The following is a 57,671-nucleotide window of genomic DNA, read 5'->3' on the forward strand; positions in this document are numbered from 1 at the left end:
ATAAAGCCTGCTATATGCACACCGGGTAAAAGATATGATGAAAATAAAGCAGCCGCCACAACAATCAATAGTTTAATAATCAATCCCATAGTTTTTTTTTCTGGTTAAATTTTATGCGTCATTGTTGTGTCTTCCTTACGGTGGTACCGTTATAAAGATAGCTTCTGCTTATTTCTCTAGGCTTATGTAAAAGAGAAACCCTCACAGGCACGGCGGCCTGCAAGGGTTGACAAATACTATCTTAAAAAGAGAATGCCAAGGTTATCAGCACCCGCTGAACATACAGCAGCGCTCCGACTGAAGACCTATAACTGGGCTTCCAAGCGCTTCTGTGAAGCTGCCATCATGTTGCATAGCTTTAGCAGCACGCGGGCACCCACATTGCCATTCCATTCTGTATCGCCGGGCGCTACTTCACACAGGTCAAACCCGATGATTTCGCGTCCAGATTTCACCAGCTGCTTTATCAGGAACATGGCCTGCTCAAACTCCAGGCCACCTGGAACCGGCGTACCTGTTCCAGGGCACAGTTTCGGGTCCAGCCCGTCAATGTCAAAGCTGACGTACACTTTCTGGGGCAGCTGCGCTATTATTTTCTTGCACTCTTTCTTCCAGCTGTCGCCTTCGAACATCTTTTCCTTCATTTTCGCATCATAGAAGATGGTCACACGGCCATTCGACTGCTCTGCCAGCTCTGCCTCGGACTGCGCCAGGTCACGGATACCCACCTGCACCAGTTTCTTTACCTGTGGCAGTTTCAGGGCATTGTACATGATAGAGGCATGGGAATACTCAAAGCCTTCGTAAGCCTCGCGCAAATCAGCATGGGCGTCAATCTGCAGGATGCCGTATTCTTCGTTCTTCTCTGCCAGGGCGTGCATCAGGCCAAGCGGTGTGCTGTGGTCGCCGCCCAGCACCCCTACCAGCTTGCCTTGCTCCAGGTAATCCAGCGATTTTTGCTTCAGCCATTGCAGAAACTCCTCTCCTTTTTCCGTTACCTCAGCTGGCAGGTTTTCGAACTGCTCCTTCCCTTCTTCAGGGCTTCCGGCCTCCAACCAGCTGATATAAGCATCGGCCTTCTCACGCAGCACATCACTTGTAGCCGCCCATTCCTCAGAAATCTCCTCCATCGCAATACCCAGTTTCCAGGCATCTTTGATGTTTGGCTCGTACAAATCTAGTTGTGGGGAGGCATCTTTCACCGCCTGCGGGCCCTTTGCAGTACCGGCACTGTAAGACACGGTAACTTCCCAGGGGGTAGGAATTATCACTACTTCAGATTCTTCAATTGTAAAAGGCAGGCCAAACAGGCCTCCGCTGATATCGCCAACTCCGTTTGGGTCGAAATTGGCTATTTTTTGCTCTTTGCTATTCATTTGTTGGTTCTGCAGAGTATTGTTTAATTGCATTTTCAGATCCGTTTACCAGCAGCTCTTTCACAAAATTTGGAAGCGCAAAGGCTGCGGCATGGATTGCCTCGTTGTAGTATTTCAGGCCTTGCTCCTGAGAGAACCTGGCTGCGGCCTCCTGGTCGAAGCGGAGCGGGTGCGATGCGCCCTTAGATGAATAAGAGAAGCTCCAGGTGCCTGTTGGGTAAGTAGGAATGGCTGCCAGGTAGCAGTGCACCTTGTCCTGCCCGAAGATCTGCTTATAAGTATCATATATCTCCACAAACACGCCACTGTTAAAGCGGGGCGACTCTGACTGCGTTACCATCACGCCGTCCGGGGTCAGGCAACGGTATACCTGGCTGTAGAACTCAGCGGTAAACAGCCCCTCTCCCGGCCCAACAGGGTCAGCAGAATCCACAATAATGAGGTCGTAGCGGCCATCTTCGCACTCATTGATATACTTGATGCCGTCTTCTATTAACAGGTTCAGGCGCGGGTTATCGAAAGAAACGGCTGTTTCTGGCAGGTGAAGTTTGCAGGCTTCTATCACCAATTCGTCGATCTCTACCAGTGTTACCTCTTCCAGTTGCTCGTGTCGCAGCAGTTCGCGCACCGTACCGCCGTCTCCGCCGCCTATCACTAAAGCACGCTTTGCCTTGGTGTGGCTGAACATGGGCACGTGTGTGATCATCTCATGGTACACATACTCATCTTTCTGTGTGCACATCACCATGCCATCCAGCGTCAGCATGTTGCCATAGGCCAGGGTTTCGTATACTTCCACGCGCTGGTAAGGCGAGTCTTTCTTGTAGAGCTGGTTCCCGGAGTGCTTCAGCGACAGGGCGATATTCTCATCGCGCTCCGTAAACCACACATCCCGCGTAATGGCGCCGTCTGCCTCCACCGTTTTTGGAGGTAAGCTGCGCAGGGAGTCCAGGTTGAAGTCTGTGCGCTTCAGCAAACTCAGCTGCCCACGCCGCAACTCCATAGAAGAACCATGGCCGGACTCAAAAGCCTCTTTCAGGTAATTGTAAGATACCCACGGATCAACAGAGTCGCCACAAGTAAAAAGGTCTACAGCCGCGTACCCATACTCCGGCCAGGTATGAATGGCCAGGTGGCTTTCCTGTATCACCACCACCCCGGAAACGCCATAGGGCGAGAAATGGTGGAACGTGCTGTTGATGACGGTTGCTCCGGCCGTTTCAGCAGCGGCCACCATGCTGTTTTCTATATGAACGACATCGTTCATCAGTTCAGGAGAGCAATCGTAAAACTCAACTAAAATGTGTCTGCCTAAAGCGTTCATCAATGGGTATGAATGGTTAAAAATTGATAAGACAGCAAAAAAACGAAATCTGCCGCTAGTATCAAAAGTGAAACATAAGTACAAACATATACTGCATTGGAGCCCAATGTGTTAAATATTTACACCGTTTCTTCCCCATCGTCCTGCAACAGCCCCGGCAGGACAAGGCATTTTATATTGGTCCCATACAGCCCTGTTATGCTGAATGCAGCTCTTTCTGGATAATCGCTTCTACCTTGTACTCCTCCACCAGGTCCTCGAACACATCAAAGGCGTCGTCAAAGGCAGTGAACTCTTTCAGCAGGTTAAACTGGGCGACATGATAAATCAGGAACAGTTCTGACTGTGTGAAACTGGCTTTCGTGATAAAACTGTAATACTCGCCCTTGTCGTGGGTTTCGGAGCGATAGCGCTGGATGAGTTTGAACAGCACGCTTAGGTTTTTGAGGTAAGGGTCCAGGCTGTTCTGGTAAAAGGAGAAGTGGTAGGTAAAGTAATCGCGGAAAATATTAAACAGTGCCTCCTCCGTCCTGTTCTGTGGCTCCAGGTCCCGTACTTTCTGTATGAACGAGGACAGCACCTTCTCCTGGAAGAAGACGAAAAAGTTAGTCCCCTTCCACTCGCTCTTGTTAATGTCAAAAGCGGCAAGGGAGTCAATGATATCGTTGTGTTTGTTGATGAAGCTGATGTACAGCGTGGAGAAATTCTGCTGCTGGAAAATTTTCTGGGTCTTGTGCAGCTCGAAACGCTGCAATTCAAATTCCCGCTTCTGGTAGGTGAGCGTGGCAAAGAAAAGAAACACCCCAGCCAGGGCCCACAGTGAGCCTACAATGCCACCGATAAACTCGCCATATTCGCCAAAGGTTCCTCCTTCCCTTTCTCCGGGTGCTGCGTATAACTCTTGAATGAGGTCAAACTTAATGGTTCCCCATATCAGTACGACGGCTCCAGCTACTATAAGCGCATAACCCGTTATCTCGTACCGACTCAGATTCTGCTTCGTTTTAGGCATGCAAACTGAAGGTATAGCTTTTTTTAGCTACACTTACTGCTATTCCACCTAATCGGTTTCCGTTAAATTGTTTTTGCCAAGCTCAAACGTGCGGATGGTATCCAGCATTTTCAGCAGTGTGTTAGTATCGAAGAACAGCAGCAGCGGCAACTCAACGCTTTTGGAGTTGTGGGTGAATTGGGTGACAACTGTGAAGACAAGCGGCTGAAACAGCGGGTGCTGCACCAGTATGCCTTTTAGCGAGTCGGCAATATGGCTTTTGGGGGCTTTTGGGGGCGAACCATAGATGTTGGCTTTAAGAATATTGGCCAGCTGTGTTACAAGTGCCCCCGTGATAATGTTGCTTATTTCAAGCAACAATGACTCCTGCATTACAGTCAGTTCTCCCTTCTGCACCTCCAGCATGCTCAGGCAGATTTCGGAAAGGCGCACAACATGGTCATCAGAAAAAAGCATGAGGGTGGCACCGTTAAACTCCCCCTTTACATCAGACTGAATGATAACGTGCGTATCCTCATATCTTGCGACCAGATTCAGCAGATCCTTTACCTCTATCAGCGTGATATCGGGCACCTTCAGCAGCACCTTGTCTTTTGCGATGGCAGCAAAAGAATCTGCTGCACGGGCTAGCCCGATATTCAAGATCTCCTTGATTATGTCTCGCTCTAACTCCGTTATATGAGGTTCCGTTATCATTTTGTCGCCTTTAAATTTTAGCTTTCCTGCCCTTCAGGCACGCTCAAAACTCATTTCCTGTCACCTGAAAAACAAACTTTAAACATGCTCCTGTGCCTGCCTCCTGTTAATAAAATAGCGTGTGGTGGCTGGTACATCCAACACCAGGCACACTTTACCTGTCCCTAACAGGGTTACCCCCCCATACAGGTCAATCCGGTCGAGTGGCTTACTCATAGGCTTTACCACAATATCCTGTTGCCTGTATAATTTATCTACTATCAAACCTAATTTCCTGTTGTTATAGGATACCACCACAATGTTCTGCACCTGACCCTTTAATCGGCTCTTGTCTCCCAACCGCATCTGCCCCTCCTCCGCATTCAGCAGCTCGTGCAGGTATACGAGGGTTATGGCTTCTCCTTTCAGGTCAGCGATCATGACATCGCCCACCTCATGTATTTCATCTTTATCCAGCGCTATTACCTGCTCCGTGTGGATGAGTGGAATAGCGTAGAATATTTCATCCACCTCGAACAGCAACGCTCCCTTCACCGCGATAGATGTTGGTAGCTGCATCGTGAAGGTAGTACCTTCTCCTATTTCCGACTTTACCATCAGCCTTCCGCCAATGGAGTCTACCGCATTTTTCACCACATCCAGCCCAACACCGCGCCCTGAGAACTCTGTTACTTCTTTGGCTGTAGAAAAGCCCGGCTCAAACAGGAACATCAGCGCTTCCGCTTCCGAGATTCCCTGGGCTGCATCTGCCGTAATCAGGTTCCGCTCCACCGCAGTGCGCTTAATCAGCTGGTAATCCATTCCCCTGCCGTCGTCAGAGAGTTCAATCAGCACATTTTCCCGGTCACTCTTGGCGCTCAGAACCAGGTGCCCCACACGTGCTTTCTCTTTCTTTTCCCGCTCTGCCGGCGTCTCCAGGCCATGTGTCACTGCATTCCGGACCAGGTGCAGCAACGAGTCTGTCATGATCTGCAGAATATTACGGTCAATCTGTATGTTCTGGCCGATAAGCTCCAGGTCCACCTCTTTTTTCTCTGCTGCTGCAATGTCGCGTACAATCCGCGGAAACTTATTAAAAAGCGACCCGATGTTTACCAGCCGTGCATCCATCACGCTATACTGCAGGTCTTCCGTAATGCGGTACAGGTGCGCGCTAACTGTCTTCAGCTCATCGTTGCCCATGTCTTTGCTGATAGAGAGGATACGGTCGCGGTCAATCATCAATTCCCCCACCAGGTTCATCATGTGGTCCAGTTTTTTAATCTGGATGTACACCAGGTCCGACAGCGACAGGTTTTTGGAAGTGTTGTACTTCTGCACCTTCGCCAGCTCGATGGCACTGTCAGACAAATTCTCTACAATGATGTCGAGGTTGCGCAGCAGCACCGGGTCTGGCTCTGTTCCTTCTTTACTGTCGATGCCTGTGATGAGCTCCCCCAGGAGGTCAATCCCATCAAACAGCACCGTCACCACTTCATCACTGAATGCCAGTTCCTTGTTGCGGATAAGGCTGAAAGCCGTCTCCAGCTTATGCGAAACATCTGAGATCTGAAGATAGCCGATCGCCTTGGAGTTGGCCTTCAGGTTATGCAGCAAACGGAATATTTCGGCCAGCGTCTGTTCGTTGTCCGGCTGTTTTTCCAGGGTGCTGATGTGCCTGTTCAGAGCATCGAAATACTCCAGAGCCTCTGCAATAAATATTTCTTTATACTCCTCTTCTCTTGATTTCATGTTACGCTGTCAGTTAAACTGACTTGTTGCTGCCTACCACACTCCTGCCCGGGCTTCGCTTAAATAAAAGGGCATTGTATGCTTTACTGCCTGCTTTTAAATGAACTATCGCAAATGCCTTAAAAGGCTTTACCCCTGAAGCATTTTTATAGTGGCGGGCTGTTATTCTTCTGCTAAAACTTTACTTACCACCTCCAGCACTTTTTCTTCTGAAAATGGCTTCACGATGTAGGATTTAGCCCCATACTCCATCGCCTCATTTACAATTACTTCCTGCCCTACAGCGCTCACAATGATTACTTTCATGTCAGGCTGCTCTGCCTTGATGCCTTTCAGCACATCCAGGCCAGTATTGTCTGGCAGGATAACATCCAGCGTGATCAGGTCGGGTTTCGTTTCCCTTGCCAGTTCCAGCGCTGTTTGTCCGTTTGGTGCCTCCCCTACTACCTCGTAACCTGCATCTGACAGCATGTTTTTCAACAAGGTGCGCATGTAGAAAGAGTCATCTACTATCAATATCCTTTTCATACTTATTTCAAGTGTTTTTTAACCTCTGATAACCCTTATCCAGGTAGCTCCCTGACTTCTTCCTGCGTCAGTATTTTGTACATATCCAGCACAATGATCAGGCGTTCGCCTGCTCTGGCTAATCCTTCAATAAAATTCTCGCTGATGTTTACATCCTGCAGGAAAGAAGGAGCCCTGTCAATTTTTGACATCGGCAGGTTCAACGACTGTGGCATTTCTTTCACCACCACGCCAATGCTGTAATCCTTGGCCTCTATCACTAAAGTGTAAGTCAGGTTAGGATTCAAACCATCCGGCAAAGGCGCGGGCCTGATGTTGAAACGTTCCTCCAGGTCGATGATGGCAATAATATCCCCCCGGATATTGGCCACGCCTTTCACAAAGTGTGGTGTGCGCGGCATCCGGGTAGTGTCCGGGGTAATAGTCACTTCTTTCACCTGCTCAATCTTAATGGCATAGTTTTCCGCACCAAGCTTGAACACGATGAGGTGCACCATCTCCTCTTTTACAGGCGGCTCCTCGGCTGCTTTCTTGTTATTTGCAGCAGGTGTATCTGTTGCTGTTGGTTCAGCGGCCTTACCGTTCTCTGCCGGTGCCTCTGCAGCCTTCTCAGCTTTTTCGGTTTGCTTTGCCATTACTTTGTTGTTCTTTCACCTGCATTACCAGAACCGCTCCTTCTAGAGCCTGTTGCCAACCTGTTATTGCCGGTAGCACTCTTCTCTATTTTCTGCGGCACAGGTATAGAAGTTAAGCGTCGGACCTTGCCACTGTTGAAAACAAGGTTCCCATCAATCAACTTGAAGGCAGAGATACTGATTTGGAGATCCGCTGCAATATCGTTCAGGTTCTGGGAAGATGAGGTAAGCTCCTGCATGGAGCCTGACAGCTGTTTGGCTGTGCTGGCTACCTGCTGGGTTCCCGAAGCTGTTTGTTCAGCAATGGCCACCACTTCCTCCACATACTTCACTACGTCTCCGATGGAAGACTTCTGAATCTCTGTTGCCTTCAGGATGTCCTGGGCAGTACGCAGCGTTTCACCACTTGATGCGGCAATGTTTTTGAACGCGCCCGATGCCTCAAAAGTAGCGTTCTTTCCTTTCGATACCCGGCCCTCCATGGTAGAGATGGCGGTAGCAGCCGAAGCCGTGTCTTTTCGGACATCGTCTACGAGCGTGGCAATCTCACTGGCAGATTTGCGTGAGCCTTCGGCCAGCTTCCTGATTTCCTCGGCAACCACGGCAAAACCGCGGCCTGCATCGCCGGCCCTTGCTGCCTCAATGGCAGCGTTAAGGGCCAGCAGGTTTGTCTGCGCCGCAATGTCCGTAATCACACCAAGTGATTTTGATATTTCCTGAGAGCGTGTGCTCAATACTTCAATTGTTTTGGCTGTCAGCGCGGCAGAACTGGAAATTTCCTCCATGTTCTTCACCACTTCGGCCACTGTTTTCAGACCTATCTGGGAGCTTTCCTCACCAAGCAAGGCCGACTTGTTCACTACCTCCGCTCTGTTAGCAGTGTCTTTGGTCGTCTTCATGATTTCCTCAATCAGCTTGAAGGCCTGGTCGGTCTTGAGGGCCTGGTTCTGGGCTCCTTCTGCCATTTGCTGCATGGCAAGTGCCACATCCAGCGTCACCTTATTCATTTCCAGCCCTTTGCCGGCCATCTCCTCAGAAGAACTTCCTACCACCAGCGAGGAGTCGTTGATTTCACCCAGCAGCGTATTCAGGTTGTCAACCGCTAAGTTCAGGGCATTGGCCATATCCAGGATGTCGCCCGCTGTCTGTGTCTCTACTTTCTGTGTCAGGTCACCTTCCGAAATGGCTCGTACTACCCTTGATACTTCCAGCACCGGCGTCACAATCGACTCCAGCAGGTCGTTCAGGGTATCTACCAGTTCTTTCCAGCTACCGCCCACGCCCTGCAGGGTGGCACGCTCGGTCAGTTTTCCTTCCACACCCGCTACCCTGGCCACGCGGCTAACTTCGCCTGCCAGTCGGTTCAGGTCTACCACCATGGTGTTGATGGTATCTGCCAGTTCTGCCACCTCACCCTTGGCCTCCAATGTTAGTTTTCGAGTCAGGTCACCTTTCGATACTGCGGTTACTACCTGCACGATACCCCGCACCTGCGTTGTCAGGTTAGAAGCCATGGTGTTTACGTTAACGGTCAGGTCTTTCCAGACACCGGCTACGTTTGGCACGTTGGCCTGGCCACCCAGCTTACCTTCGGTACCCACTTCAAGGGCCACACGCGTTACCTCACCGGCAAAGATATTAAGCGAGTCCACCATGCGGTTGATGTTCTCCTTCAACTCCGCCATCTCTCCTTTCACATCTACCGACACCTTCTGCGTCAGGTCGCCCTTGGCTACGGCAGTAGATACTTTTGCAATGTCCCGCACCTGAGAGGTCAGGTTGGAGGCCATTGTATTAACATTGTCCGTAAGCTCTTTCCAGGTACCACGTACTTTCGGCACGTTGGCCTGGCCACCCAGCTTACCTTCCGTACCCACCTCACGCGCCACACGGGTTACCTCGTCGGCAAAGATGTTGAGCGAGTCCACCATCTGGTTCAGGTTCTCCTTCAGGTCCAGGATTTCGCCCCGGGCCTCTACCGATACTTTCTGCGTCAGGTCGCCTTTGGCTACGGCTGTTGCAACTTTGGCGATGTCACGCACCTGAGAAGTCAGGTTGCTGGCCATGGAGTTTACGTTGTCGGTCAGGTCTTTCCAGGTTCCGCCCACGTTGGACACATTGGCCTGGCCTCCCAGCTTGCCCTCGGTACCCACCTCACGCGCTACACGCGTTACCTCGTCACCGAATACGTTCAGGGAGTCCACCATGAAGTTAATGTTGTCCTTCAGCTCAGCAATTTCACCACGGGCTTCTACTGTAATCTTCTGTGTCAGGTCTCCTTTGGCCACACCAATGGCCACTTTGGCAATACCCCGCACCTGCGTTGTCAGGTTAGAAGCCATGGTATTCACATTGTCTGTGAGGTCTTTCCAGACACCGGCCACGTTTGGCACGTTGGCCTGGCCGCCCAGTTTACCGTCTGTACCCACCTCAAGGGCCACACGGGTTACCTCGCCGGCAAAAATGTTCAGGTAATCCACTAACTGGTTGATGTTCTCTTTCAGCTCACCAAGTTCGCCCTTCACATCCACGGTGATTTTCTGGGTCAGGTCACCTTTCGTCACCGCGGTAGACACATTGGCAATATCTCTTACCTGAGAGGTCAGGTTGGAGGCCATTACGTTCACGTTATCAGTGAGGTCTTTCCAGATACCACCTACGTTTGGCACGTTGGCCTGGCCACCCAGTTTACCTTCGGTACCTACCTCTCGCGCCACACGGGTTACCTCGTCACCGAAGATGTTGAGCGAGTCCACCATCTGGTTCACGTTCACTTTCAGCTCCGCCATCTCCCCTTTCACGTTCACCGTAATCTTCTGGCTCAGGTCACCTTTCGCAACGGCAGTCGCCACATTAGCAATGTCACGCACCTGGGAAGTCAGGTTGCTGGCCATGGTGTTTACATTGTCAGCCAGGTCTTTCCAGATACCTGCTACACGCGGCACGTTGGCCTGGCCACCTAATATTCCTTCGGTTCCCACCTCACGTGCCACACGGGTTACTTCCGCACCAAACACGTTCAGCTGGTCCACCATCTCATTTAATATATCTTTCAGCTGGGCAATCTCGCCTTTCACATCCACCGTGATTTTCTGGCTCAAATCGCCCTTTGCCACAGCGGTTGCTACGTTGGCAATGTCACGCATCTGGAAGGTCAGGTTGTTGGTCATGGTGTTCACGTTGTCCGTCAACTCCTTCCATACACCGCCTACACGCGGCACATTGGCCTGGCCTCCCAGTTTGCCCTCGGTACCCACCTCACGAGTCACACGGGTTACCTCACCGGCAAATACGTTCAGCGACTCCACCATCTGGTTAATGATATCCTTCAGGTCGGCTATCTCGCCTTTTACATTCACCGTTACCTTCTGGGTCAGGTCGCCCTTGGCCACGGCAGTCGCCACATTGGCGATGTCACGCACCTGAGAAGTCAGGTTGCTGGCCATGGTATTTACGTTGTCGGTCAGGTCTTTCCAGGTTCCGCCTACATTCGGCACTTTCGCCTGTCCACCCAATTTACCTTCGGTACCCACCTCACGCGCCACACGGGTTACCTCGTCTGCGAATACGTTGAGCGAGTCCACCATCTGGTTTACGTTGTCCTTCAGTTGGGCAAACTCCCCGCGCACGTCCACCGATACTTTCTGCGTCAGGTTACCTTTCGCTACAGCGGTGGCTACGTTGGCAATATCCCGTACCTGTGCTGTCAGGTTCGAGGCCATTACGTTTACATTATCTGTTAAGTCTTTCCAGATGCCCGCCACGTTCGGCACAGAGGCCTGGCCGCCCAGCTTACCCTCGGTACCCACTTCCAGGGCCACCCGGGTTACCTCGCCGGCAAACAGGTTCAGGTTGTCAATCGTGCGGTTGATGGTTTCGGCCATGACCTTGAAGTCGCCGGAAACAGGGATCTGGAATGTCTCATCGAGGTTACCCCTGGAGATATTCTTCAGCACCTTTCCTACCTCCAGTACCGGCACCGCGATAGAGTCTACCAGTCCGTTGATATTATTGATCATGTCTTTCCAGAAACCGGAAGCGTTCTCCGCAGAAGCACGGGCCTTCAGGTTTCCTTCCACACCCGCTACTTTGGAGATACGCGACACTTCACCACCTACCCCGCCAATCATCTCCACCATAGAGTTATAAGCTTCGGCGATTTCGGCAAACAGGTCGTCGTTCTGCTTTGTCAGGCGAACAGAAATATCTCCTTTCTTAAAAGCATCAAGGGCGTAAAGCACCTTGTTCAGTTGCTCGCTGATGTATTCGGGGTCGTTTGCCAACTTAGCCAGCTTGGCACTGTCGCCATTTGCACTGTTTTTCTTTCCTCCCTTGGTGCCGTTAGCGCTTGCAGTGCCTGGCAATGTAGCTGTAGCAGGCTTGCCGGCTGTCTGTGCTTTAGCAGGTGCAGCGGCAGGTTTGGCAGGCACATCTGCCACTGGTTTGGTAGCTGCGCCGTTTTCTCCACTTGCTTTTGGATCAGGTTTCTTCTCTTCTCTGGCTTCCACATCACTTATGAGCTTGTCTTTGCTCATCTTCAAGTTTTTACCTAAGGCCATATTTTTTATGATTGGAATGGGTGTTGTTTCACTCGTTCTGCATGAAGCCGGCCTCAGGCCTGTGGCTTGTTCTCCTTGAACACAGAGGAGCTCCAAATGAAATGCAATTTAACTAAAAAAGATGACGAATAAAATCAGGCATCTTTATTGATAAGTGCCCTCCTCTTCTAAGTATTCTGCTGCCAGTGCCTGGTAATCTTTTGCACCGTTGGAGGATGCATCATAATTCAGCACACTCTTCCCGAAGGAGGGCGCTTCTGCCAGTTTCACATTCAGGCGGATGTGACTGCGGAAAATCTTTTCCTTCACGTTCTCCTGCAGGTACTCCAGCACCTCCTGGCTCAGCTTGCGGCGAATATCAAACATCACCACTACGATGCCCCTTATCTTAAGTTCGGGGTTCAGGTTTTTTCTTACTTTCTCTACTGTGTTCATTATCTGATCGAGCCCCTGCAGCGTGAGCACTTCCATTTGCAGGGGAATCAGCACCTCCTGCGCTGCTGTAAGCGCGTTAAGCGTGAGCACAGACAGTGATGGCGGGCAGTCAATTAACACATAGTCAAAGCCCTTCACCCCGGCCAGGATGTTCTTCAGAAACTTCTCCCTTTCCGGCTGCGTTACCAGTGATATCTCGATATCCACCAGCTCATTGGAGCCCGGCACTATCCAGAGGCCGTCTTTTTCCACTATCACGTCCTGTACATTTTTATTCCCCAGGAACACATCCGCAAGGGTGGCATCGAGGCTCGCCAAAGCCAGCGAGTAAGACAGGTTGCTCTGTGGGTCGAGGTCAAGCAGCAGCACCTTTTTGCCTGATTTGCTCAGTGCGCTGCCCAGGTTGATGGTTGTAGTTGTTTTGCCAGTGCCGCCCTTCTGGTTGATAACGGCCACTACCTTTGTTTTTGCCATGAAGTTTTTTCTTAGGGCACATGCCGCAGACGCAGCCCATGCTATGCCTCTAAGCTAGAGAATTTCTTTTTAACCCGAAAATAATACAGGACAAGTACACCCGGTGCAAGGCTACAACACCTGCTCCATGTTGTGGTTCAGCAGCACCCCTGTGTGGAGGTGTATGTCTTCCCATTTCTCAAGTGGCAGCGAAACAGCCACCACGTTGGCAGGCTCAAGGTAAGCAACCTGCTGCCCGGTCAGGTCACGGATGAGTTTTGTGATGCCGGGGTTGTGGCCCACCAGCAGGACCTGCTTTACCTCATCCGGCAGCTCGCCTATACTTTTTAAGAGCTGCGACTCCCGCGCATTGTACAAATCCGGATTATATGTTATATCTTCCTCGTCGAAGTATAAACGCCCGGCAATAGTACGCGCCGTAAGGCCGGCCCGTGGGGCGGGGCTGGACAACAGACTGTCTATTTTTACAAAATTTTCGCGCAGCCATTTCCCTGTCTGGTTAGCCTGCAGCAGGCCATGCTGCGTAAGCTCCCGTTCAAAGTCAGGTTGCAGTGGATAAGGGTCATACGCCTCTGCATGGCGGCAAATAAGTAAAGTTCGTTGCATATAAAATTGAAGTGACCGTATAGTTTAAAGATAACAGAATATAAATAAACTTGGGCTTTTTTGCTCTTTGTTAAACCTATGTTATACGAATGAGGTTGTAATTGTTGGAAAAAAAGACTGAACTTTGGGCAAACTTTGATTTGCCCGCCTGTAAATATAAAGCATGATAAAAAACTTAGTTATAGTAGAGTCGCCTGCGAAGGCAAAGACAATCGAAGGATACCTGGGGAAGGATTTCGTGGTGAAGTCTAGTTTCGGCCACGTGCGGGACCTGCCCAAGGATAATAATGCCATTGACATTGCCCACGGTTTCAAGCCCACCTACGTCGTGTCAAGCGACAAGAAAGATGTGGTGTCGCAGTTGCGCAAGCTGGCTAAGGAAGCCGAGATGGTGTGGCTGGCATCGGATGATGACCGTGAGGGGGAAGCCATTTCGTGGCACCTGACCGAGGCGCTGAACCTGAACGATGCCAAGACGCGCCGTATCGTGTTCCGCGAGATTACCAAAAGCGCCATCCTCAATGCCATCAGCACACCGCGTGGCATCGACATGGATTTAGTGAATGCACAGCAGGCCCGCCGCATACTGGACCGTTTGGTTGGTTTTGAGCTGTCTCCTGTGCTTTGGAAAAAGATAAAGACCGGGCTTTCTGCCGGACGGGTGCAGTCGGTGGCGGTGCGGTTGGTAGTAGAGCGGGAGCGCGAGATTGAGCGCCACCAGGCGGAGGCCTCCTTCCGCATTACCGCGAACTTTGATGTGCAGGGCAAAACCCTGGAAGCGGAACTGCCTGCCAAGTTTAAAACAGAAGAAGAAGCACAGGCCTTTCTGCAGCAATGCGTGGGGGCCGACTATACCATTGAGAACCTGGAGAAAAAGCCGCTGAAACGCAGCCCGGCACCTCCGTTTACCACATCTACCCTACAGCAGGAGGCCAGCCGCAAGCTGTACTTCTCAGTAGCGCAAACCATGACGGTGGCGCAGCGCCTGTACGAGGCAGGTAAAATCTCCTATATGCGTACCGACTCGCTGAACCTTTCAGAAGAAGCGATACAGGGCGCTACCAGAGAAATCAACCGTTCTTTCGGAGAGCAGTTTGTAAAGGTGCGCCATTTTAAAACCAAATCTGCCGGGGCACAGGAAGCACACGAAGCCATCCGCCCTACGGACTTCTCACAGATGGTGGCCAGCAGCGACCGCAACGAGCAGCGCCTCTACGAGCTGATCTGGAAACGCGCGATTGCCTCGCAGATGGCGGACGCCCAGATAGAGAAAACTACCGTAACGATTGGTATTTCTACCAAGCAGGCTAGTGAGAAGTTTCAGGAAAAGGCAATTGAGACTTTTCCTGATCAGCCAAGATCTTTGATTGCTACCGGCGAGGTGATTAAGTTTGAAGGCTTCCTGAAAGTCTACATCGAATCGAAAGACGACGATGAGGAGGGTGCGGACGAGGATGTGAAAGGTATGCTGCCGCCGCTGAGCATCGGGCAGGAAATAAGCCTGCGCCAGATGCTGGCTACGCAGCGCTTCACCCGCCCTGCTGCCCGCTATACAGAAGCCAGCCTTGTGAAGAAGCTGGAGGAAATGGGCATTGGCCGTCCGTCTACCTACGCGCCTACCATTTCTACCATCCAGAAGCGCGGTTATGTGGAGAAAGACACCCGCGAGGGCAAAGAGCGCAACTACCAGGTGCTCACGCTAAAGGACGACAACATCACCACCCAGACTAAAACGGAAATTACGGGCGCTGAAAAGGCCAAGCTCTTCCCGACGGACATGGCCATGGTGGTGAATGACTTCCTGGTGGAGCACTTCCCGAACGTCATCGACTACTCCTTTACCGCACGTGTGGAGGCCGAGTTTGACGAGATTGCGCAGGGCCAGAAAGAATGGGAAAACATGCTGGACCAGTTCTACCAGAAGTTCCACCAGCGCATCGAGTCGAGTGAGAGCATTAACCGGGCCGATGTGTCCGGGGCAAGAGAACTGGGCACTGACCCTGCTACAGGCAAAAAGATACTGGCGAAGCTGGGGCGCTTTGGCCCTTATGTGCAGCTGGGGGAGGAGAATGAGGAGACAGGCGAAAAGCCGGTGTATGCCAGCCTGCGCAAAGGCCAGTTTATTGAAAGCATCACGCTGGAAGACGCGCTGGATTTGTTTAAACTGCCGCGCGTAGTAGGCACCTTCGAAGACAAGGAGATGACAGCTGCCATTGGCCGGTTTGGCCCGTACATCCGCCACAACAGCAAGTTCTATTCGCTGCCCAAAACGCTTGACCCGATGCTGGTAACGGCAGAGGAAGCCATTGACCTGATACAGGCGAAGCGCAAAGCCGATGCCGAGAAGCTGATTAAAAGCTTTGAGGAGAACCCGGATGTGCAGGTGCTCAACGGGCGCTATGGCCCCTACATTGTGGTGGGCAAAAAGAACGTAAAAATCCCGAAAGGGAAAGAGCCGAGCGAGCTGACCCTGCAGGAGTGCCTGGATTTAGCTGAGGCTACACCGGAGAAAAAAGGCCGCGGTGGCTTCAAGAAAAAAGCAGAAGCTGATACGCCAGCCAAGAAACCGGCTGCTAAAGCGAAAGCTGCTACTGCAAAAAAGGCCCCGGCAAAGAAAGCTTCAGCCAAGACAACGACAGCAAAAGCAAAAGCAGCCACCAAAAAGAAAACTGCTTAACTTTAAAAAACTAAGCATAAGCTGTCCAGAAAGCCACTCCCAATCAGGAGTGGCTTTTTATGTTTTCACCTGCAGCAGGCCTTTTATAGAAGTGGTGTACAGGCTGGACAAGAACTTCTTTTGCAGCATCCAGGCAGCCCTTTTCTCTTCCTTCACCTCGCTTTCGTTTGTATTTCCCTGCACAGCATACTTCAAGGCCTGGTGCCCGAAACGCTGGCGCAGGTTATCAAGCGTGCTCATAAGTTTGGTTTGCTTCTCTGTGTTCTGGGTATTGAATAAATCCAGCTGCACTTCCGATGCCGGCACTAGGTCTGTCAGGATAATGCCTACTTTTACATAGCGCTTGCCAGGCCGGAACATGCCTTTGAGCAGGTGCATGGCGCGCGGCAGCAGTTCCAGTTCGCTGTTGGTGGGCTGGGATAGTTTTATAGTTCGGCTGTTACAGTACAGCTGCTCCGTCACGGCAAAGCGGTTTGTCATCAGGAACACCGTGACGCCGGTAGCGCAGCTGTTCTGCTTCCGCAGCTTGGTGGCACAGCGCACCGTGTGAGTAGAGAGTGCCTCTTCTATGTCCTTCAGCTGGGTGAGCGGCCTGCCGAATGAACGCGAGGTGCAGATATTTTTCTTGTCCGGCGTTTCCGGCTCCAGGTCCTGGCAGGGCTGGCCACGGAGCTCCAGCAGGGTGCGCAACCCGGTTACGGCCATGTTCTTCTTCACCCAGCCATCCGGCATTTTGCTCAGGTCCCAGGCCGTGTTTACATTTAGTTCCTGCAACCGCTTTGCGTGCTGCCGTCCTATCCCCCACACATCCCCTACTTCTGTTTTCCGCAGGGCCTCCTCCACTTCTGCCTCTGTATGGAGCGCCAACACACCGTTGACGCCTGGGTACTTCTTAGCCAGTTTATTAGCCACTTTAGCCAGTGTCTTGGTACCTGCCACGCCCACCGATACGGGTATGCCCGTCCACTGCAGCACTGTGTCTTTTATCTTCTTCCCATACTCCTTCACCTCCTCGGGCTTCAGGTGGCTCAGGTCCAGGAAGCACTCGTCTATAGAGTATACTTCCAGGTTAGGCGTAAACTGCGACAACGTGCTCACCACCCGCCGCGACATGTCTCCGTAAAACTCGTAGTTCGAGCTGAACACTTCCACCCGTTCCCGCTTCACCAGGTCCTTTACCTGGAAGTAAGGTGTACCCATCTTAAGCCCCAGGGCCTTAGCCTCGTTGGACCGGGCAATCACGCAGCCGTCGTTGTTGCTGAGCACCACCACCGGCACTCCCTCCAGCTCAGGCCGGAAAACACGTTCGCAGGACACATAAAAGCTGTTGCAGTCTACCAGGGCAAAACACGTTGTTGTAGCCATACCTTATACTTTTTTAACGACGCCTACCACGACACCCCAGATGCGGCCCATGTCAGACTCCGTGATCCTGATGCTCTCATACTTCGGGTTCTCCGGCTCCAGGTAAGCACCGTCCGGCTTCTGCATCAGGCGCTTGATGGTGAACTCGCCGGCCACAAAAGCCAGCACAATGCGGCCACTCGCCGGATGCACCGAACGGTCAATCACCACAAGGTCGCCGGGCTCTATGTGTGCCCCAATCATGGAATCGCCTTCCACACGCGCCAGAAAAGTAGCCGTTGGGTTTTGGGTGATGTAGGCGTTCAGGTCTATCGGCTCCGCATCATAATCCGCTGCAGGACTGGGGAAACCTGCACGCACTGCCGAGGAAAATAAGGATAAGCGATGCGCCGTCATATCATGTAGCTGCATCACGTCCGGTCTTGTATCTATGAATATAACTTCTGCTTCCATAGCGCTATTTTACGAATAAAATTAGTATTAGCTATATATTATGCTAAAATATTTAGTATTTTATTTCACGGGCCGCGCCTTATCCATCGCAAGTAACTATAGCATAGCCGGATACGCCTTCACAGAAAACCCATCGCAACAGCAGCGGCAAGAAGGCAACGCAAGCTTGTTGGTCGGGGTATAGGAGTGTAAGTGAAAACAAAAATTAACAGGAGATGAAAAAACGACTGGTGGTGCTGACAGGTGCCGGTATCAGTGCTGAGAGTGGCATTGCCACGTTCCGGGATGCGAACGGGCTCTGGGAAGGACATGACGTGATGGAGGTAGCCTCGCCACAGGGATGGCGAAAAAACCCGGACCTGGTGCTGGACTTCTACAACCAGCGCCGGAAGAACGCCCACAGCGTAGAGCCTAACGCCGGCCACCTGGCGCTCGCCGACTTGGAGAAGGATTTTGATGTGCGCATCATCACCCAGAACGTAGATAACCTGCACGAGCGCGCAGGCAGTAGCCACGTACTTCACCTGCACGGCAAATTGTTTGAGAGCCGCAGCACCTTAGATCCTGGCCTCATTTACCCTATAGAAGGCTGGGAACTGAAAAAAGGCGATAAGTGTGAGCGGGGTTCGCAACTGCGCCCCAACATTGTGTGGTTCGGAGAACCGGTGCCCCTGATGGAGCAGGCCATGCAGGAAACCATGCAGGCAGATATTTTTTTGGTAGTGGGTACCTCGCTGGTCGTATACCCCGCGGCCGGTCTCGTGGATTTTGTGCCGGACAACGTGCCTATCTTTGTGGTAGACCCAAACCTGCCCGAGATGCGTCGCCGCCCCAACCTGCATCGTTACGAGGAGAAAGCCAGCACCGGCATGCTGAAAGTGGCGCAGGTGCTGCGGGAGAAGTATTTATAAAATTATCTGCCATTGCTTTGCAGTTTCTATGGTGACTCCTCAACTCTGTTTTTATGTGTTGCTAGTTGTGTATCAGCTGGTCACACACAAACTCAATTGTCTCATACTCTGTTGCGTTTTCCATATTACCATTAGACCCTGGTTGTGCAACTAGGACAGAAGGCATTAACCGACACAACTTCTTTATGTATTGTCTTTACTATAATTATATTGAGAATAAGCAATTTGCAAGATATTGGAAATGCTTAGGAGTGTGCGAGGGGTTTTGTATCTTTCACCTCACTTAATTTAAACCCTTAACCCTTATAATTGATGTCAGATTTAGAATTGTTGCAAGAGATTGCAAAAGCTCCAAACAAAAATTTAGACAAACATATTTTTACTAGGCTGCGTTGACTCAGATAATGATGCGTTGGATGCGTACAAGAGGTTGAGAGAGGAAGGCTTTATTGAGGCAGTCAAAATGAATGGAATGTCTCTTCCAATAGAAGGCTCAAGTATGCCCTTGATTATCAAATTGACTCCTAAGGGCGAAAGGTATTTAGCAAACGTAAAGTAACGAACAAAAAGCCACTCCTCACCGGGTGGCTTTTTGGCTTTAAGGCCTTTATCCAAAACAAAAGATCGTGTTCTCCCACAAATCCAGACATTTCTTACAGAGTATCTAATATATATGCAACAAAATATATTTTAATAAGTATATATTAAAAAAACAGATAAACTACTAAGCAATGAAGAACCTCACCACATGCACAGTCGACAGAAGCGGGGAAGAAAGTTACCCCTTCGATGTGGACGACATTGATTACTTCGCCTTTCTCGAGAGGGAGTCGGGAGAAGATTCTGAGATAACGGTAGGTGTTGGTGGAAGAATGTTCCTCTTCAAGGGTAAGGCCGCAAGAGGTATACATAGTTTGGTCAGCAAATCAATAAGCTGAGCAATTCGAAAAAAGCCACTCTTCATTGGGTGGCTTTTTGTTTATATAAGCCATAGATACCCCAGCCTGGAGAGCACAGGCAGATACAATGAAACTGTAGGTAAGTTGGCGCTGAATAAGCTGTAGCCATGGCATGCACTGATTCTACACAATTGCATTCAGAATATTTACCAAAGCAGAAAAGCAAAAGCTTATCGCCTTCCTCCACACACTAATAGACGAGAGCCTTATACAGCATAAAAAGCTTTCTCTAACCCAGCGTGAGATTAGGCACTATTTGCTGGTGCAACCCCAACCAATATCTCATCTCCTATACCACAACTGCCCCTCCTCTATCTGCAACGCCGAGGGAATATTGTTGTGGTAGAGCTGGCCGGTGCCTAGCCCCTGTGGCATGGTGATGTCGTAGCTGGCAGTGAACTGGCTGATGGCATTCAAACCAATATTGGACTCCAGCGCCGAAGTCATCCACCAGCCGATGTTGCGCGCCTCCGCCATCTCAATCCATTCGGCGCTGGCTGCGAGGCCGCCCACCAATGTTGGTTTCAGGATGATGTACTGCGGTTTGATTTGCTCCAGCAGCTGCACTTTTGCCTCTGGCTGCTGCACGCCGATTAGTTCCTCGTCGAGGGCAATGGGCACTGGGGTGTAAGCGCAGAGTTGGGTCATGGCTTCATGCTGCCCCTGCCTGATGGGTTGCTCGATGGAGTGGAGGTCATAGCGGGCCAGCCGTTCTAGCTTCTTGTAGGCTTCCTGCGGTGAAAAGGCACCGTTGGCATCCACGCGCACCGTTAGCTCCTGCGCGGTGGCTACTTCCCGTATGCTTTGCAGAATCTCCAGCTCCTGCACAAAATCCAGGCCGCCTATTTTGAGTTTCAGGCAGCTGTAGCCTTCCTTCAGCTTCTTCTCTATCTGCTCCTGCATAAAGCGGCTGTCGCCCATCCAGATGAGGCCGTTGATAGGAATTCCGGCTTCTCCCCTGCTAAACGCATTATCATACAACTGGCGCTGGCCACCGTGCTGCAAATCAAGCAGGGCTGTTTCCAGGGCAAAGCGCAGGGCAGGCCACTCCTCTAGTTGCAGTTCCTCCGGCAAAGGCTTATCTGCCTGTAGCTGCACCTGCTGCCTGTTCACCAGTTGCACCACCTCCTGCACCTTCTGCTCCAGGTCCGGGCGGTCATCCATGCTCAAACCTGCCAGTGGGGCACACTCTCCCACTCCCGTAATTTCCGGTGCCTGCTCCTGCCAAAGGTTGACGAAGTAGACTTTATGCTCCGAAATGGCACCGCGCGAGGTACGGGCATCGAACTTAAACTGCAGGATGTGGGGCGTATAACTAAGGCTGAGAGACATATTCTGATGCTATTGTTTTTGTGGCAAGATAAACCATAAACGGCAATTCTGACGTAGATGAAGATTCCAGTACAAACATACAATGGCTACTCATTGCACTGTTCCGTTTATGTTTTTAACTGAACACCTGTAGCTGCTGCCGAACAATACATCGACGTTCACCTTAATCCGACGGATTTTTTATAACCGGCAGCCCTTACGCTTGTTCTAACCTGGAGCCCTGACAGGCACAGCCAACCAACAGAAAACAACTATGAATACCACTTTTACTGCCCCTGCCATACAGGAAACAATACAGCAATACCAGCTGATACGTACCCTCACGGAATCTATTTGCCAGCCGCTGGAGCCGGAAGACACCGTCGTACAGCCCATCGTGGATGTAAGCCCGCCTAAATGGCACATGGCGCACACCAGCTGGTTCTTCGAAACCTTTTTGCTGCAGCCGCAACTGCCGGGCTATAAGCTTTTCCATGAGCGGTACAGCTATCTCTTCAACTCCTATTACAACAGCGTGGGCAGCCGCGTGCAGCGCGACCAGCGCAGCACCCTCACACGTCCGCCGCTGCGTGACATTTACGCGTACCGCCAGCACGTGGATGAACACATGCAGCGGCTTTTTCAGCAGGTGGATGAGGAGAAATTAGCTGAACTGCTGCCCCTGTTACAGCTGGGCCTGCAGCACGAGCAGCAGCACCAGGAACTGCTCCTTACCGACATCAAGTACATTCTCAGCACAAACCCGCTGCTGCCAGCCTACAAGCCGCAGGCGCAGCAGCCTGAAAACACTGCATCCACCAAAGCTACTTTCCTGGAAATACCAGGCGGCACGTACACCATCGGTTTCCAGGGCGAGGGCTTCAGTTTTGACAACGAACTGGGCGTACACGAGGTACTGCTGGAGGACTTTCAAATCATGAACCGGCTCGTGACCAACGCTGAGTATATGGAGTTTATGCAGGATGGCGGGTATAAGGATTTCAGGCATTGGCTGGATGAAGGTTTCGCGCTGGTGAACACCCAGCACCTGGAGGCACCGCTGTATTGGGTGAAGCAGGAAAATGAATGGCACCGCTTTACCATGCACGGGCTGGAAAAGGTGAACCCTAACGACCCGGTGTGCCACCTGAGCTTTTACGAGGCAGATGCTTATGCCAATTGGGCCGGCAAACGCCTGCTCACAGAGTTTGAATGGGAAGCTGCTTCCCAGGTTTATCCTCCCACAGGAGGAAACTTTGTGGAGAGCGGGCGGCTGGAGCCTGTCGCAGCCGATCCTGCAGCCGAAGGATTGCAACAACTATACGGTGATGTGTGGGAATGGACGTACAGCGCCTATCATCCTTACCCGGGTTTTACGAAAGCGCCCGGTGCCATAGGTGAATACAACGGCAAGTTTATGCTGAACCAGATGGTGCTGCGCGGCGGTTCCTGTGCCACTTCCGAAAGCCACATCCGGACAACCTACCGCAATTTCTTTCACCCAGACAAGCGCTGGCAGTACAACGGCATCAGGCTCGCGCAGAAATAACAGATGAAACCGACTCCAACAGTAGTCCCCATGATAGATTTAAGCCGCAAAGAGGACGGCACCAGCAGTACAGAGACATTTGCAAAGGATGTAGCCGAGGGCCTCAGCCAGTATCCGAAGTCGCTGCCCTCGCGTTACTTTTACGATGCCGCGGGCAGCAAGCTTTTCCAGGATATTATGGCCTTGCCTGAGTACTACCTGACCCGCTGCGAGTTTAAGGTGCTAACGGATAACCGGCATGAAATGGCGCGGCAGTTCGCTGCAAGCGGGTATTTTCATTTAATTGACTTGGGAGCCGGTGATGCTCTGAAAACTAAAATCCTGCTGCGGGAGCTGAACCAGCAAAAAAGTGCTTTCGACTACGTGCCTGTGGACATATCCGGGACTGCCATGCGGCAGCTCACCGACAGCCTGCAACAGGAAATGCCTGCCGTGAACGTACAGGCCGTAGTGGGCGAATACTTTCCGGCGTTGGAATGGCTGCAGGAGAACAAGGCTGAACACAAGGTGGTGCTGTTCCTGGGCTCCAACATCGGCAACTTTAAGGCAGACGAAAGCATGCATTTTTTGCAGCGCATTTGCAGCAACCTTAGCAAAGGCGATAAACTGTTAATGGGCATTGATCTACGAAAAGACCCGGACACGATTCTAAGCGCTTATAACGACGCCTCCGGCGTAACAGCCGAGTTTAACCTGAATCTGCTGCGCCGTATTAACAGGGAGCTAGGCGGCGAGTTTGACGTAGAACAATTTCGCCACTACCCCATTTACAACCCGCACGAAGGAGTGATGCGCAGCTTCCTTGTCAGCAAAAAAGACCAGGACGTGTACATCCGTGCCACTGGCCAAACTTTTCACTTTGAAGCCTGGGAAGCTATTCACACTGAGAACTCGCACAAGTACTCCCTGCAGCAGGTGTCGGAGATGGGCAAAGCCTGTGGGTTCACCGTCGAAACTGTTTTCCAGGATGAGTCCTGCCGTTTTGCCGATGTGCTGTTTACGGTGGGTTAAGCGGTATAAGCCTTTGTAGCTGTAAAGTTTGTTTTATTGCACTCTGTTTCAAACGTGCTTAGGCACGGATGAAAAGGGACGATTTACATCATTCGCTGATTTTATATGAACCAGTTTCAGTCCCCGCGGGACGACCTGTTGCTAGCCTAATAGCCCACAAAAACCTTTAGCTCCAGCGGAGCGACCTGTTTAACAAAGCTACGGATCGCTCCGCTGGAGCTAAAGGGCATTAGAAATGATATCTATTATCGGGTCGCCCCGCTGGGACTCTTTACATGATGCGAGTGAATAAAACGTAAGCTTATTTTTTGAAGAACTGACAATCTACCCACCTATACATGGAACACATCTCCCTTGCTTCCGGCTCCAGCTACTTCCGTAGCCCGGGAACTGCCACTGCCGCTGCTATTTCTGCTTTACAGGCCGGCAAAACCTTTTATGGCCCAACCGAGGGAACACTGGAGCTGCGGCAGGCAATCTGCAATACCTACAAAAAAGACGGGCTTGACGTAAAGCCGGAGCAGGTACTGATTACGCCGGGTAGCAAGCAGGCGCTGTTCAACCTATTTAGCATCATACTGTGCCAGGGAGACGAAGTGGTAGTGCCAACACCGGCCTGGTTTGGCTTCCATGAGCTGATGAAGTACAGCAAAGGCATGCTGGTGCCCCTGCCTACACAGCTCTCCGAAGACTATGCCTTAACACCGGAAGCGCTCCGCAAGACCCTGAACAGCCGTAGCCGTATACTCTTACTAACCAACCCCGGCAACCCCACCGGCCGCATCTACACCAAGGAGGAACTGGAGGCGCTGCTGGAGGTGACAAATGAATTTCCGAACTTATATATCGTGTCTGATGAAATATATGACCGCGTTACTTACGATAGGCCTTTTACTTCTCTCCTTTCCTGCAAGGGGGCAAAAGAAGAAAGAACCTTCCTCATAAACGGCTTCTCTAAGTCCTTTGCTATGTCCGGCTGGCGCCTGGGCTATATGCTGGGGCCGGCAGACATCATTAAGAAGTGTATTGACTTCCAGGGAAGCACGCTGGCAGGCGTGAGTGTTTTTCTGCAGGATGCCGCACAGGCTACTATCGAAAAGCAGGATAGGGCGCTCCCTCCTATGCTGGAAGTGCTGGCGCAGAACCGGCAAATAATGCAGGAAGGGCTTGACGCGATATCCGAAGTAAAGTACTACACTCCTGATGGCGCCTACTACTTCTTCCCCGACTTCAGTTATTACCTCCACAAAAGCACATCCTCCGGTGAAACCATCACCACCTCCGTTGACCTCTGCCGCTACCTTCTCGAACATTATGCCCTCGAACTTAAACCCGGGGACTACTTTGGAGGCCCCAGCCACGCCCGTATGTCCTTCGCTATCGAAACGCCAAGGCTACAGGAGGCGATGCAGCGGCTGAAGCAGGGGCTACTCGACATTCGCTAATCGTTGTTCGTTGTCAGGTATACTTTATTAATGCGCATTGTGCGAAAGCATAACAATGAAGCACAGGTAAACAAGCACAGGTAAATCAGGACTCCTCTATGTTGTTCTTCATAAGCATGAGTTGTAGACAGTTCTGGGCAAAAGTCCCAGCGGGACGACCTGTTGATAGCCTGATGGCCTACAAAAGCCTTTAGCTCCAGAGGAGCGATCTGTAACTTTATATTAAACAGGTCGCTCCTCTGGAGCTAAAAAGCATTAGAATTATATCTATCAGCAGGTCGTCCCGCTGGACTTAAAAAAAGATGAACGTGGTATCTTCCCCACCATCGAATAACGAATAACCAACAACGAGAAACTAAGCCGCTGATTTCTTTAACCTGCAGCACTTCTTGTACTTTTCGCCGCTGCCGCAGGGGCAGGGCTCATTACGGCGGATACGCTTGCCATAAGGGTTCAGTAGCTGCTTAAAATTGATGCGGAAGCGACTTTTAATGTTCTTCTGATGGAAAATTTCTGTCAGTAGTTTGTACAGCTTCGGGTGCTTCTCAGCCAGCTGGTCTGGCTTCTCAAAGAAGTACTCCGTGACAACGGCAAAAAATTCTGCCTCGCTGGTAGCGCCATAGGTATCAATGTCCGAATCACCCTTCCTGATAGCCTGGATTTTCCGGTACATTAGCTCCTGCCAGGGCCTTACTAAATCCTCTGGGAGGTAGGCCTCTGGTGTGCCGTCTATCTCGCCATCCGCCTGGTCCAGCATGTGGGCGAACTCGTGGATGCCCACGTTCTTCCGGTCGGCCATGTCGTTGAACCCCCGCTCCAGGGCAGGTTTGGAAAGCGTGACATAATGGTCGTTCTGGAATGGATTTACGCGCCCCAGCACTTCCGATACCGCCTCGTTCTTTTCATTCTTATAACGTTTGATGCTTCCCGGAAACACCAGCACCTCCCCCAGGTTCTGGTACTCCCAATCCTTAAAGCCGAAAATAGGAATGATGGCACTGGCGCCGACCAGCACCTTCGTCAGATCGTCCACCACCACATCGATACCCGTAATCCGCTTCTCTGAAAGGAAGAGCTGCAGCATTTTCTCAAAGCGGCGCTTGTCTTCGTCGGTCTTGAGGGTATGGTAAAAGCCTACCCTGTCGGTCAGAATTTTACGCCACTCTGCCGGGAACTCCTGCGCCAGCACCTTTTTGCGCCTGCGGTTTTTACGGGTAGCCCATCTATAAAAAAGCAGGCACATGCCTGCTACCAGTACAATAAAAACAATATACCCCATGCCTCCCTTTAACGCGCGGCAGGCCGGAAAGATGCTCAGACAACAAGCAAATTACACCCTCTGATGTCGGAATTGTCGAAGCGGCCGAGCACTTCAAAGCTGCCATCCGCGTGGATCCGTCCAATGTCCTTGGTTTCGATAAAAGCGCAGGAATCGATATTGGCCAGGTCAATGACATTGATGCCGCCGGAACGGTGTCCGGGGTTGATATCAAAAGGATCGTTAAGGTCGCGGAGCAGAATGCGCATGGTGTAGCCGGGCCAGAAAATACCTTCTCCCTGGGAGTAACCCTGCGAAAGCAGTTCGGTCATGCCGTACTCAGAGTGAATGGCCTCCACGCCAAAGCCCTTCTTTAGCTGTGCATGCAACTCTTCCCGAATCATCTCGCGGCGGCGGCCTTTCATGCCTCCCGTTTCCATGATAATGACGCCGCTAAAGTCCTCCCCTCCCTTCAGCTCATCCGCCAAGTCCAGCAGGGCATAGGAGACTCCTATCAGCAGCACCTTTTTCCCCTGCTGCCTTGCCTGCCGCATGGCCTGCAACAGTTTATCGTGCTCGCGCAGATAAAAGCCTTCTTCCTGCTGTCCTGTTTGCTCTATAAAGTGATCGACCATGGCCACCAGTGAGGAGCCACCCTGCTCCAGGTAAGATGGAAGCAGGGCCAATATGACATAACTTTGCAGCGGCCCGTAGAACTTCTGAAAAGTATGCTCTGTTATGTGCTGGTAAAGCGCAAGGTCGGATACAAAGTGGCGGCTTCGGGTTTGCTGCGTTGTGCCACTGCTGTAAAAAACAGCCTCGGCTTCGAAGCCCCCTGTTTTAACCTCCTGGTCCTTGAAAAACGCTATCGGCAAAAACGGAATCTGCTCCAGTGTTTTTACATCGGCTATTTCTGTACCCAGGTGCTGGATATATGACTTATAAACAGCATTGTGTTGCGCCTGGTACCGGAACAACTCCAGCGCAGCAGCATTAAAGTCCGTAAGTTCCTGTTGGTGCAGTAGCCTGATATGATGTTTTTTAAAGTCCATTGAATACAACAAATCCTATATTTCCTGCGTTTTATTGAGTAAATTTAGCTTCATTTTCTGACATCCTGTATGAAATACTTCCTAAAGTATAGTGTAGCACTGCTGCTGCTGGTCTCGTTGGCTGGCTGTTGGCGCGAGGAGCCCAATTACCCGGACGAGCCGGCCATCACCTTTGATCGTGTAGACCAGTATACCTATACGAAGAACAGAATTACGTTTGACTCGCTTGTTGTAGTTGTGGATTTCCAGGATGGCGACGGCAACCTAGGGCTCCGAAGAACTCCTACGGGCAACTCCGATCCTGATTTTCAGCCACCTTTCGACCAGAGTTCGCCTTATTTCAACAACTTTTTTGCAAATCTACAAATCAAACGAGGGAATACTTATGTTCCTTATCCTTTTCCGGTAGCAAGCCTGAACCTGCACGGTCGCTTCCCGCGCCTTTCCAGTGATGACAAAGGCGAACCTCTGGAAGGAGAGATAAGGTACACGCTCACCAACTTCTCCAATGATGTGTTTGATCCAAGGGATACTGTACGCTTTGAAATATTTATATATGACAGAGCGCTGAACAAGAGCAATGTGGTTTATTCTGATGATGTCGTGCTGTTCCAGGGACAGTAAGACAACCGCAACAACCATAAAGAAAATCCCCGGTAGCCTGCGCTACCGGGGATTTTCTTTATGGTTAATTTTCTTTTTGGTTCTTTAATAGATTGCCGGATATGTTTCCGGGTCAGCTTCGTGCATCATATCATATACAGCATCGAACACATCCTCCACGTTTGGCTTAGAGAAGTAATCGCCGTCCGAAGAATACGGAGGGCGGTGCGCGTGTGCTGACAGGCACTGTGGCTTAGAGTCCAGCCAACGGTAAGCGCCCTGATCGTCCACTACCTGCTGCAGCATATAGCCGGTTGCACCACCAGGTACGTCCTCGTCTGTGAACAGTACCCGGTTTGTCTTCCGGATGGAATCTGTAATCATATGCTCGATGTCGAAAGGCAGCAGCGTCTGTACGTCTATTACCTCAGCCGAAATACCATATTCTTCCAACTGCTTGGCTGCCTCCATCACGACGCGGCACATGGAACCATAGGTAACGATGGTAATGTCGTTACCAGCTTTTAAAATCTCAGGCTTGCCAAGCGGCACTGTAAATTCCCCGATGTTGTTAGGTATGCGCTCTTTCAGGCGATAGCCGTTCAGGCATTCGATTACCAGCGCAGGTTCATCTGACTTCAGGAGGGTGTTATAGAAACCTGCTGCCTGTGTCATGTTCCGTGGCACCAGCACATGCATGCCCCGAAGACTGTTCAGCACCATGCCAATTGGTGAACCCGAATGCCAGATCCCCTCCAGGCGGTGGCCCCGCGTACGCACAATAACGGGCGCCTTCTGGCCGCCCTTGGTGCGATACTGTAAAGTTGCCAAATCATCTGACAGGATCTGGATAGCATACAGCAGGTAGTCGAGGTACTGGATTTCGGCAATAGGACGCAGGCCGCGAAGGGCAGCACCTATCCCCTGGCCAACAATCGTACACTCCCGGATCCCGGTATCTGTTACGCGTAACTCGCCATACTTCTCCTGCAAACCTGCAAAGGCTTGGTTTACGTCGCCTATATACCCTACATCTTCGCCAATAGCAAAAACACGCGGATCGCGGGCCAGCATGGCATCAAAGCATGCCTGCAGCACCTCACGGGCATCCACCACAGGTGAGTTTTCATCAAACTCTGGCTTTACCTCCTCTACCAGCAGTGCTGACTCTTCTGACTGGCTGAACAGGTAGGAGTTGTAGCGTTCTGCATTTTCTCCCATAGCCTGCTCCAGCCAACCTACTAATTCGCGTTTAGCCTGGCTGCGCTCGTCCCGCACAAAGCGGAGCGCTTTACGCACGGCCTTCACAGCATCGCTCCGGATAGGGGGAGCTATTTTGCGCAGTTCCCTGGCAATGGTAGCAATCTGTGTGGCATGATCGCTGGCAGCTGCCAGGTTATCCAGAAGCCTGAGGGCTTCATCATGGTCCTGCTTGATATCGCTGACAAAAGCGTTCCAGGCCTTGCCTCGGGCAGCACGCACCGCGTCTTTTGCCTCCGCTTCAATCTTATCCAGCTGCTCCGCAGTAGCGATGCCGTTCTCCAGCATCCACTCACGCATTTTTTTCAGGCAGTCATACTCCGCCTCCCACTCCAGGCGCTCTGTCGGCTTGTAACGCTCATGCGAGCCGGAAGTAGAATGCCCCTGTGGCTGCGTCATTTCCTCTACGTGCACCAGCACCGGCACGTGCTGCTCGCGGCACACACGCACAGCAGCCTCATACGTTTCGCAGAGGGCCATGTAGTCCCAACCTTTCACTTTAAAGATTTCGTACCCCTGCTCGTCCTCGCTGTTGCGCTGGAAACCGGCCAGAATCTCGGAAATGCTGCCTTTGGTGGTCTGGTACTCTGCCGGCACCGATATGCCGTAGCCATCATCCCAGACAGAAACCAGCATCGGCACCTGCAGCACGCCCGCCGCATTGATGGCCTCAAAGAAAGGGCCCTCAGAGGTAGAAGCGTTGCCAATGGTACCAAAAGCTACTTCATTCCCGTTCATGGAGAACTGCTTCAGGTGCTGCAGCTCCGGGTTCTGGCGGTATAGCTTAGAGGCATAAGCCAGCCCTACCAGGCGTGGCATCTGCCCGGCAGTTGGCGATATATCTGCACTGGAGTTTTTTATCTCCATCAGGTTTTTCCAATTTCCCTCATCATCCAGGGAGCGGGTACCAAAGTGCCCATTCATGGCCCGGCCTGCCGTAGAGGGGTCCGCCTCTGTATCGGTATGGGCATATAGTTGTGCAAAGTACTGCTGCAGCGTCAACTCACCTATCGCAAACATCAGGGTCTGGTCGCGGTAGTAGCCAGAACGGAAATCACCCGGCATAAAGAACTTCGCCAGCGCCAGTTGTGCCACCTCCTTCCCATCGCCGAAGATACCGAATTTGGCTTTCCCCATAAACACCTCCTTGCGTCCGGCGAGGCTCGCCTGCCGGCTCTCCCACCCGATGCGGTAGTCGTTCAGGATCTCTTCAGCTGTTAGTTTTTGAGTGATAGATGCTTCAGCAGTTTGCATGTTTTATCTTTAGACTAAAGGTGTGTTTTCTCATCAAAAGTACGGAAGAATCCCCTAAATTCAAATTCAGATATACTTGGCCAAGACAGGCACAGCAGGGGTTTTCCTGTTTTTGAAAAGAAATTCGTATATTTGTTTTGCTCTGAACATTACAGAACTTTATTTGCTTAAAATTTGCTCTTCAACTTATGAATAAAAAGCTTAACCTCTTAACCCTGCTTTATCTTATGTTTGCTGCCTCTGCAGCCATGGCACAAGGGAAGCTGAGTTTTGAGAAAGAAACCCATGATTTTGGCACCATTGCAGAGGGTACACAAGCTACTTACGAGTTTAGAGTAAAAAATGTGGGGGATCAGCCGGTAATTATCTCTAATGTTCAGCCCGCTTGTGGCTGCACCACGCCCACCTGGACAAAAGAGCCTCTTTTACCGGGGAAAACTGGCGTGATTACTGCAGTATACAACAGCACAGGCCGGCCGGGCCCGTTCCATAAAAGCATTACTGTTACCTCTACGGCTGAAGAGCCGACACAGGTTTTATACATAAAAGGCGGCGTTGGTCCAAAAGATTTGAAAACTGCATACTCGCAGGAACAAAAGCTAATGTCCCCGCGTTTGGCAGTTGGCAGCACGAACTACAACTTCGGCAAACTTGAAAAAAGACAAAAAGCAATTGCTAAGTTTCAAATTAAGAACACGGGTCGCCAGCCCCTTGTGATACAGGGAATAAAGGCTGCCTGCAACTGTGTTCAGTACCGTGTTTCGGCGTCAGCTTTAAAGCCAGGACAAACCGCACTTTTGGAACTAAGATACAGTGCCAATGTGTTAGAGGAGCAAAACGAAGTAGTAACAGTTCTTTCGAATGATATTATAGTGCCGGCCCTCAGGCTAACGTTGAAGGCAAATGTAATAGAGCGGCAGGCACCTCAAGATATGTTAAGGGAGGGCAAATAAGCCGATACCTTAGAGATAGTTTTTTTCATAGTTTTATTTTGTACTAATGGCAGTGATTTTATCGCTGCCTTTTTTCATTTAGGGGCTATACGCAGCACGCTTCTCCTTAGTTTTAATTTTGCCCCATACCTGTCCTCTGCGTCATTTTTCCCGTTAAAGCCCTATACAATGTAGTTAGACTGCGGATGTTTTATTTCAGGATACTTATGGTATCTTTGCGCAGCTTTTCAAAACCACTTTAAATAGAACCACATGATTATTGGTGTTCCAAAGGAAATCAAGAATAACGAAAACCGTGTAGGGGTAACGCCTGCCGGTGTGATTGAGCTGGTGCGCAATGGCCACACTGTGTACGTACAGTCTACTGCCGGCGATGGCAGCGGGTTTGGCGATGACGATTATATTAGAGCTGGTGCTTCTATCCTTCCGAGCATTGAGGAGGTTTATGGCATCGCTGAGATGATCATAAAGGTAAAAGAGCCGATTGAGTTGGAGTATCCTTTGATTAAGGAAGACCAACTGCTGTTTACATATTTCCACTTTGCCTCATACGAACCGCTTACGCACGCCATGATAGAGCGCAAGGCGGTGTGCCTGGCTTACGAAACAGTAGAGAAAGCTGACAGAACCCTTCCGCTACTGATTCCAATGTCTGAAGTGGCAGGCCGTATGTCGATTCAGGAAGGTGCCAAGTACCTTGAGAAACCAATGCAGGGCCGTGGCATTCTGTTGGGTGGCGTACCGGGTGTGCGTCCGGCCAAAGTGATGATACTTGGAGGTGGTGTGGTAGGTACAAACGCTGCCAAGATGGCGGCTGGTATGGGTGCTGATGTGACCATACTGGACAACAACCTGCAGCGCCTGCGTTACCTTGATGATATCATGCCGGCGAACGTGAACACCTTCATGTCCAACGAGTATAACATCCGTGAGCTGTTGTCAACCCACGACCTGATTATCGGCGCGGTACTGATACCAGGCGCGAAAGCTCCTCACCTGATCACACGCGACATGCTGAAGCAGATGCGCCCGGGAACAGTGGTTGTAGACGTAGCAGTAGACCAGGGTGGCTGTATTGAAACCTGTAAGCCAACCACGCACGAGAACCCGACTTATATCATAGATGATGTAGTACACTACTGCGTGGCGAACATGCCAGGCGCTGTGCCTTATACTTCAACGCTGGCACTGACCAATGCGACTCTGCCGTATGCTATACAACTGGCGAACAAAGGCTGGAAGAAAGCCTGCGCCGACAATGCCGAATTGCTGAAAGGCCTGAATGTGGTACAAGGCAAGGTAGTTTACCAGGGCGTGGCAGAGGCATTCGGACTGGAGTTTGTTCCGGCTGAAAACGTGCTGTAACACCTTATAAATTGTAAATAAGAGCGCCTTTTTGACAATGTCAGAAAGGCGCTCTTATTTTGCACAGGATTTGTAAAGTAAGAGCCGGGGCAAGCTAACGTAAAACGGCCTTTTGCTCTTTTACTGCACCTTTACAGGCAACACATTCATGTTCAAAACTTCCTTTAAACTACTGCTGCGCCGCCTGAGCCTGATACTGGGGCTGTACATGCTGCTGCGTGTGGTTTTTTATTCTTTTAATTATAAAACTTTTGCGGAAGCAGGTACAGCAGAAACAGTGCTTGCTTTCCTGCACGGCCTGCGCTTTGATATAGCAGCCATCCTCATCACAAACAGCCTGTTCATTGTGCTTTCCCTGCTGCCATTTGGAAACACACTGCACCCGAAATACCAGCACCTGCTTAAATGGGTGTTTGTGTTTTCCAATGCTCCTTTTATTGCCCTGGCACTGGTAGACGTAGAGTTCTTCGGTTTTATTGGGAGGCGTTCCAGCAATGAACTTTTTACTATCACCCATGATATAGCCAACCAGACAGGACAACTGGTTACAAACTACTGGTACCTCGTTCTGTGCTTTCTGTTGCTGATACTGTGTCTTGCAAAGCTGTATCCTGCAGCACCTGCTACACCTGCTGTTACAGCCCCTGTATGGAAGCGTTCGCTGGGCCTGCTGCTGGCTGTCGCATTTGCCGTCTTAGGCATCCGGGGTGGCTGGCAACTGAAGCCACTGCGCCCGAGCCATGCTTTTGTACTGGATACTGCCTCCCTCGGCCATCTTACCCTCAACACCCCTTTTACCTTCATCAAAGGAATTGGACAGGCACAGCTGGAAGAGAAACATTACTTCAGAACAGAGGAGGAATTACTGGCAGTACTGCCTTTCGATCCTGCTCCCTATAAACAACCGGACGGAGAGCCCAGGCATGACAACATCGTTCTTATTATCTTAGAAAGCTTTGCCGCAGAATATGTAGGTGCTTTAAACAGCGGCCAGGGCTACACCCCCTTTCTCGACTCGCTGGCTACAAAGGGGGTGCTGTTTCAGAACGCTTTTGCAAATGGCCGCAAATCCATAGAGGCCTTGCCTTCTATTCTGGCAGGCATTCCATCCCTGATGCCCGAACCATTCATCACCTCTCCCTATCAGTCCAACAGATTCTACGGTTTGGGGCACATTCTGCAGCAGGAAGGCTATCGCACTGCCATGTTCCATGGGGCGGCCAACGGCACCATGGGCTTCAACGATTTTTCGCGTGCAGCAGGCATACAGGAATATTATGGTTTAGATGAATATCCTTCCGCTCTTCGGGCTGAGCATTTTGATGGGCAGTGGGGCATCTTTGATCTGCCGTACCTGCAGTATGTATCCAAAGAGCTTTCCACTTTTCAGCAGCCTTTTATGGCCACTATTTTTACCTTAAGCTCGCATCAGCCTTACACGGTACCTGAACAGTATAAGGGGCGCTTTCCGAAAGGAGAACTGGAGATACACGAATCCGTTGGCTACGCTGATTATGCCTTGCAGAAGTTTTTTGAGGCTGCCTCTAAAACATCCTGGTATCAGAACACTTTGTTTATCCTCACAGCCGACCACACCCAGAAAAGCATAGCGCCGGCATACCAGAACGAATTAGGACACTACCGTGTGCCCCTGCTCCTGTTCCACCCGTCAAAAGACTTGGGAAAAGTAGATACAACGCAAATCACGCAGCATACAGACATTGTGCCGACAGTAACAGACTACCTGAACATCCCAACAAATAAGCTACTGCCTTTTGGCCGCTCTGTACTCGACAGCACTGATACCGGCCGTGCCCTGTTCTACAATGGTAATGCCTGGTTTATGGTGCAGCAGGGCGAGGTAACTGAACTGACACAGGATGACCAGGTGCGGTTTTACACCCTCCCGGAGATGGCTCCCGCGCCCCCTTCCCCTACAGCGGAACAGTTGTTAAAGGCTTATATGCAGTACTTCAGGAATGGGATGATTGGGAACAGGCTGTACTTTTACAATAACTAAATTTCGAATGATTGAATAATTGACTAGGTCGGAGACTAAAATCATTCAGTTATTCAATCACGTTCTGTTATTCAAAATTGTAACCAGGTATCTCCTGCAGGGGCTGAAACTGCCTTGTCTCGAAATCTACCTGCCAGCAAAAATGCTGCAAGCCGTTGGTGATGGCCACAAACTGCGCCTGCAGTGTCTGGTTATACACTGAAACCTGCTTCACAACTTCCTGCGTAATGGGTACGTGCGTTGCTTTGCACTCTACCAGCAGATGTGGCTTCCCCTGCTGGTTGTATACACACAGGTCTGAGCGCTTCTGCAGCTTGTTGTAAGTGGTGCCCCGTTCAATGCTGATGAGACTTTTAGGGTAAGAAAGCGTATTGATAAGATAATGTACAAAATGCTGCCGCACCCATTCTTCGGGGGTAAGCACAACGTATTTTCGGCGTATGGCATCAAAGATCAGGTAATTAGCGCCAGATTTTGTAATTTTGTGTTCAAATGGTGGCAAATTCAAAGCATCCATGCCTGCAATTTAGCCATTTCTAATGCTCCGCCCCAGCAGTTAAGGCTGCCAAGGCGGATTTTTTATATCATATTACCAGTAAAATTAAGATCATGAAGACGAAAGAAGAAATAGTAAAGGACTGGCTACCCCGCTATACCGGCGTGCCTTTGGAAGAATTCGGTGAGTATATCCTGCTAACTAATTTTATCAACTACGTGCGTATGTTTGCCGACCGCTTCGGGGTAGAACTGAAGGGCCTGGACAAGCCGATGCAGTCGGCCACAGCCAATAACATTACCATCATCAACTTTGGTATGGGGAGTGCCATGGCAGCCACGGTGATGGATTTACTGTCTGCTATCAAACCGAAGGCAGCCCTGTTTTTAGGAAAGTGTGGTGGCCTGAAAAAGAAAACCCAGATAGGCGACCTCATCCTGCCTATCGCGGCTATCCGGGGCGAGGGTACCTCCGATGACTACCTTCCGTCAGAGATTCCTGCCCTGCCCTCGTTCCGCCTGCAGCGCTCTGTATCTTCCATGATAAAGAAGCACGAACTGGATTACTGGACCGGCACTGTGTACACCACCAACCGCCGCGTGTGGGAGCATGACGATGATTTTAAGGAATACCTGCGCCAGATACGGGCCATGGGCATTGACATGGAAACAGCCACTATCTTCACGGTTGGATTTGTGAACGAGATACCGCACGGCGCCCTGTTGCTGGTGTCTGACAACCCGATGATTCCGGAGGGTGTGAAGACATCTGAAAGTGACCAGCACGTTACGGTAAACTACGCTGAAAAGCACCTGAGCATCGGCATCGACTCGCTGCTGGAGCTGATCAACACAGGTGATTCTGTAAAACACATGCGCTTCGAATAATCAGAACCTAATGACCAATACCCTACGCACCCTTGCTGCCGCCCTGCTTTTGGGTGGCTCCCTTATCAGCAGTTGCACCAGCACAAAGCAAAACACGGAGCAGGCTGACCTGATTGTATACAACGGCACGGTCTATACCGTGAATGACAACTTTGAGAAGGCGGAAGCCTTCGCAGTGAAAGGCGGTAAAATTGTAGCCGTTGGTACTACTGCCGCGATACGGGAGGCTTATACTGCCACAGAAGAACTGGATGCAGACGGCAAAGCCATATACCCTGGCCTCATCGATGCACACTCCCACTTCTACCGCTATGGCCTCGGGCTGCAATCTGCAGATTTGGTAGGCACAGCATCGTTTGAAGAAGTGGTGCAGCAATTAGTGGCGCAGCGTGAGAAGTACCCGGACGCAGATTGGATTACGGGCCGTGGCTGGGACCAGAACGACTGGGCAGTAAAAGAATTCCCGACAAAAGACACGCTGGATCAGCTTTTCCCGAACACACCTGTCATCATCACCCGGGTAGATGGCCATGCTGCGCTGGCTAACCAAAAGGCGCTGGACCTGGCAGGCGTAACACCACAAACTAAAATGGTGGGTGGCCTGGTGGAAGTAAAAGACGGCCGCATGACCGGAATCCTGATTGACAATGCTGTGGACATGGTGACGGACAAAATACCAGAGGCGGACGAGGCAGACAAGCGGCAGGCACTGCAGAATGCGGAAGCTAATGTTTTTGCCGTGGGCCTCACTTCTGTGGACGATGCCGGACTGGACAAGTCTACCGTGGACCTGATTGACGACATGCAGCAGAAGGGTGAGTTGCAGATACGCGTATATGCCATGCTGAACCCGACCCAGGAAAACCAGGACCACTACTTCAGAAACGGCCCATATAAAACGGACAGGCTGAATGTGCGCTCATTTAAGATATACGCTGACGGTGCACTGGGTTCCAGAGGCGCGAACCTGCTGAAGCCTTACGCGGACAAGCACAACCACTATGGCTTTTTGCTGGCCTCTGAGCAGGAGTTCAGGGACATCGCAAAGCTTTTGAATGAGCACGGTTTTCAGATGAACTCCCACGCCATCGGTGATTCTGCTAACCGCCTGCTCCTCGACATTTACGGCAACGTGCTGGGCGGCCAAAACGACAAGCGCTGGCGCATAGAGCACTCGCAGATTGTGAATCCGGCTGACATGGATAAGTTTGGCCGGTACAGCATCATCCCATCTGTGCAGCCTACGCATGCCACCTCCGATATGTATTGGGCTGGTGACAGGCTGGGCAATGAGCGCATTAAACACGCTTATCCCTTCAAAGAACTGCTGCAGCAGAACGGTTACATTCCGTTAGGCAGCGATTTCCCGGTAGAGGACATCAACCCTTTCTATACTTTCCATGCTGCTGTGGCCCGCCAGGATGCAAAGAACTGGCCGGAAGGGGGGTTCCAGATGGAGAATGCCCTAAGCCGCGAAGAAGCCTTGCGGGGCATGACGATATGGGCAGCCCGATCTAACTTTGAGGAAAACGAGAAAGGAAGCATCGAGCCAGGCAAATTCGCTGATTTTATACTCGTAGACAAAGACCTGATGACCATTGCCCCCTCCGAAATGCGAGGTGTGCAAGTGCTCAGCACCTACGTGAACGGGAAGCAGGTCTATAAGAAGTAGTCCTTCTGAATTCCGCTTTTAAGATCAAGCGCATAAACAAAAAGTCCACCGCAGAAGCTTCTGCGGTGGACTTTTTGTTTAGAGCAAGTCTGGCACAGGTTGTATCAGGTACTGGCGACTTTTACATTTTCAGACTGTGTCTCCGGTGATCTTTTGCCACGGACCAGAAGCAGGAAGAGCAGTCCCAGCGCAAAGAAGGTGATAAGCGCCAGTACGCTGTTTCGCATAGAACCTGTGTAATAGGCAATCATACCGTAAGCCAGGGTGCCCAGTACAATAGAAATCTTCTCAGTCACATCATAGAAGCTAAAGAAGGCAGCATGGTCTATGGTGGTGGCAGGTATCAGTTTAGAGTAAGTGGAGCGCGAGAGCGACTGTATGCCGCCCATAACAGAACCTACCACGGCAGCAAGGGCATAGAACTGAAACTCTGTGTAGGTGAAGTAAGCTCCCACACAAATGCCTATCCAGATGCATACCGCTACGATGAGGGCCCTTATGTTACCGAACTTTTCAGATAGCCTTGAAAAAGCATAGGCGCCGGCTACAGCCAGCAACTGTATAATCAATATTGTAACTATCAGCACATCGCTTGCCAGCCGCAGCTCTACCTCTCCAAAAACAGCGGCAAGGTACATCACGGTTTGTACCCCCATGTTATAGAAAAAGTACGCGAGCAGGAAACGCTTCAGCAGTGGCAGGCCTTTCACCTGTTCCAGCACATGCTTCAGCTCTTTGAAGCCATTCAGAATCCAGCTTCCTTTCGGCTTACGTGCATACACATTGTTTGGCAGGTAATAAAAGGAATACTGCGCAAACACAAACCACCAGATGCCTGTCGTCAGGAAAGCAATGCGGGGCGGAAGTGAGGTGTTATCCTTTGCAATTCCAAACCACTCCGGCATCATGATCATGGCCAGGTTAAAGACCAGCAACAGCACACTGCCCACATACCCCATCGAAAACCCCTGGGCACTTAGCCTGTCGTATTGATCTTCGGTGGCAATTTCAGGAAGGTAGGCATTGTAAAATACAATACTGCCGCTAAAGCCAATAGTAGCCAGCACAAAAAGTATGACGGAGACAGTAAATGTCTCGCGGGTAAAGAAATACAGCCCCGCACAAGAGGCAGCACCCAGGTAGCAAAACAGCTGCATAAACAGCTTCTTCCTGCCGCTGTAATCGGCTATAGCGGTTAAGAAAGGGCTAAGAGCCGCAATTATCAGGAAAGCAGCTGAAATGGCATAGGAAAACAATACAGAACTCTCTAGTTCAAAGCCCCAAAAACGGACCAAGTCAGTGCCGTCCGGGTTACGGGCCATGGCGCTGTAGTAGATAGGAAAAATAGTGGAGATAATGACCAACGAGTAGACGGAGTTGGCCCAGTCGTAAAAGCTCCAGGCTCTTGTGACAGTAGGGTTGTTCTTTTCCATTCAGTTAAAGTAATAAAATTACCATTCACCAAACATATAACGGCACAGAAAAGAACAACCAATACTTCTTGCACTCAGGCAGTGGTTACAGACAGCTTAAGGATACCCTCATGAAGCTCGCTTGTCAAGAACATGTAGCACTACGTCCCATAGGTGCTCATACGGAACGATTTCCACTTCTGCGAAAGCGTCTCCCGGAGGTGCTGTCTGGCATAGTTTCTCATAAAGCTTTTGCCCCTTTTCTCTTGAACTGGCAGGATGCAGACCTTCTTTGATAACCAGTAGCAGCAGCCGTAAGAACAAGCGGGGACGCTCTGCTTTCTCGCCACGCAGGTATTTCGATATATACTTCCTGATTCTTTCGGCTTGCGACTCATAATCGTCCAGGCTTTTTAGCTGCAGGCTTCTGATTGTATCCAGAACCAGCAGTGACAAGTTGAACCCAGCCTTATCTTTAGGCAGCATGACAAGTTCCGTTAAAACCCCCTCTGGCAGGTTGCTAACATTGTGAGATGGTATGACAGTGTGCATAAGCAGCAGGTATCGCCTATAAAGCTCCCACCTTTCTTTAGCAGCATCTTTGATTTTATGTATATGCTTACTACCTAAACTGTTCTGCATCAACTTACCAGCCAACTCATAATTCTTCGAATGCAATGCCAGGAGCAGGTAGTTCTCCATGAACGCGAACCAATTCAGTGTATTCGGCTCAAACGCCTGTAGGTACTCCTTAGCTAGTGAAATCCCAAGTCCGTACTGCTTTGTCCGAAGCAATGCATATACACGGATAAACCGATTATACCTTTGATCAAACCAATGTTTATGCAAACGTCCCTCCTCTAGCAAGCTCTCTGCTTTCTCAACTGCTTCAGAAATAGCCTTATAATCACCGGTCAACTCCAGGTATTGGATACTTAGAATGTGGTACAAACTATAAATATGAGAGGATTGTGATTTCTCCCATAAAGCATATAGCTCTTTTGTTATGGTAACAAACTCAGGCATAAAGGCATTTCTGCTGTTCACACCAGCATTCAGTTCAAGGACTGAGTGCTGGTACAGTTTTACCGCCTTACGTTCATCTTCTTCAATACTGTAGTACTTATGAAGCTCATTTGCCGTCTCCTGATAAACTTTTCTATTGTAAATAAATGTATTGATAGTCTGCTTCAATTCAAGTGCCCTAACAAGGGTAGGTGTTAGCATATTTTCTTTTGCCACAATTATTACTTGATTAAGAAGCTTATCCGCAATCTGATACTCATCAGCAGTTAGAAGAACCTGTGCCTCCAACAGCAGGCCGTTACAATGGTAGCTCAATAATCTAGTGGCAGCAAACTTGTTAGACGGGAATTCTAAAAAGTGAAGATGATTCAAAAGCTTTTTCCGCAACCTGGATTTTAGCATACGGTAATTAGCAGATGAACTTTCTTTCCCATATAGTGCTTTGAGGGCATCCTCATCTGATTCTATCTCATTCTTCTTTATCAGACTAAAGAGCTTTGTTTCCAGATTACTCTCATCCTGCTGGTTGATGAGGGGTGATGACTTACTGCTCCGTTCAACAACTAAACTGACCAGTCTTTTTAATTCATCCATTTAAATGATTGAAAGTGCCGAACTAAAATTTTTTTTCTAAAATGGACAGTATATGTTCCCATAAGTGCTCATAAGGAATAATTTCTATTTCTGCATAGGCATCACCAGGAGGAGGAGTTTCAATTAGCTTTTGATATAGCTTCTGCCCCTTCTTCTTACAATCTTCCGCATTAAAATCCTCTGTAACCGTTAAGATCAGGAGCCTTAAGAATGTTTTACTTCTTAAACTAAAAGCGTCTTTCAGATGGGTTAAGATATACTTTTTCAGGCTTTCAATTCTGTATAGCAACGCTTCAGAGTCCTCTTTTTGAAGAAAGTACACAAACTGTAAGATAAGTATAGCGACATTGAATCCCTGCTTATCTTTGCTATACTCAGGTAGTGAAGACATTAAGAACCTACTCTTTGGAAGTTGGTTATTTGAGGCTGAACTAAGCAGGTTTAGATACTCCCCATAAAGCGTCCACCTTTCCTTCGCACTGCTAAATATTTTAGCAAAGAAGCTGTTAGAGTAAACTTCTGTTATGATCAACTTACTTAACTCATAATGCTTTGCATGAAAAGCAAGAAGAAAATAATTTTCCATATAGGAAAACCAATTCAAAGAACCAGGTTCAAAATTAGATTTATATGCCGCGGCAGACTTCAATCCTAAGTCGTATTCCTTGTTTCTTAAATAGGCATACACCAGAATATAGTAATTATACCGCTTATCAAACCGCTTGGCGTTTATCTTTTCTTCCTTTATGAGTTCAAAAGTATGTGTTGTGATATTAATTATGCCCTGGAAATCCCCTATCAACTCATTATACCATATATACAACTTATAATATGCGTTGAAGGCTGAGAATGTACCGGATTGCTCCCAATTTGACTTTAGTTGATTTAAAACCTCAGGAATGTTCTGTAAATAGGCTTTTCGTGATTTGACAGATTTACGCAAGTTCAATTTTGCTATTTGAAACAGTTCAAGCGATTCCTGTGTGAGCTTTTCCTTATTTTTGTATAGCTGCAATGTTTCATACATGCTAACGTAAGAAGTTAAAGAACTTTCTTCCGCTAAACAGTTAACAGAGATAATAAGGCTTGAAACGGCTAAATCAGTAAAGTCATATTCAATACACAATCTGTATGCCTTATTACTTAAATTTTGAGCTAGCCCATACTCCATTTTTCTAAGCAGAACTTTCGCCTGAAAGAGAAGTCTCATTACCTCCTGCTCTTTTTGCTCAACACCAAATGATGCGCCTTTGTCATATCCTAAAAACAGAAGATGATTATACAGCTTCTTTTTTAGCCTGTGCTTCAGCATTTTATAGCGAACATCATTAGCAGAAGCGTTATATAGAAAAGAAGCAGCCTGGTTATCATTTTCAAAGGCGGAGGTATACAAACCCTCAACAAACTTCCCTTCCTTACTACTGCTATTGGTACTTATTGATAGACCATTTTTTACAGAATTCGGTGTTACTATTTTAATGAGTCTGTTAAGCTCTTCCATCCTATGTATAAGGTATTTAAGGGGAAATCATTTAAAATAAGCTATAAAACACCACTGATACCTAGTACAATTGATGTTACTTTTTGAACTAGCTATTCTTTTGTTCTCAGCTAAGCTTTCAGTTACTTTATATCGTAAATATAGTATATAAATGTTACTTTATGTAATATTTATATTTATGCACTACTATAATGAGTAAGATTTATTGCTTTTGAAGCATAATAATAAAAATAAAACTACAATACAAAAAAATAATCCGAGTTACTTTTTGCTCAAAATATTCCTTTATTCATAAGCCAATTATTTGAATATTTGTAACATCACTTAAACTTATAAAGACATGGTATCATTAATTACAGCCCTTATTTTACAGCTTGGAGTATTATTCAACAATGGTCAGAAGCCAGCTGACAATACAAAACCAGCAGAGACAAAACCATCTCCAACACTAACAATTCAAGGTGGTACAGGACAGTGGGTTGGTGAATAACTTGAGCGGTACGGCAAATACTATTTAAGTACATCACTCTTTTTCCCTAACTTGCCCTTAAGTGTGTCATTAGCCAAAGGGGAAGTATAATGAGGAAATTCAGGTTATTTTTAGTTAGCTTATTAGTAGTACTTTCATGTTGCAGCCAGCCCGCTCGTGCACCTGAGGAGGTGCGGGTACGACTGGCGATGGAACCGGGAACACTTAACCCGGTAAGCTACAGCGATGCGGGAGAACTCCAGATAATAAACCTGCTGTTTCAGAGCCTGTTGAGTGCAGACCTGGCGGATGACAAGTTAAAGCCCTTCCTGGTGGCTGATATGCCACAGGTGGAGCGACAGGATTCCGTAACGTTGTTTACTTACCAGATCAGGGAAGAAGCAACCTGGACAAACGGCTCTCCGGTAACAGCAGCAGATGTTGCCTTTACCCTGAAAGTGCTGAAAGCTCCGTTGCTCAACAATGAGTTTTTGAAACCACAGGTAGGCTTCATCCAGGATATCAGGTTTGATGCCTCCAATCCTAAGCGCTTTACCCTGGTATGTGCCGGATACAGCCCTGAAATGGAGTTGCTGACGGGAGATTACTTTATACTCCCAGCGTATTTATTTGACCCAGAAGCACTGCTGCAGTCCATTGAGGTGGCGGCACTAAGCGGAAGCCTTTCCGAGCTAGAAGACAATCAAGATTTAAAGGCATTTGCAGCTAAGTTCAACTCTCCGGAGTATGGGCAAAGCACCAGTATGCTGCAGGGCAGCGGCGGCTACCTGCTGGAGGAGTGGGCAAAAGGGCAGTACCTTGCCTTGAAACGCAAAGAGGACTGGTGGGGAAACAATGTTCAGGGCGCACAGCACCTGACCGCCATCCCTGAACGCATCAGCTTCCAGATTATCCCTGACAACACCACGGCCCTGCTGGCCCTCAAAAACAGGCAGCTTGATGTGTTAGAAAACATTGAAGCTGCTGAGTTCGACAAAATCAAAAAGGATGAGAGTTTCCAGGAGGACTATGCCCTCTACTCTCCTGATGCCTACGAATTTGTTTATGCCGGGCTTAACACCCGTTCCCCTAAGCTTTCTGACAAACGCACCCGACAGGCGATTGCCCATCTACTAGACGTGAGCAGCGTAATACAGGTATCACAGCGAAATTATGCCTCTCCCACAGTTGGCCCCATTCCTCCCTCTGTAAAAGAATACTATAATAGTAGCTTAGCGCCTCACAGCTTCAGCGCAGAAAAAGTAGCCGGATTACTGGAGGCTGCAGGGTGGCAGAAAGAACAGGATGGCTGGTACAAAAGCATTGGTGGCAAAAGAGAGCAGCTAACCATAGAAGTAAATTACAAAGCGGGTAGTAATACATTTGAAACAGCCGCTATTATTTTCCAGCAAAGAGCGGCAGAAGTGGGTGTGCCTGTACAGATACAGGCTATGGAGAGTAGTTTACTGAGCCCTAAGATAAAAGCTCATGAATATGAAATGTTCTTCCGGTCGCTTTCCGGCAATCCGTTTGTGTTTAATTTCCAGCCTTTGCTTCACACCTCCTTCGCTTCTGCGGGAGGCAATAATGTAACCGGCTTTGGCACATCTGAAAGCGACAGTGTGCTGGACGCCATCAATACAGCTGAAACACCGGAAGAAAAAGCAAAGCTTTTAAAGCGCCTCCAGGAAATCATGCACGATGAGGCTGCTTTCATTGCCATGTATTACCGCAAAGATCGCCTTGCTGTGCACCGCCGGTTCGATAATGTGAAAGTATCCGGACTGAAGCCAAATTATGATGTGAGCGCGTTCACGCTTCAGAAATAAGTAACGTTTCATGCTGCCTTACCTGCTCAAGCGGCTGCTTCTTGCTATACCTGCCCTGTGGCTGATGGCTACTGCTGTGTTCCTGCTCAGCAGGCTGTTACCCGGGACTTTCGCCACCGAACGCCTCTTACATGACAATGCCGGATATTACAGCAAGGCGACAGAAAGCGACAGGCAGGCAGCCTACCTCAGTTACGTCCGGAGAACCGGCCAGCACCTGCCTTTATTTTATTTCTCGGTAAACCCGGCACCCCAGCCGCCGGATTCCCTTGCGCTCACTTATTCCGAAACAGAACAAACACAACTCCGGCAGCTCGCCTGGCACTACGGCAGCACGCGTAATGCAGAGGCATTTGTTTCAGGCGTGAAATTACTTGAGAAGCAACTGGAAGCTTACCCTGACACATCGCTTAAACATCACCTGCAAACCCTGCAGACAGAGGTGAACAATACAGCTTTGCAAACTGCGGCCATGCATACCGTAACAGAGGCAAAAGAGCCGCACGTGAGGCATGCTGCAGAACAGGTGCTGGCACAGGTGCGCCAATTGCAGCAGCAGCGGTCGTCGCTTGCCTTTCTGATTCCGCAGGTAAGCTGGCATGGCCGCCATAACCAGTACCATCAATGGCTTATGCGGCTTCTTCAAGGCGACTTAGGCACTTCCTTTAGAAGCAACCGCCCGGCACTGGCACTTGTAACAGAGGCTATCGGCAACACCTGGTGGCTCCTGCTTTGTAGCATGGTCATTACACTGGTACTGGCGCTGGAACTAAGCATCCTGATGACCAGGAGAAAGGGAAAAGCTCTACGGAAGGTCCTGTTACCCCTACTCTTTATTACAGACAGCATTCCTCTCTTTGTGCTGGCGCTGCTGTTGCTGGTGTTGCTGGCTAACCCCGATTTCATACAGCTTTTCCCCGTTTTCGGGATGGGCTATTATTCTCCCCGGCAACCAGGCATCTGGGAACAACTGAATCAATGGTGGCAGTACATGACCCTGCCCATGCTGTGCCTCGTGCTGGCCAACCTGCCGTACATTACGAACCAGGTTTATGCTTCTATCCAATCGGCGGTACAGGCAGACTACACCCGCACAGCCAAAGCAAAGGGACTGGCAGAGGGCGCTATCATACGGCGGCACGTACTTCGCAACTCGTTGCTGCCCATTATCACCCTGGTTTCCGATTTCCTCCCCTCCTTAGTGGCTGGCACCTTTGTCATCGAAACTGTCTTTGCTGTACCCGGCATCGGGCGCTTGTTGATAGAATCGGTGCTGGCCCGTGACTACCCTGTGCTTGTGAGCATTGTGCTGGTGATAGCCGCTTTCAGGATAGTTGCTTTCGTATTGGCAGACCTGGGTTATGCCCTGGCTGATCCACGCCTGAAGCAGCAACTGGCATGAGGCAGGTCTGGCAAAACATACTCTATCTCTGGCGCAGCAAAATCGCCTTTCAACTGGCGGGAGGCTACCTGCTGCTGCTCCTCGCGCTGGTGCTGGTATTGCCCTTCCTGCCCCTCTCCTACGCACCAAACGAGCTTGATTTAGCACACACCTTTCAACCCCCTTTTGAGGCTGCGGTTCCCCTGAACCAGGCACGGCACCTGCTGGGAACAGACGGTGTAGGAAGAGACGTGCTCTCAAACATGCTGTATGGTGCCCGTACTGCACTCCTCATCAGCGTGCCTGTTATGTTGCTGGCTACGCTCATGGGGTTAGCTTTAGGTGCGGGAGCAGGTTATTATGCTGACCGGGGCCTCAGGGTACGCAGCAGCAGTCTGATCCTGCTCCTGCCGGGCATCTGGTGCTTTTGTTACTACGGCATCTATTTGCCCCTGCAGGTTGTACACCTGAACCTGGGAATAACACCGCTTGCTGTTAGTTTCCTGGCCGGTGCGCTGCTCCTCATGTTACTTTTTGGCCTTTTCATGTTGCTACATAAAAAAGAAACTTTCATGCACAGAAAAGTAGCTGTACCCGTCGACCAGCTAGTGTTGCGGTTGATAGAAGGCCTCTCCACCATCCCCCGCTTTGTACTGATACTGGTGCTGGCATCCTTCCTGCCCCCTTCCGTACCACTGCTTTCAGCTATTCTCGTTTTAACCCTCTGGACTGGTGTGGCACGCCTCGCGCGTGCAGAAATGCTTCGTATAAAGCAGTTGCCCTACTTTGAGGCGGCAAAGAGCATCGGCCTTAGCTCCAAACAACTCCTCTGGCGGCACGCGCTACCCAACTTGGCAGGTCCTGTTTTAGTGGCATTTACCTTTGGCCTTGGAGGCTTACTCGCTCTTGAATCAACCCTATCCTTCCTTAACATTGGCGTACCGACCACACTCGTTAGCTGGGGCAGGATAATTTCAAATATCCGCACCAACACCTCCGCCTGGTGGCTGGTAGCCTTTCCAGGCGCTTTTCTGACCTTCACCGTGCTTGCCCTGTACACGTGCAGCCACTACTTAGGTGAAACTTTTTCTAAAAATAGCAGGACCTAAAATGTTACTTTTGGCTATTTTTTATCAAATAGAGCATCACGTTTTTCTTAAGTAGTAACGGGCATGTCCTTGATCTAGTGCCTGTAAGCGCCAATTCGGGCACAAAAGACACTTCAGACAGCTTGCTTATGCATGTTACCTGCAGCTCTTAATATTCCTGTTCCTGAAGGGCTGGTATGCGTAAAATTGTAACGTATTAAAACCCTAAGCCCCCGATTACAATGAATACCACCGTTCACCCATCTACCCAGGCGCAGGCACATAGCTGCTACAAGAGTGCATGTTTGTCAGCTATTGCTGTACTAAAGGCAGGCACGCAGGAGGAGGAGCATGTTGGATTTGCCACGATAGATGGCAACATGATTCACCATGTAGAAGTAGCCAGTGCGGTTAATAACGGTGCCGGAATATTCATTGGAGATTACTTTGTGGGCTTCGCTGATTATGATCAGTCTATCAGCCATACAACACCTTTTATTCGCTATTAATGCTTCGCTTTTCCTTGGGCTGAAGCTTTATATACTTTTTGGTTAGTAATACATTTGTTGGTTGTTTGTGTTTAGATTAGCACTAGCCCTGTAGTCCCCCCTACAGGGCTTTTGTTTTACCGGGGTTGTAGTTTGGCAGGAGTATTCCACCCACTTCATCACCAGATAATTTTCTCCCCGGCACCACTCCACACCCTAGACCAAACACTGCTTTCACACGTATAAACAACTGAAAACAATGCACTTACAAGGACATAACCGTACTCAAACTGCTTAGCCACTGCCGGCTCCACGACATTAGCGATTGCAATAACAAAAAGTTAAGTATTTACAACAAAAGAGATTACGTATTTCCGCTGTCTAACAAAAAAATTTGTAGTAGTACCTTTATAAAAAGTAAAAGCCTCCTTTGGAAGAGGGACTAGAAAATACACTACACTATAAAACAAACGGATAAATAATGGCAGTTTATGTACAACATATGAAGTACTGCAGCCTGGTAATGGCGAAAGGATGTGTAGACACAGAGGATTGCACCTTATTGGAGCATGTAATGCGATGCGCATCCCTGTCAAAAAACAAAACTGTCTGGGTAGACTGTGAATCCATCTCTTCCCTGCCAACAAAGTCGTTGCGCATGCTCCTTTCACTGTGCAGCAAAGCAGAGTCCAATGGCGTTACCCTGCTCTTTTATCAGTTCAACCCAAAGATCAACAGAATAATTGAGAAGGCGGGACTGAATAGCGTGCTGAATATTCTGCCTACCATGGCTGATGCCTATGCCTATTGCAGAAAGAAAGACGCTTCTGCAAGAGGGTAGATAAATTACAAGAGGATAGATAAATCAAAAGACGAAAAACCTCCTGTTTAAGCCTATGAACTGTTTCTGGGCTAAGACAGGAGGTTTTCTATTTCGCACTGATTGACCAATTGAAGCAACCGCCCTGAAAAAGGAAAGCGGTGCAGAAACCTCTACACCGCTTTCCCATAATTCATTTTACCTTCAGCAGAAACTACACCTTATTGATTTGGAGATGCTGCCTCTTTCTCCCATCCTTCCGGACGTCGCCATCGGTTCGGTGCAGCAGGCTCGGGCTTTAATTGCACCTCCTGCGTTTTGAGGAGTTCCATTGCTTCTGCCACGGCACGCTCCAGTTGCGGGTCCCTGCCGGCAATTACGTCTGCCGGTTTGTTCAGCACCTCGATGTCCGGCGCCACGCCTTCGCCTTCCACGGCCCACTCACCGTTGGCATCCACAAAGCCGCCTCGCGGTGCTACCATACGGCCGCCATCAATGAAAGGAGGCGTATCCCAGGTACCGACGAGGCCACCCCAGGTGCGGGTGCCCACAATAGGTCCTATCTCCATCTTGCGGAACAGGTACGGCAGCAAATCGCCACCAGAGCCCGCCATTTCGTTTACTATCATCACCTTTGGTCCCCAGATACCGGACATGGGCGTGGTAAATGGACGGTGCTCTCCTACTTTGCTGTTAAAGTAGCCGTGCAGTTCCCGGCCCATAATATCAACCATGTAATCGGCTGCGGATCCACCGCCGTTGTTACGCTCATCAATCACGGCGCCTTTCTTGTCCTGCTGCCCAAAATAATACCGGTTAAAGTAGGTGTACCCGCCCTGCCCGGTGTTTGGAACATACACGTAGGCCAGCTTGCCTCCCGACATTTCATCTACTTTTCTGCGGTTGCCCTCAATCCAGGCCATACGACGCAGGCCGGTCTCGTTAGCCACTGGCACAACCGTTACCAGGCGGGAGCCTTGCATAGTTGGTTTACTGTTGATGCGCAGTACAGTTTGGCGATCGGCAGTGGCCTCGAAGAACTTATAGATGTTCTCCGGTGCCTTTACGTCCATGCCGTTTACCTCCAGGATATAATCTCCCTTGTTGATATTGAGGCCGGGGGCACGAAGCGGGGCGCGCAAATCAGGGTTCCAGGCCTCGCCGTTGTAGATGTTGCTGATGCGGTAGTAGCCTTTGTCTACCTCATAGTCTGCGCCCAGTAAACCAATCGGCACACGCTTCACATCCGGGAAGTCACCACCCGAAGTGTAAGAATGGCCCACGGATACCTCCCCGCCCAGGATGTCAATCATATAGTGTAGTTCTGAACGGTGGCGCACGTGCTCCAGCCAGGGGCTGTACCATTCGTAGAGTTTATCCCAGGGAGCACCGTGCACGTTGTCCACGTACAGGAAGTCGCGCTGGTAACGCCAGCCCTCCCGGAAAATCTGCTTCCACTCTTCTGCAGGCTCCACTTTCACTTTCATATCAGCCAGCTTCAGTTTTCCATCGCCAGCCTTGGGCGCACTGCCTGTGGCACTCACGATACTCCAATTGCTTCCGCTGCGGTACAGCAGGCTTTTACGGTCGAAGGAAACAGCCGCGTCATTCACCTTGGTCAGGTACTCAGTAGATTTGGCATCCTTCAGGCTATAGCGGTGCAGGTTATCGCCCTGCTGATTCTGGATGCTCTCCAGGTAAAACACCTGCCCTTCCGGCCCCGGCAGAAGCCCGGTATAGTTGCGCTCCGGTATATCGATGGGGATGATGCGCTGGCTTAACCCCTCTATGTCAATCTTCACCTGCACGGCAGGCTTCACCACTTTGGCTTCGCCTTTCTGCCCGCTCCTGGTCCGGACTTCTTTTTCCTTTTTCGTGGATTTGCCATCCTGCAGGTTCACGTTTTTCTGATCCTCTTCCTCGCCCTGCGCCGTTTCCTCATCACTGCGCGGCAGCAACGGAGACGGTGTGTCCTTGGAAAGCACGATCATATAGAGGCTTCTGGTAACCGGACGGTCGTAGCTGCTCATATCCAGCCAGCCGGTGTTCAGGCCAAAGTTGGTACTGGACAGGAAGTACAGGTATTTGCCGCTCTCATCCCAAACCGGGGACAGGGCATCGGCCATTTTATCTGTGAGCTGCAGGGTCTGGTTTGTTTCCACGTTGTGCACCTTCACTGCTTTGAACTGATTTTCCAGCAGCCGCGTGTACGCAATCCACTTGCTGTCCGGAGACCAGACCGGGTTGAGGGTTCTGTCGGGGTGGGCGTACCCTTCGGTATCTGCTTTCTTTATTTTCCCGTTGGCTACTTCCACATACCAGAGATTATAGTCCGTGTCGGTAAAGGCGATGTATTTATTGTTGGGAGACCACTCCGGGCGGAAGAAGAACGTAGGGTTCGGAATAGCGATGCTCCGCGGCTTGGTCAGTCCTTCCTGGTCTCCGATCATGAGCTGGTATTCACCGCTGGCATCGGAGAACCAGGCAATCTTTTTACCGTCCGGCGACCAGGTCGGGTAACGGTCGGCAGCGCCCGGTGTGCGGGTGATGTTGCGCCAGTCTCCTTCCTCCTTCGGCACTGTAAATACTTCTCCGCGCGACTCAAACAAGGCCCGCTTACCACCAGGACTCAGGGAAGCATGCGTCAGCTGCGTAGGCGACACATCAGCCCAGCGTGGGCGTGCCCAGTCAAAGTCGCCTCTAACCTCTATGGCCAGCTGCTTCGTCTCGTTTGTCTTCGGATTGAGCAGGTGCAGGTATCCGCCCTGCTCATACACCACCATACCAGCACCCGCATCCAGGTTCTTTGTATCGAACTGCTTGTGGAAGGTATGCTGCTTCAGCTCTTCTGTTTTGGGGTTGTAAGACCAAATGTTGTTGGCAAAGTCTCGTTCAGACAGGAAGTACACGATGCCATCCATCCAGACCGGGCTGGTGTGGCGTTCCTTGTTCTCCTGTGGCGTTTGCTTCAGGGAATAGTTTTTCAGATCCACAATCCAGATAGGCTGGGCCTGCCCTCCCCGGTAATTGCGCCACTCCGGGTCCCAGAAAGATATAGGCTGATAAGCTGCAAACTGCCCGTCCTCCGACAGCTCGCCGTTGGCTGCCTGCGGTATCTTCAGCGCCTGTGGCATGCCCTGTTCTACTGAAATCTGGTAAAATTTAGAATTTGCCGTAGGGTGGCCGTCGCGTGCAGAAACAAAGAGCACAGATTTACCATCCGGTGTCCAGCCGGTAACGTCGTCGTTGCCCGGGTGCCAGGTGAGCCTTTTAGGCTGGCCGCCCTCCACCGGAATCAGGTACACATCGGTGTTCCCGTCGTACTGGCCGGTAAAGGCAATCCATTTGCCATCGGGTGAAAAATGGGGATTGGTTTCGGCCCCCTCGTTGGAAGTAAGCCTGCGGGCGAAGCCAAGGTCAGTACTGCTTCCCTTGCGGTCCGCTATCCACAAATCGTTGGCATACACGAAGGCAATATGGCCTTCACTGATGGTAGGCTGCCGCAGCAGGCGGGTGCCCTGCGCCTGTACCGTATCCGGCAGGGCATATAAAGCGCTTCCCAGCAGGGTGACCTGTAAAAGCTTTTTAAGTATCATGTGTTATAGTTTAGAACAGAATCTAAATATATAACAAGATAGCTTAAAAAGCATGTTTCAACGGCAGTCCCTGTTTTGGAAGTGTCTGAATTTCACAGTTAGTTTAAGCCAGCTGCTCATCCACGTCATTTACAATCAGGGTCAGGAAGCCTCCCAGTATCATGGAGCACCCGCCCAGCACCAGGGCGAAAATGGCCTCTCCGCCAAACAGCTCATCGGTCATGAAACCGAGTACGGCCCCGGCTATAATCTGGGGGATGACAATAAAGAAGTTGAACACACCCATGTAGTACCCCATGCGTTTGGCAGGCAAAGCCCCCGCCAGAATAGCATAAGGCATGGATAGGATACTGGCCCAGGCAATGCCCACGCCCACCATGGACACCAGCAGCATCATCGGGTTCTCTATGAAGTAGATAGATATCAGTCCAAGGCCACCCATTACCAGGCAAATCAGGTGGGTAATTTTTCGGCTTGTGAGTTTAACAAGGTAAGGCAGCAGCAGGGCGAAAACAGCTGACACACCATTATAAACAGCAAAGCACACCCCTACCCAGTCGGCACCCTCGTTATAGAGCAGGGAGGTCGTGTCGGAGGTGCCATACACGTGGCTGGTAAGGGCTTTAGTAGTGTAAATCCACATGGAGAAAAGGGCGAACCAGGAGAAAAACTGCACCACGGCCAATTGCAGCATCGTTCTGGGCATATGAAAAATACCCATTACTGTTTCCTTTACCCCTTCGCTGAAGCTGGTGTTCTTTTTCTCGGCCTCAAAGGCCTCCATGTCTTCCGGCGGATATTCCTCTGTTCTGAACACTGTCCACAGCACGGCAGAAATAAACACAATGCCACCCACATAGAAAGACCACTTCACAGAGGGCGGAATCATCCCTGCAGGAGCTGTATTGGGAACACCAATCCAGTTAGAGAAAATATAAGGGAGTAAGGAGGCTATTACGGCACCGGCACCAATAAAAAAGGTCTGCATTCCAAAGCCCAGCGTGCGCTGGCTCGAAGGGAGCAAATCGCCAACAAGCGCCCGGAAAGGCTCCATCGACACATTGATAGACGTATCCAGAATCCAGAGCATGCCTACTGCCATCCAGAGGACCGAGGCGTTCGGCATCACAAACAAAGCGGCTGAAGCCAGGATGGCACCAATCAGGAAGAAAGGACGGCGGCGACCCAGCCTCGGGTGCCACGTTCTATCGCTTAAGTAACCGATAATTGGCTGCACCACCAGGCCCGTAACAGGCGCTGCCAGCCAGTAAAGGGCAATTTCGGTGCCGCCAAGGGTTTCGAAAATCCGGCTGACGTTAGCGTTCTGAAGCGCAAAGCCAAACTGAATACCTAAAAACCCGAAACTCATGTTCCAGATTTGCCAGAAGCTTAGCCTCTTTTTCTCTGCCGCCCGGACTGTTTGTGCCATATAAATCTGATAGTGCTATGAAGGTTGGATGAAATTAATCTTTTTACGGTAGATTTCTTGAAACTAACACAGTCAATTTGATGCTGAAGCAGGTGCTCACTCAAATTCAGACATTTAATGTGGCAAAAAGTTTCCATTAGCATGCAGTTTAAGTTATCAGGTTATTCCAACAAGCTTTTTAGGGTTCTTTCCGTGCAGTATTGCTTCCTGCTTCACGCGTTGGTTCACCATACCTGCGCCGGCGCTATTTTGAAATCCTGCTCACCTACTGTTCATTTCCCGGCTCCTTCTCTTATCTTAGCAGGTATGGAAATACAGGGTAAATGGACAAGAGACGAAGAGGGCTTCATGGAGTTTGAAACTCCGGAACTGCAACGCCATTATGAGGCCATCACAGACAAATACCACCAGGTATACAACCGCTATGCCGCCGAACTGGACGATGACGATGCGTACTATAAAGCACTCGAAGATGGATATGAGATGGTGACAGATTACAAGACCATCAACGGGAACCAGGAATTTGCCACTACCTACATTACGCCTGCCTATGTAGCGGATGTATGGTATGAGACAGATGAATTTACCCAGAAAAGAGTCTACGACCGGGGCTTTATAAGAATCAGCAGCAAGTAAAGCATCTGTCCTCTCCCATAATAGATAAACCAGTTCTGTGAGCGGTCCCTGACATCAGGGGAAGCTGACGCCATACTACTTGAACAAGTGCTTTGGTAAGATTATGATAAAATTTCGCTTACTTTAGGCTGAGAAAAACAGTTTCACCTACAAATACCGGGAAAACAGCAGTTTCAGGCTGCTTTACCCCTGCCGAAAAAACCACATGGATAACATCATTAGCGCGATCAACGACATTGTCTGGAGCAATGCCCTTATTATACTTTGCCTGGGTGCCGGAATTTACTTTTCCGTCGTCACACGCTTTCTGCAGGTACGTTACCTGCGGGAAATGCTACGCCTGCTCTTCAATGGGGAATCCTCAGATAAAGGAGTAAGTTCCTTCCAGGCGTTCTCTATCGCTATTGCCGGCCGGGTTGGTACGGGAAACATTGCCGGTGTGGCAACGGCCATTGCCATGGGCGGCCCGGGAGCTGTGTTCTGGATGTGGGTGATTGCCTTCCTGGGCAGTTCCTCTGCTTTTGTAGAGGCTACCTTGGGACAGATCTACAAGCAGGTAAAAAACGGAGAATACCGCGGTGGCCCTGCTTATTACATAGAAAAGGGACTGGGCATAAAATGGTACGCGGTGCTGTTTGCCGTAGCCACTATTGTGAGTATGGCCATGTTTTTACCCGGCGTGCAAAGCAACAGCATCGCCTCCAGCATCAACACTGCCTTTAACATACCTGTGGCTGTAACGGGAGCCGCTGTTACCGCTCTGTTGGCGCTGATAATATTCGGTGGTGTAAAGCGTATCGGTAAGGTAGCAGAGGTTGCTGTGCCCTTTATGGCAGGTGCCTATATCCTGATGACAGTCATCATCATCGCCATGAACATCACGGAAGTGCCTGCTGTCATCAGCCTGATCATCAGTTCAGCTTTCAACATTGAGCCTGCTTTTGCAGGAGTGTTCGGGATGGCCATCTCCTGGGGTGTGAAACGGGGAATTTACTCAAACGAGGCCGGACAGGGTACCGCACCGCACGCGGCGGCGGCGGCAGAAGTAAGCCACCCGGCAAAGCAGGGACTGGTGCAGGCGTTTTCAGTTTATGTAGATACGCTGTTTGTTTGTACCGCAACTGCCTTCATGATCCTCTTCACAGGGCAATACAATGTGGTGAACCCAGAGGGCGGCTTTATAGTAGAAAACCTGCCAGGCGTGGCTTTCGGACCGGAGTATACGCAGCAGGCAGTCAACACCTACTTTCCTTCCCTCGGCAGTGGCTTTGTGGCTGTCTCCCTGTTACTTTTTGCCTTCACTACCATTATGGCCTACTATTATATTGCAGAAACGAACCTCACGTACCTGAACGCGAAGGGTAGTAAATGGCTGCTGTGGGGATTGCGGGCGCTTATCCTGGCAGCCACTTTCTACGGCTCTGTTAAAACAGCTGAATCGGCCTGGATGTTAGGCGATATTGGTGTGGGTATTATGGCCTGGTTGAATGTGATAGCCATTATCTTACTAAGAAAGCCTGCACTCCGTGCACTCAAAGACTATCAGGCACAACGCGATGCCGGCCTTGATCCTGTTTTCAGCGCGAAAAAACTAAATATCCCTAATGCAGAAGAATGGGATATGCCAGAGCAGGTAAAAAAAGAAGCGGTTGCCGGCTAGGTAAAACAGAGAGGTTGTAAGTCTGGCCTGCCAAAGTGCATCGTCAGGCTCTGATAAGGGTGTTGAAAAGGAAATAGCATATGCTTTCCTCTTCAACACCCTTTTTTTGACGCACAATGCTGTTCCCATTGCACAGGCGTCCTCGCTCGTACTCACTTTCCAGAGGCCGCTGACCACATGTAAAAGCTGCAGCGGCTGGCCATAAGCCGCTGCAGCCGCGCTGTACTTCAGTACCAGGGGCAAACACATCGCCCTGACTCTCGTTTTTAGTAAAAAAAATCTCAACAAAAACGCATGATATTACGTTGGATAGACGTCGTAAAATTTGCCAAGTACAGTAATCCTGAACCTGGTAGAAGAGTAGAAAAGTCAGAGGAAGAGTGGCAGCAGCAACTTACGCCGGAGCAGTACCAGGTTATAAGGCAAAAGGGAACAGAACGCCCCTATAGAAACGCTTATTGCCGTGACTATGAGCCAGGAATTTATACCTGTGTTGGCTGTGGTAGCCTCTTATTTGACTCAAATGAAAAGTACCACGCTATATCCGGCTGGCCTAGCTTTACACAGCCAATAACGAAAGGTGCTTTAAAATATGCCTTCGACAACAGCCACGGGATGAACAGAATAGAAGTAATGTGCAATGTGTGCGACTGTCATCTGGGCCATGTCTTTAACGACGGTCCTGAGCCAGCTGGGCTCAGGTTCTGCATTAATTCGGTGAGCATGGAAAAATACGATAAAGCAACCTGACTCAGTTCCACTCAAGCGGTAAAACCAGTAGCAGCCATTAGTACCCAGCCAGTTAAATGAGGCAGCGCTGATTCCTATTCAATTGATTTTTTGACATTTATAAGGTTACCTTTTTTGATTATTCGCATAAAAGTATATATTTGATTATCCATATAAAATTTAAAAGATGATACAGAAAACATACCTTAAGACAAAAGATCTTTGCAAGGTGAAGTTCACGGTAAACAATGAGAATGCCGAAACGGTAGAAATCCTGGGCTTGAACAATGATTGGGAAAACCCTGCAACCATGAGCAAGAAAAAAGGAGGCACTTTTACATATGATGCTTCTCTTCCTAAAAACAGCCAGCACGAATTCAGATACCGGGTGAACAAGACAGAATGGATGAATGAGCCAGAGGCAGACGATCAGAAGCCTAATGAGTTTGGTAGCAGCAATAGCGTGCTAGTGCTTTAACAAGTTAAATTTTTTACCTGAAGCATAAGAACTATATACAACTTCTACTTCTGAGCAGCTATCAAAGTACCTTTCTGGTCTTCAGTAGCTTTTAAATTATTGTACCTAAAAGGGCCTTTCCAGGTGGAGGGCTCCTTTTAGGTTTGCCCCTTTGTCAACATAGGCAAAGGAATGCCTCCTGTTCCCCAATCCGGCAGTAGCGCGTTGCCTTCTAATGATTGGCTTTTACAGTTCCGGGCAACTACAGCTGTTACTCCTGTCATGGCTGCCGTAGCCAACTTTCCCCATATCTTTGCAGGAGCCTTTTGCTTGTCTACCCACCTGTGCGCGATCGTGGAAGGCTTTACGTGTGCCACTCCAGCCTCTCCCGTGCTTGCCTTTACAAGGCAGGTCGTAAACCACTACAAATATCAGCCAAACCTTACCTATAGCTCCCAGCACTGAAATTGACATACTGCTTTTAAGTTAAACCAACAGAATAGAACAACATTCTGAAACATCACCGGCCATAATAAAACAGCTTTCTGAAACGCTACACCGAAAGATTTCATACTCCGGCATATAGAAAAAGCATGTAAACCACCCTACCGTTCAGCTACTTACAAAAACAGCCTCTAAAAACACCTCCTCACCCCTTTTCTGTAAGTGTTGGTAGAAC

46 protein-coding genes (1 of these 46 cut by a window edge) are annotated in these 57,671 nt (G+C 49.9%); 22 read left to right on the forward strand and 24 right to left on the reverse strand.

What is annotated here, in order from left to right:
- The 11 genes from ACYVB1_RS02750 to ACYVB1_RS02800 form a co-directional block, all read right to left on the reverse strand.
- A protein-coding gene (locus ACYVB1_RS02750; RefSeq protein ID WP_460920278.1) for a phage holin family protein crosses the window boundary here: on the reverse strand, nucleotides 1–89 show its start. The gene continues 250 nt to the left of window position 1, outside the view; the window shows 89 of its 339 coding nt (coding positions 1–89); it begins with the start codon at nucleotides 87–89; its stop codon lies beyond the left edge, outside the window.
- 216 nt (nucleotides 90–305) lie between these two features.
- Nucleotides 306–1,376, reverse strand: coding sequence for an agmatinase family protein (locus ACYVB1_RS02755; RefSeq protein ID WP_460920280.1), 1,071 nt, complete (start codon nucleotides 1,374–1,376; stop codon nucleotides 306–308).
- Nucleotides 1,369–2,700, reverse strand: coding sequence for a polyamine aminopropyltransferase (gene speE, locus ACYVB1_RS02760; protein WP_460920283.1), 1,332 nt, complete (start codon nucleotides 2,698–2,700; stop codon nucleotides 1,369–1,371). Before speE ends, ACYVB1_RS02755 begins: the two co-directional genes overlap by 8 nt.
- Nucleotides 2,701–2,896: 196 nt before the next feature.
- Complete coding sequence (locus ACYVB1_RS02765) at nucleotides 2,897–3,712, reverse strand: putative phage abortive infection protein (protein WP_460920285.1); 816 nt, start codon at nucleotides 3,710–3,712, stop codon at nucleotides 2,897–2,899.
- A gap of 48 nt (nucleotides 3,713–3,760) precedes the next feature.
- Entirely contained in the window at nucleotides 3,761–4,408 is a 648-nt protein-coding gene (locus ACYVB1_RS02770) for a chemotaxis protein CheC (RefSeq protein WP_460920287.1), read from the reverse strand.
- Nucleotides 4,409–4,486: 78 nt separating this feature from the next.
- On the reverse strand, nucleotides 4,487–6,139 hold the full coding sequence (locus ACYVB1_RS02775; RefSeq protein ID WP_460920289.1) for a chemotaxis protein CheA: 1,653 nt from the start codon (nucleotides 6,137–6,139) through the stop codon (nucleotides 4,487–4,489).
- Nucleotides 6,140–6,301: 162 nt separating this feature from the next.
- Nucleotides 6,302–6,667 (reverse strand): response regulator, encoded by a 366-nt coding sequence (locus ACYVB1_RS02780; protein ID WP_460920291.1) that lies wholly within the window; start codon nucleotides 6,665–6,667, stop codon nucleotides 6,302–6,304.
- A 35-nt stretch (nucleotides 6,668–6,702) separates the two neighbouring features.
- Entirely contained in the window at nucleotides 6,703–7,302 is a 600-nt protein-coding gene (locus tag ACYVB1_RS02785) for a chemotaxis protein CheW (RefSeq protein WP_460920293.1), read from the reverse strand.
- Nucleotides 7,302–11,837, reverse strand: a complete 4,536-nt coding sequence (locus tag ACYVB1_RS02790; protein ID WP_460920296.1) for a HAMP domain-containing protein — start codon at nucleotides 11,835–11,837, stop codon at nucleotides 7,302–7,304. Before ACYVB1_RS02790 ends, ACYVB1_RS02785 begins: the two co-directional genes overlap by 1 nt.
- Nucleotides 11,838–12,005: 168 nt before the next feature.
- The gene (locus ACYVB1_RS02795; RefSeq protein WP_460920298.1) at nucleotides 12,006–12,770 is read right to left on the reverse strand and encodes a ParA family protein; all 765 of its coding nucleotides are present in this window, start codon (nucleotides 12,768–12,770) and stop codon (nucleotides 12,006–12,008) included.
- 111 nt (nucleotides 12,771–12,881) lie between these two features.
- Nucleotides 12,882–13,376, reverse strand: coding sequence for a SixA phosphatase family protein (locus ACYVB1_RS02800; RefSeq protein ID WP_460920302.1), 495 nt, complete (start codon nucleotides 13,374–13,376; stop codon nucleotides 12,882–12,884).
- A 163-nt stretch (nucleotides 13,377–13,539) separates the two neighbouring features.
- On the opposite strand from ACYVB1_RS02800, the gene topA reads away from it, so the two are divergent.
- Nucleotides 13,540–16,053, forward strand: coding sequence for a type I DNA topoisomerase (gene topA / locus ACYVB1_RS02805; protein ID WP_460920305.1), 2,514 nt, complete (start codon nucleotides 13,540–13,542; stop codon nucleotides 16,051–16,053).
- 57 nt (nucleotides 16,054–16,110) lie between these two features.
- Here topA and ACYVB1_RS02810 read toward each other — a convergent pair whose 3' ends face one another.
- Together ACYVB1_RS02810 and ACYVB1_RS02815 are read right to left on the reverse strand one after the other, a co-directional pair.
- Nucleotides 16,111–17,418, reverse strand: coding sequence for a Y-family DNA polymerase (locus tag ACYVB1_RS02810; RefSeq protein ID WP_460920307.1), 1,308 nt, complete (start codon nucleotides 17,416–17,418; stop codon nucleotides 16,111–16,113).
- 3 nt (nucleotides 17,419–17,421) lie between these two features.
- Complete coding sequence (locus tag ACYVB1_RS02815; RefSeq protein WP_460920310.1) at nucleotides 17,422–17,871, reverse strand: LexA family protein; 450 nt, start codon at nucleotides 17,869–17,871, stop codon at nucleotides 17,422–17,424.
- A 215-nt stretch (nucleotides 17,872–18,086) separates the two neighbouring features.
- Here ACYVB1_RS02815 and ACYVB1_RS02820 point away from each other — a divergent pair, with 215 nt between their 5' ends.
- Nucleotides 18,087–18,782, forward strand: coding sequence for an SIR2 family NAD-dependent protein deacylase (locus tag ACYVB1_RS02820; protein ID WP_460920312.1), 696 nt, complete (start codon nucleotides 18,087–18,089; stop codon nucleotides 18,780–18,782).
- A gap of 731 nt (nucleotides 18,783–19,513) precedes the next feature.
- Nucleotides 19,514–19,720 carry a hypothetical protein gene (locus tag ACYVB1_RS02825; protein ID WP_460920314.1) on the forward strand — a complete coding sequence of 69 codons (207 nt, stop codon included), beginning with the start codon at nucleotides 19,514–19,516 and terminating at the stop codon, nucleotides 19,718–19,720.
- Between the two features lie 303 nt (nucleotides 19,721–20,023).
- On the opposite strand, the gene ACYVB1_RS02830 is transcribed toward ACYVB1_RS02825, so the two are convergent.
- Complete coding sequence (locus ACYVB1_RS02830) at nucleotides 20,024–21,073, reverse strand: o-succinylbenzoate synthase (protein ID WP_460920316.1); 1,050 nt, start codon at nucleotides 21,071–21,073, stop codon at nucleotides 20,024–20,026.
- Between the two features lie 253 nt (nucleotides 21,074–21,326).
- Here ACYVB1_RS02830 and egtB point away from each other — a divergent pair, with 253 nt between their 5' ends.
- The 3 genes from egtB (at nucleotide 21,327) to ACYVB1_RS02845 (ending at nucleotide 25,057) form a co-directional block, all read left to right on the forward strand.
- Nucleotides 21,327–22,601, forward strand: coding sequence for an ergothioneine biosynthesis protein EgtB (egtB, locus tag ACYVB1_RS02835; protein ID WP_460920318.1), 1,275 nt, complete (start codon nucleotides 21,327–21,329; stop codon nucleotides 22,599–22,601).
- A 3-nt stretch (nucleotides 22,602–22,604) separates the two neighbouring features.
- On the forward strand, nucleotides 22,605–23,612 hold the full coding sequence (gene egtD / locus ACYVB1_RS02840) for an L-histidine N(alpha)-methyltransferase (RefSeq protein ID WP_460920320.1): 1,008 nt from the start codon (nucleotides 22,605–22,607) through the stop codon (nucleotides 23,610–23,612).
- A gap of 338 nt (nucleotides 23,613–23,950) precedes the next feature.
- Complete coding sequence (locus tag ACYVB1_RS02845; RefSeq protein WP_460920322.1) at nucleotides 23,951–25,057, forward strand: pyridoxal phosphate-dependent aminotransferase; 1,107 nt, start codon at nucleotides 23,951–23,953, stop codon at nucleotides 25,055–25,057.
- Between the two features lie 355 nt (nucleotides 25,058–25,412).
- Here the strand turns inward: ACYVB1_RS02845 and ACYVB1_RS02850 are convergent, their stop codons facing one another.
- The gene (locus tag ACYVB1_RS02850) at nucleotides 25,413–26,336 is read right to left on the reverse strand and encodes a zinc-dependent peptidase (protein ID WP_460920325.1); all 924 of its coding nucleotides are present in this window, start codon (nucleotides 26,334–26,336) and stop codon (nucleotides 25,413–25,415) included.
- A 35-nt stretch (nucleotides 26,337–26,371) separates the two neighbouring features.
- Nucleotides 26,372–27,367 (reverse strand): acyl transferase, encoded by a 996-nt coding sequence (locus ACYVB1_RS02855; RefSeq protein ID WP_460920327.1) that lies wholly within the window; start codon nucleotides 27,365–27,367, stop codon nucleotides 26,372–26,374.
- A gap of 69 nt (nucleotides 27,368–27,436) precedes the next feature.
- Here ACYVB1_RS02855 and ACYVB1_RS02860 point away from each other — a divergent pair, with 69 nt between their 5' ends.
- Nucleotides 27,437–27,991 carry a hypothetical protein gene (locus ACYVB1_RS02860; protein ID WP_460920329.1) on the forward strand — a complete coding sequence of 185 codons (555 nt, stop codon included), beginning with the start codon at nucleotides 27,437–27,439 and terminating at the stop codon, nucleotides 27,989–27,991.
- Nucleotides 27,992–28,075: 84 nt separating this feature from the next.
- Here ACYVB1_RS02860 and ACYVB1_RS02865 read toward each other — a convergent pair whose 3' ends face one another.
- Entirely contained in the window at nucleotides 28,076–30,484 is a 2,409-nt protein-coding gene (locus ACYVB1_RS02865; RefSeq protein ID WP_460920331.1) for an alpha-ketoacid dehydrogenase subunit alpha/beta, read from the reverse strand.
- A 188-nt stretch (nucleotides 30,485–30,672) separates the two neighbouring features.
- Between ACYVB1_RS02865 and ACYVB1_RS02870 the strand changes: the two genes are divergently transcribed.
- The 3 genes from ACYVB1_RS02870 to ACYVB1_RS02880 all read left to right on the forward strand — a co-directional run bounded on the left by ACYVB1_RS02870 (nucleotide 30,673) and on the right by ACYVB1_RS02880 (nucleotide 34,822).
- Nucleotides 30,673–31,437 (forward strand): DUF1573 domain-containing protein, encoded by a 765-nt coding sequence (locus tag ACYVB1_RS02870; protein WP_460920333.1) that lies wholly within the window; start codon nucleotides 30,673–30,675, stop codon nucleotides 31,435–31,437.
- A 252-nt stretch (nucleotides 31,438–31,689) separates the two neighbouring features.
- Nucleotides 31,690–32,802 carry an alanine dehydrogenase gene (gene ald, locus ACYVB1_RS02875; protein WP_460920335.1) on the forward strand — a complete coding sequence of 371 codons (1,113 nt, stop codon included), beginning with the start codon at nucleotides 31,690–31,692 and terminating at the stop codon, nucleotides 32,800–32,802.
- 148 nt (nucleotides 32,803–32,950) lie between these two features.
- A complete protein-coding gene (locus ACYVB1_RS02880) occupies nucleotides 32,951–34,822 on the forward strand; it encodes an LTA synthase family protein (protein ID WP_460920337.1) in 1,872 nt (623 codons plus the stop codon).
- Nucleotides 34,823–34,889: 67 nt separating this feature from the next.
- Here the strand turns inward: ACYVB1_RS02880 and ACYVB1_RS02885 are convergent, their stop codons facing one another.
- Complete coding sequence (locus tag ACYVB1_RS02885; protein WP_460920340.1) at nucleotides 34,890–35,339, reverse strand: type I restriction enzyme HsdR N-terminal domain-containing protein; 450 nt, start codon at nucleotides 35,337–35,339, stop codon at nucleotides 34,890–34,892.
- Nucleotides 35,340–35,431: 92 nt separating this feature from the next.
- On the opposite strand from ACYVB1_RS02885, the gene ACYVB1_RS02890 reads away from it, so the two are divergent.
- Both ACYVB1_RS02890 and ACYVB1_RS02895 read left to right on the forward strand, forming a co-directional pair.
- A complete protein-coding gene (locus ACYVB1_RS02890; protein WP_460920343.1) occupies nucleotides 35,432–36,205 on the forward strand; it encodes an AMP nucleosidase in 774 nt (257 codons plus the stop codon).
- A 10-nt stretch (nucleotides 36,206–36,215) separates the two neighbouring features.
- Nucleotides 36,216–37,877: an amidohydrolase gene (locus ACYVB1_RS02895; RefSeq protein WP_460920345.1), complete on the forward strand. Its 1,662-nt coding sequence runs from the start codon at nucleotides 36,216–36,218 to the stop codon at nucleotides 37,875–37,877.
- A 104-nt stretch (nucleotides 37,878–37,981) separates the two neighbouring features.
- Here ACYVB1_RS02895 and ACYVB1_RS02900 read toward each other — a convergent pair whose 3' ends face one another.
- The 3 genes from ACYVB1_RS02900 to ACYVB1_RS02910 form a co-directional block, all read right to left on the reverse strand.
- Nucleotides 37,982–39,310: an MFS transporter gene (locus ACYVB1_RS02900; RefSeq protein ID WP_460920348.1), complete on the reverse strand. Its 1,329-nt coding sequence runs from the start codon at nucleotides 39,308–39,310 to the stop codon at nucleotides 37,982–37,984.
- A 108-nt stretch (nucleotides 39,311–39,418) separates the two neighbouring features.
- Nucleotides 39,419–40,909: a hypothetical protein gene (locus tag ACYVB1_RS02905; protein ID WP_460920350.1), complete on the reverse strand. Its 1,491-nt coding sequence runs from the start codon at nucleotides 40,907–40,909 to the stop codon at nucleotides 39,419–39,421.
- Between the two features lie 22 nt (nucleotides 40,910–40,931).
- A complete protein-coding gene (locus ACYVB1_RS02910) occupies nucleotides 40,932–42,410 on the reverse strand; it encodes a hypothetical protein (RefSeq protein WP_460920352.1) in 1,479 nt (492 codons plus the stop codon).
- A gap of 340 nt (nucleotides 42,411–42,750) precedes the next feature.
- Here ACYVB1_RS02910 and ACYVB1_RS02915 point away from each other — a divergent pair, with 340 nt between their 5' ends.
- The 6 genes from ACYVB1_RS02915 to ACYVB1_RS02940 all read left to right on the forward strand — a co-directional run bounded on the left by ACYVB1_RS02915 (nucleotide 42,751) and on the right by ACYVB1_RS02940 (nucleotide 48,506).
- Entirely contained in the window at nucleotides 42,751–42,900 is a 150-nt protein-coding gene (locus ACYVB1_RS02915; protein WP_460920354.1) for a hypothetical protein, read from the forward strand.
- Between the two features lie 170 nt (nucleotides 42,901–43,070).
- Nucleotides 43,071–44,708 (forward strand): ABC transporter substrate-binding protein, encoded by a 1,638-nt coding sequence (locus tag ACYVB1_RS02920; RefSeq protein ID WP_460920357.1) that lies wholly within the window; start codon nucleotides 43,071–43,073, stop codon nucleotides 44,706–44,708.
- Between the two features lie 10 nt (nucleotides 44,709–44,718).
- On the forward strand, nucleotides 44,719–46,110 hold the full coding sequence (locus ACYVB1_RS02925) for an ABC transporter permease (RefSeq protein ID WP_460920359.1): 1,392 nt from the start codon (nucleotides 44,719–44,721) through the stop codon (nucleotides 46,108–46,110).
- Nucleotides 46,107–47,198, forward strand: a complete 1,092-nt coding sequence (locus tag ACYVB1_RS02930) for an ABC transporter permease (protein WP_460920362.1) — start codon at nucleotides 46,107–46,109, stop codon at nucleotides 47,196–47,198. The genes ACYVB1_RS02925 and ACYVB1_RS02930 overlap by 4 nt, the downstream gene beginning before the upstream one ends.
- A gap of 221 nt (nucleotides 47,199–47,419) precedes the next feature.
- Nucleotides 47,420–47,686 (forward strand): hypothetical protein, encoded by a 267-nt coding sequence (locus ACYVB1_RS02935; protein ID WP_460920365.1) that lies wholly within the window; start codon nucleotides 47,420–47,422, stop codon nucleotides 47,684–47,686.
- A 481-nt stretch (nucleotides 47,687–48,167) separates the two neighbouring features.
- On the forward strand, nucleotides 48,168–48,506 hold the full coding sequence (locus ACYVB1_RS02940; RefSeq protein WP_460920368.1) for an STAS domain-containing protein: 339 nt from the start codon (nucleotides 48,168–48,170) through the stop codon (nucleotides 48,504–48,506).
- A 200-nt stretch (nucleotides 48,507–48,706) separates the two neighbouring features.
- Here the strand turns inward: ACYVB1_RS02940 and ACYVB1_RS02945 are convergent, their stop codons facing one another.
- Both ACYVB1_RS02945 and ACYVB1_RS02950 read right to left on the reverse strand, forming a co-directional pair.
- Entirely contained in the window at nucleotides 48,707–52,081 is a 3,375-nt protein-coding gene (locus ACYVB1_RS02945) for a S41 family peptidase (protein WP_460920370.1), read from the reverse strand.
- Between the two features lie 103 nt (nucleotides 52,082–52,184).
- Nucleotides 52,185–53,510, reverse strand: a complete 1,326-nt coding sequence (locus tag ACYVB1_RS02950; protein WP_460920372.1) for an MFS transporter — start codon at nucleotides 53,508–53,510, stop codon at nucleotides 52,185–52,187.
- A 306-nt stretch (nucleotides 53,511–53,816) separates the two neighbouring features.
- On the opposite strand from ACYVB1_RS02950, the gene ACYVB1_RS02955 reads away from it, so the two are divergent.
- From ACYVB1_RS02955 to ACYVB1_RS02970, 4 genes are all read left to right on the forward strand, one after another.
- Nucleotides 53,817–54,146, forward strand: coding sequence for a hypothetical protein (locus ACYVB1_RS02955; protein WP_460920374.1), 330 nt, complete (start codon nucleotides 53,817–53,819; stop codon nucleotides 54,144–54,146).
- 205 nt (nucleotides 54,147–54,351) lie between these two features.
- Nucleotides 54,352–55,806 (forward strand): alanine/glycine:cation symporter family protein, encoded by a 1,455-nt coding sequence (locus ACYVB1_RS02960; protein WP_460920376.1) that lies wholly within the window; start codon nucleotides 54,352–54,354, stop codon nucleotides 55,804–55,806.
- Between the two features lie 294 nt (nucleotides 55,807–56,100).
- Nucleotides 56,101–56,556, forward strand: coding sequence for a peptide-methionine (R)-S-oxide reductase MsrB (gene msrB / locus ACYVB1_RS02965; RefSeq protein WP_460920378.1), 456 nt, complete (start codon nucleotides 56,101–56,103; stop codon nucleotides 56,554–56,556).
- A 166-nt stretch (nucleotides 56,557–56,722) separates the two neighbouring features.
- Complete coding sequence (locus ACYVB1_RS02970; RefSeq protein WP_460920380.1) at nucleotides 56,723–57,013, forward strand: isoamylase early set domain-containing protein; 291 nt, start codon at nucleotides 56,723–56,725, stop codon at nucleotides 57,011–57,013.
- A 225-nt stretch (nucleotides 57,014–57,238) separates the two neighbouring features.
- Here the strand turns inward: ACYVB1_RS02970 and ACYVB1_RS02975 are convergent, their stop codons facing one another.
- The gene (locus ACYVB1_RS02975) at nucleotides 57,239–57,466 is read right to left on the reverse strand and encodes a hypothetical protein (RefSeq protein ID WP_460920382.1); all 228 of its coding nucleotides are present in this window, start codon (nucleotides 57,464–57,466) and stop codon (nucleotides 57,239–57,241) included.
- Nucleotides 57,467–57,671: the final 205 nt, after the last annotated feature.

The sequence above is a fragment of the Pontibacter brevis genome, from assembly GCF_054779655.1.

Excerpts from the sequence above, each read along its gene's own strand:
- speE (WP_460920283.1), bottom strand. The coding sequence starts at position 2,700 with ATGAACGCTTTAGGCAGACACATTTTAGTTGAGTTTTACGATTGCTCT.
- ACYVB1_RS02810 (WP_460920307.1), bottom strand. The coding sequence starts at position 17,418 with ATGGCTACAACAACGTGTTTTGCCCTGGTAGACTGCAACAGCTTTTAT.
- ACYVB1_RS02945 (WP_460920370.1), bottom strand. The coding sequence starts at position 52,081 with ATGATACTTAAAAAGCTTTTACAGGTCACCCTGCTGGGAAGCGCTTTA.
- ACYVB1_RS02795 (WP_460920298.1), bottom strand. The coding sequence starts at position 12,770 with ATGGCAAAAACAAAGGTAGTGGCCGTTATCAACCAGAAGGGCGGCACT.
- ACYVB1_RS02775 (WP_460920289.1), bottom strand. The coding sequence starts at position 6,139 with ATGAAATCAAGAGAAGAGGAGTATAAAGAAATATTTATTGCAGAGGCT.
- ACYVB1_RS02935 (WP_460920365.1), top strand. The coding sequence starts at position 47,420 with ATGAATACCACCGTTCACCCATCTACCCAGGCGCAGGCACATAGCTGC.
- ACYVB1_RS02830 (WP_460920316.1), bottom strand. The coding sequence starts at position 21,073 with ATGTCTCTCAGCCTTAGTTATACGCCCCACATCCTGCAGTTTAAGTTC.
- ACYVB1_RS02910 (WP_460920352.1), bottom strand. The coding sequence starts at position 42,410 with ATGGAAGAGCTTAACAGACTCATTAAAATAGTAACACCGAATTCTGTA.
- ACYVB1_RS02955 (WP_460920374.1), top strand. The coding sequence starts at position 53,817 with ATGGAAATACAGGGTAAATGGACAAGAGACGAAGAGGGCTTCATGGAG.
- ACYVB1_RS02755 (WP_460920280.1), bottom strand. The coding sequence starts at position 1,376 with ATGAATAGCAAAGAGCAAAAAATAGCCAATTTCGACCCAAACGGAGTT.
- ACYVB1_RS02900 (WP_460920348.1), bottom strand. The coding sequence starts at position 39,310 with ATGGAAAAGAACAACCCTACTGTCACAAGAGCCTGGAGCTTTTACGAC.
- msrB (WP_460920378.1), top strand. The coding sequence starts at position 56,101 with ATGATATTACGTTGGATAGACGTCGTAAAATTTGCCAAGTACAGTAAT.
- ACYVB1_RS02860 (WP_460920329.1), top strand. The coding sequence starts at position 27,437 with ATGAAATACTTCCTAAAGTATAGTGTAGCACTGCTGCTGCTGGTCTCG.
- ACYVB1_RS02770 (WP_460920287.1), bottom strand. The coding sequence starts at position 4,408 with ATGATAACGGAACCTCATATAACGGAGTTAGAGCGAGACATAATCAAG.
- egtD (WP_460920320.1), top strand. The coding sequence starts at position 22,605 with ATGAAACCGACTCCAACAGTAGTCCCCATGATAGATTTAAGCCGCAAA.
- ACYVB1_RS02855 (WP_460920327.1), bottom strand. The coding sequence starts at position 27,367 with ATGGACTTTAAAAAACATCATATCAGGCTACTGCACCAACAGGAACTT.
- ACYVB1_RS02925 (WP_460920359.1), top strand. The coding sequence starts at position 44,719 with ATGCTGCCTTACCTGCTCAAGCGGCTGCTTCTTGCTATACCTGCCCTG.
- ACYVB1_RS02975 (WP_460920382.1), bottom strand. The coding sequence starts at position 57,466 with ATGTCAATTTCAGTGCTGGGAGCTATAGGTAAGGTTTGGCTGATATTT.
- ACYVB1_RS02905 (WP_460920350.1), bottom strand. The coding sequence starts at position 40,909 with ATGGATGAATTAAAAAGACTGGTCAGTTTAGTTGTTGAACGGAGCAGT.
- ACYVB1_RS02825 (WP_460920314.1), top strand. The coding sequence starts at position 19,514 with ATGAAGAACCTCACCACATGCACAGTCGACAGAAGCGGGGAAGAAAGT.
- ACYVB1_RS02800 (WP_460920302.1), bottom strand. The coding sequence starts at position 13,376 with ATGCAACGAACTTTACTTATTTGCCGCCATGCAGAGGCGTATGACCCT.
- egtB (WP_460920318.1), top strand. The coding sequence starts at position 21,327 with ATGAATACCACTTTTACTGCCCCTGCCATACAGGAAACAATACAGCAA.
- ACYVB1_RS02885 (WP_460920340.1), bottom strand. The coding sequence starts at position 35,339 with ATGGATGCTTTGAATTTGCCACCATTTGAACACAAAATTACAAAATCT.
- ACYVB1_RS02785 (WP_460920293.1), bottom strand. The coding sequence starts at position 7,302 with ATGGCAAAGCAAACCGAAAAAGCTGAGAAGGCTGCAGAGGCACCGGCA.
- ACYVB1_RS02915 (WP_460920354.1), top strand. The coding sequence starts at position 42,751 with ATGGTATCATTAATTACAGCCCTTATTTTACAGCTTGGAGTATTATTC.
- ald (WP_460920335.1), top strand. The coding sequence starts at position 31,690 with ATGATTATTGGTGTTCCAAAGGAAATCAAGAATAACGAAAACCGTGTA.
- ACYVB1_RS02880 (WP_460920337.1), top strand. The coding sequence starts at position 32,951 with ATGTTCAAAACTTCCTTTAAACTACTGCTGCGCCGCCTGAGCCTGATA.
- ACYVB1_RS02960 (WP_460920376.1), top strand. The coding sequence starts at position 54,352 with ATGGATAACATCATTAGCGCGATCAACGACATTGTCTGGAGCAATGCC.
- ACYVB1_RS02765 (WP_460920285.1), bottom strand. The coding sequence starts at position 3,712 with ATGCCTAAAACGAAGCAGAATCTGAGTCGGTACGAGATAACGGGTTAT.
- ACYVB1_RS02780 (WP_460920291.1), bottom strand. The coding sequence starts at position 6,667 with ATGAAAAGGATATTGATAGTAGATGACTCTTTCTACATGCGCACCTTG.
- topA (WP_460920305.1), top strand. The coding sequence starts at position 13,540 with ATGATAAAAAACTTAGTTATAGTAGAGTCGCCTGCGAAGGCAAAGACA.
- ACYVB1_RS02815 (WP_460920310.1), bottom strand. The coding sequence starts at position 17,871 with ATGGAAGCAGAAGTTATATTCATAGATACAAGACCGGACGTGATGCAG.
- ACYVB1_RS02820 (WP_460920312.1), top strand. The coding sequence starts at position 18,087 with ATGAAAAAACGACTGGTGGTGCTGACAGGTGCCGGTATCAGTGCTGAG.
- ACYVB1_RS02845 (WP_460920322.1), top strand. The coding sequence starts at position 23,951 with ATGGAACACATCTCCCTTGCTTCCGGCTCCAGCTACTTCCGTAGCCCG.
- ACYVB1_RS02970 (WP_460920380.1), top strand. The coding sequence starts at position 56,723 with ATGATACAGAAAACATACCTTAAGACAAAAGATCTTTGCAAGGTGAAG.
- ACYVB1_RS02790 (WP_460920296.1), bottom strand. The coding sequence starts at position 11,837 with ATGAGCAAAGACAAGCTCATAAGTGATGTGGAAGCCAGAGAAGAGAAG.
- ACYVB1_RS02850 (WP_460920325.1), bottom strand. The coding sequence starts at position 26,336 with ATGGGGTATATTGTTTTTATTGTACTGGTAGCAGGCATGTGCCTGCTT.
- ACYVB1_RS02865 (WP_460920331.1), bottom strand. The coding sequence starts at position 30,484 with ATGCAAACTGCTGAAGCATCTATCACTCAAAAACTAACAGCTGAAGAG.
- ACYVB1_RS02940 (WP_460920368.1), top strand. The coding sequence starts at position 48,168 with ATGAAGTACTGCAGCCTGGTAATGGCGAAAGGATGTGTAGACACAGAG.
- ACYVB1_RS02895 (WP_460920345.1), top strand. The coding sequence starts at position 36,216 with ATGACCAATACCCTACGCACCCTTGCTGCCGCCCTGCTTTTGGGTGGC.
- ACYVB1_RS02870 (WP_460920333.1), top strand. The coding sequence starts at position 30,673 with ATGAATAAAAAGCTTAACCTCTTAACCCTGCTTTATCTTATGTTTGCT.
- ACYVB1_RS02930 (WP_460920362.1), top strand. The coding sequence starts at position 46,107 with ATGAGGCAGGTCTGGCAAAACATACTCTATCTCTGGCGCAGCAAAATC.
- ACYVB1_RS02890 (WP_460920343.1), top strand. The coding sequence starts at position 35,432 with ATGAAGACGAAAGAAGAAATAGTAAAGGACTGGCTACCCCGCTATACC.
- ACYVB1_RS02950 (WP_460920372.1), bottom strand. The coding sequence starts at position 53,510 with ATGGCACAAACAGTCCGGGCGGCAGAGAAAAAGAGGCTAAGCTTCTGG.